At 62.4% G+C, this 56,100-nt stretch carries 54 protein-coding genes and 1 tRNA gene (2 of these 55 only partly in view); 25 read left to right on the forward strand and 30 right to left on the reverse strand.

The features are described 5' to 3' along the window. From LB528_RS12375 to LB528_RS12390, 4 genes are all read left to right on the forward strand, one after another. Window positions 1-1,244 carry the 3' portion of a heme biosynthesis protein HemY gene (locus tag LB528_RS12375; RefSeq protein WP_224715084.1) on the forward strand. 334 nt of this gene lie to the left of the window's left edge, so only the last 1,244 of its 1,578 coding nucleotides appear in the window; its start codon lies off the left edge, out of view; it ends in the stop codon at window positions 1,242-1,244. 45 nt (window positions 1,245-1,289) lie between these two features. Next, the gene (locus LB528_RS12380) at window positions 1,290-1,769 is read left to right on the forward strand and encodes a TerB family tellurite resistance protein (RefSeq protein WP_224715085.1); all 480 of its coding nucleotides are present in this window, start codon (window positions 1,290-1,292) and stop codon (window positions 1,767-1,769) included. Window positions 1,770-1,787: 18 nt separating this feature from the next. Next, window positions 1,788-2,504 (forward strand): glutamine amidotransferase, encoded by a 717-nt coding sequence (locus LB528_RS12385; RefSeq protein ID WP_224715086.1) that lies wholly within the window; start codon window positions 1,788-1,790, stop codon window positions 2,502-2,504. A 139-nt stretch (window positions 2,505-2,643) separates the two neighbouring features. Further along, complete coding sequence (locus LB528_RS12390; protein ID WP_095769619.1) at window positions 2,644-2,874, forward strand: hypothetical protein; 231 nt, start codon at window positions 2,644-2,646, stop codon at window positions 2,872-2,874. Window positions 2,875-2,960: 86 nt separating this feature from the next. Here LB528_RS12390 and LB528_RS12395 read toward each other — a convergent pair whose 3' ends face one another. From LB528_RS12395 to LB528_RS12425, 7 genes are all read right to left on the reverse strand, one after another. Then, window positions 2,961-4,199, reverse strand: coding sequence for an MFS transporter (locus LB528_RS12395; protein ID WP_224715087.1), 1,239 nt, complete (start codon window positions 4,197-4,199; stop codon window positions 2,961-2,963). 155 nt (window positions 4,200-4,354) lie between these two features. Beyond that, window positions 4,355-5,455 carry a pyridoxal phosphate-dependent aminotransferase gene (locus tag LB528_RS12400; protein ID WP_224715088.1) on the reverse strand — a complete coding sequence of 367 codons (1,101 nt, stop codon included), beginning with the start codon at window positions 5,453-5,455 and terminating at the stop codon, window positions 4,355-4,357. Window positions 5,456-5,560: 105 nt separating this feature from the next. Beyond that, complete coding sequence (locus LB528_RS12405; RefSeq protein WP_224518425.1) at window positions 5,561-6,046, reverse strand: MucR family transcriptional regulator; 486 nt, start codon at window positions 6,044-6,046, stop codon at window positions 5,561-5,563. 183 nt (window positions 6,047-6,229) lie between these two features. Continuing rightward, window positions 6,230-6,934, reverse strand: a complete 705-nt coding sequence (locus LB528_RS12410) for an ROK family protein (RefSeq protein WP_224715090.1) — start codon at window positions 6,932-6,934, stop codon at window positions 6,230-6,232. A 17-nt stretch (window positions 6,935-6,951) separates the two neighbouring features. Then, on the reverse strand, window positions 6,952-8,328 hold the full coding sequence (gene zwf, locus LB528_RS12415) for a glucose-6-phosphate dehydrogenase (protein ID WP_224715091.1): 1,377 nt from the start codon (window positions 8,326-8,328) through the stop codon (window positions 6,952-6,954). A gap of 13 nt (window positions 8,329-8,341) precedes the next feature. Continuing rightward, on the reverse strand, window positions 8,342-9,355 hold the full coding sequence (gene gnd, locus LB528_RS12420; protein ID WP_224715092.1) for a phosphogluconate dehydrogenase (NAD(+)-dependent, decarboxylating): 1,014 nt from the start codon (window positions 9,353-9,355) through the stop codon (window positions 8,342-8,344). A 51-nt stretch (window positions 9,356-9,406) separates the two neighbouring features. Then, window positions 9,407-11,818 carry a glucan 1,4-alpha-glucosidase gene (locus LB528_RS12425; RefSeq protein ID WP_224715093.1) on the reverse strand — a complete coding sequence of 804 codons (2,412 nt, stop codon included), beginning with the start codon at window positions 11,816-11,818 and terminating at the stop codon, window positions 9,407-9,409. Window positions 11,819-12,002: 184 nt separating this feature from the next. Between LB528_RS12425 and LB528_RS12430 the strand changes: the two genes are divergently transcribed. The 4 genes from LB528_RS12430 to LB528_RS12445 are packed head-to-tail and all read left to right on the forward strand — an operon-like array spanning window position 12,003 to window position 16,459. Then, window positions 12,003-13,019: an ABC transporter substrate-binding protein gene (locus tag LB528_RS12430; protein WP_224715094.1), complete on the forward strand. Its 1,017-nt coding sequence runs from the start codon at window positions 12,003-12,005 to the stop codon at window positions 13,017-13,019. Between the two features lie 46 nt (window positions 13,020-13,065). Beyond that, complete coding sequence (locus LB528_RS12435) at window positions 13,066-14,529, forward strand: sugar ABC transporter ATP-binding protein (RefSeq protein WP_224715095.1); 1,464 nt, start codon at window positions 13,066-13,068, stop codon at window positions 14,527-14,529. Between the two features lies 1 nt (window position 14,530). Beyond that, window positions 14,531-15,508: an ABC transporter permease gene (locus LB528_RS12440; protein WP_224715096.1), complete on the forward strand. Its 978-nt coding sequence runs from the start codon at window positions 14,531-14,533 to the stop codon at window positions 15,506-15,508. 3 nt (window positions 15,509-15,511) lie between these two features. Beyond that, on the forward strand, window positions 15,512-16,459 hold the full coding sequence (locus LB528_RS12445) for an ABC transporter permease (RefSeq protein WP_224518417.1): 948 nt from the start codon (window positions 15,512-15,514) through the stop codon (window positions 16,457-16,459). A gap of 3 nt (window positions 16,460-16,462) precedes the next feature. Here the strand turns inward: LB528_RS12445 and ppa are convergent, their stop codons facing one another. From ppa to LB528_RS12470, 5 genes are all read right to left on the reverse strand, one after another. Beyond that, on the reverse strand, window positions 16,463-16,996 hold the full coding sequence (ppa, locus tag LB528_RS12450; RefSeq protein ID WP_040991510.1) for an inorganic diphosphatase: 534 nt from the start codon (window positions 16,994-16,996) through the stop codon (window positions 16,463-16,465). Between the two features lie 121 nt (window positions 16,997-17,117). Next, window positions 17,118-17,627, reverse strand: coding sequence for a GNAT family N-acetyltransferase (locus tag LB528_RS12455; RefSeq protein ID WP_040991512.1), 510 nt, complete (start codon window positions 17,625-17,627; stop codon window positions 17,118-17,120). Window positions 17,628-17,845: 218 nt separating this feature from the next. Continuing rightward, the gene (locus LB528_RS12460; RefSeq protein WP_224715097.1) at window positions 17,846-18,484 is read right to left on the reverse strand and encodes a TPM domain-containing protein; all 639 of its coding nucleotides are present in this window, start codon (window positions 18,482-18,484) and stop codon (window positions 17,846-17,848) included. A 6-nt stretch (window positions 18,485-18,490) separates the two neighbouring features. Further along, window positions 18,491-19,288, reverse strand: coding sequence for a TPM domain-containing protein (locus LB528_RS12465; RefSeq protein WP_224715161.1), 798 nt, complete (start codon window positions 19,286-19,288; stop codon window positions 18,491-18,493). A 246-nt stretch (window positions 19,289-19,534) separates the two neighbouring features. Continuing rightward, entirely contained in the window at window positions 19,535-20,182 is a 648-nt protein-coding gene (locus LB528_RS12470) for a LemA family protein (RefSeq protein WP_224518415.1), read from the reverse strand. A gap of 242 nt (window positions 20,183-20,424) precedes the next feature. On the opposite strand from LB528_RS12470, the gene LB528_RS12475 reads away from it, so the two are divergent. The 6 genes from LB528_RS12475 to LB528_RS12500 all read left to right on the forward strand — a co-directional run bounded on the left by LB528_RS12475 (window position 20,425) and on the right by LB528_RS12500 (window position 25,676). Next, window positions 20,425-20,676 carry a hypothetical protein gene (locus LB528_RS12475; RefSeq protein ID WP_224518414.1) on the forward strand — a complete coding sequence of 84 codons (252 nt, stop codon included), beginning with the start codon at window positions 20,425-20,427 and terminating at the stop codon, window positions 20,674-20,676. A gap of 12 nt (window positions 20,677-20,688) precedes the next feature. Next, window positions 20,689-21,573, forward strand: coding sequence for a pyridoxal kinase PdxY (pdxY, locus tag LB528_RS12480; protein ID WP_224715098.1), 885 nt, complete (start codon window positions 20,689-20,691; stop codon window positions 21,571-21,573). After that, the gene (locus LB528_RS12485) at window positions 21,570-22,334 is read left to right on the forward strand and encodes a DUF429 domain-containing protein (RefSeq protein ID WP_224715099.1); all 765 of its coding nucleotides are present in this window, start codon (window positions 21,570-21,572) and stop codon (window positions 22,332-22,334) included. Before pdxY ends, LB528_RS12485 begins: the two co-directional genes overlap by 4 nt. Window positions 22,335-22,471: 137 nt before the next feature. Beyond that, window positions 22,472-23,113: a carbonic anhydrase gene (locus tag LB528_RS12490; RefSeq protein WP_224518411.1), complete on the forward strand. Its 642-nt coding sequence runs from the start codon at window positions 22,472-22,474 to the stop codon at window positions 23,111-23,113. 10 nt (window positions 23,114-23,123) lie between these two features. Next, window positions 23,124-23,540, forward strand: a complete 417-nt coding sequence (locus tag LB528_RS12495; RefSeq protein ID WP_224715100.1) for a nuclear transport factor 2 family protein — start codon at window positions 23,124-23,126, stop codon at window positions 23,538-23,540. An 87-nt stretch (window positions 23,541-23,627) separates the two neighbouring features. Continuing rightward, a complete protein-coding gene (locus LB528_RS12500) occupies window positions 23,628-25,676 on the forward strand; it encodes a M3 family metallopeptidase (RefSeq protein WP_411962150.1) in 2,049 nt (682 codons plus the stop codon). 163 nt (window positions 25,677-25,839) lie between these two features. Here LB528_RS12500 and LB528_RS12505 read toward each other — a convergent pair whose 3' ends face one another. The 4 genes from LB528_RS12505 to LB528_RS12520 all read right to left on the reverse strand — a co-directional run bounded on the left by LB528_RS12505 (window position 25,840) and on the right by LB528_RS12520 (window position 30,735). Beyond that, window positions 25,840-27,315 carry a M81 family metallopeptidase gene (locus LB528_RS12505; RefSeq protein WP_224516930.1) on the reverse strand — a complete coding sequence of 492 codons (1,476 nt, stop codon included), beginning with the start codon at window positions 27,313-27,315 and terminating at the stop codon, window positions 25,840-25,842. Window positions 27,316-27,396: 81 nt separating this feature from the next. Next, window positions 27,397-28,221 carry a carbohydrate ABC transporter permease gene (locus LB528_RS12510; RefSeq protein ID WP_224516933.1) on the reverse strand — a complete coding sequence of 275 codons (825 nt, stop codon included), beginning with the start codon at window positions 28,219-28,221 and terminating at the stop codon, window positions 27,397-27,399. Next, complete coding sequence (locus tag LB528_RS12515) at window positions 28,218-29,087, reverse strand: carbohydrate ABC transporter permease (RefSeq protein ID WP_224715101.1); 870 nt, start codon at window positions 29,085-29,087, stop codon at window positions 28,218-28,220. The genes LB528_RS12510 and LB528_RS12515 overlap by 4 nt, the downstream gene beginning before the upstream one ends. Window positions 29,088-29,502: 415 nt before the next feature. Continuing rightward, window positions 29,503-30,735 carry an ABC transporter substrate-binding protein gene (locus LB528_RS12520; protein ID WP_224516936.1) on the reverse strand — a complete coding sequence of 411 codons (1,233 nt, stop codon included), beginning with the start codon at window positions 30,733-30,735 and terminating at the stop codon, window positions 29,503-29,505. A 173-nt stretch (window positions 30,736-30,908) separates the two neighbouring features. Between LB528_RS12520 and LB528_RS12525 the strand changes: the two genes are divergently transcribed. Genes LB528_RS12525 through LB528_RS12535 form a run of 3 tightly spaced genes read left to right on the forward strand, consistent with a single transcriptional unit; the run spans window position 30,909 to window position 33,640 of the window. Then, window positions 30,909-31,679: an SDR family NAD(P)-dependent oxidoreductase gene (locus LB528_RS12525; RefSeq protein ID WP_224516938.1), complete on the forward strand. Its 771-nt coding sequence runs from the start codon at window positions 30,909-30,911 to the stop codon at window positions 31,677-31,679. 2 nt (window positions 31,680-31,681) lie between these two features. Continuing rightward, window positions 31,682-32,749 carry an ABC transporter ATP-binding protein gene (locus LB528_RS12530; RefSeq protein WP_224715102.1) on the forward strand — a complete coding sequence of 356 codons (1,068 nt, stop codon included), beginning with the start codon at window positions 31,682-31,684 and terminating at the stop codon, window positions 32,747-32,749. Window positions 32,750-32,758: 9 nt separating this feature from the next. Next, window positions 32,759-33,640: a MurR/RpiR family transcriptional regulator gene (locus tag LB528_RS12535; RefSeq protein ID WP_224715103.1), complete on the forward strand. Its 882-nt coding sequence runs from the start codon at window positions 32,759-32,761 to the stop codon at window positions 33,638-33,640. Window positions 33,641-33,643: 3 nt separating this feature from the next. Here LB528_RS12535 and LB528_RS12540 read toward each other — a convergent pair whose 3' ends face one another. Beyond that, complete coding sequence (locus LB528_RS12540; protein WP_224715104.1) at window positions 33,644-33,955, reverse strand: DUF167 family protein; 312 nt, start codon at window positions 33,953-33,955, stop codon at window positions 33,644-33,646. Further along, on the reverse strand, window positions 33,955-34,254 hold the full coding sequence (locus tag LB528_RS12545) for a YggT family protein (RefSeq protein ID WP_135888880.1): 300 nt from the start codon (window positions 34,252-34,254) through the stop codon (window positions 33,955-33,957). Before LB528_RS12545 ends, LB528_RS12540 begins: the two co-directional genes overlap by 1 nt. Before the next feature lie 218 nt (window positions 34,255-34,472). On the opposite strand from LB528_RS12545, the gene LB528_RS12550 reads away from it, so the two are divergent. Both LB528_RS12550 and LB528_RS12555 read left to right on the forward strand, forming a co-directional pair. Next, window positions 34,473-34,548: transfer RNA gene (locus LB528_RS12550), tRNA-Ala, on the forward strand. 72 nt (window positions 34,549-34,620) lie between these two features. Then, window positions 34,621-36,231 (forward strand): site-specific integrase, encoded by a 1,611-nt coding sequence (locus tag LB528_RS12555; protein ID WP_318012301.1) that lies wholly within the window; start codon window positions 34,621-34,623, stop codon window positions 36,229-36,231. 4 nt (window positions 36,232-36,235) lie between these two features. Here LB528_RS12555 and LB528_RS12560 read toward each other — a convergent pair whose 3' ends face one another. Further along, window positions 36,236-36,484 carry a helix-turn-helix domain-containing protein gene (locus LB528_RS12560; protein ID WP_224715106.1) on the reverse strand — a complete coding sequence of 83 codons (249 nt, stop codon included), beginning with the start codon at window positions 36,482-36,484 and terminating at the stop codon, window positions 36,236-36,238. A gap of 113 nt (window positions 36,485-36,597) precedes the next feature. Here LB528_RS12560 and LB528_RS12565 point away from each other — a divergent pair, with 113 nt between their 5' ends. Further along, window positions 36,598-37,224 carry a hypothetical protein gene (locus LB528_RS12565; RefSeq protein WP_224715107.1) on the forward strand — a complete coding sequence of 209 codons (627 nt, stop codon included), beginning with the start codon at window positions 36,598-36,600 and terminating at the stop codon, window positions 37,222-37,224. A gap of 113 nt (window positions 37,225-37,337) precedes the next feature. Here LB528_RS12565 and LB528_RS12570 read toward each other — a convergent pair whose 3' ends face one another. Further along, window positions 37,338-37,973, reverse strand: coding sequence for a recombinase family protein (locus LB528_RS12570; protein ID WP_224715108.1), 636 nt, complete (start codon window positions 37,971-37,973; stop codon window positions 37,338-37,340). A gap of 151 nt (window positions 37,974-38,124) precedes the next feature. On the opposite strand from LB528_RS12570, the gene LB528_RS12575 reads away from it, so the two are divergent. The 3 genes from LB528_RS12575 (at window position 38,125) to LB528_RS12585 (ending at window position 42,322) form a co-directional block, all read left to right on the forward strand. Then, complete coding sequence (locus tag LB528_RS12575; RefSeq protein ID WP_224715109.1) at window positions 38,125-38,394, forward strand: hypothetical protein; 270 nt, start codon at window positions 38,125-38,127, stop codon at window positions 38,392-38,394. 902 nt (window positions 38,395-39,296) lie between these two features. Next, window positions 39,297-40,223 carry a DUF1837 domain-containing protein gene (locus LB528_RS12580; protein ID WP_224715110.1) on the forward strand — a complete coding sequence of 309 codons (927 nt, stop codon included), beginning with the start codon at window positions 39,297-39,299 and terminating at the stop codon, window positions 40,221-40,223. Continuing rightward, complete coding sequence (locus LB528_RS12585; protein WP_224715111.1) at window positions 40,223-42,322, forward strand: DEAD/DEAH box helicase; 2,100 nt, start codon at window positions 40,223-40,225, stop codon at window positions 42,320-42,322. Before LB528_RS12580 ends, LB528_RS12585 begins: the two co-directional genes overlap by 1 nt. Window positions 42,323-42,437: 115 nt before the next feature. On the opposite strand, the gene LB528_RS12590 is transcribed toward LB528_RS12585, so the two are convergent. Further along, window positions 42,438-42,659, reverse strand: a complete 222-nt coding sequence (locus LB528_RS12590; RefSeq protein ID WP_224715112.1) for a hypothetical protein — start codon at window positions 42,657-42,659, stop codon at window positions 42,438-42,440. Between the two features lie 468 nt (window positions 42,660-43,127). On the opposite strand from LB528_RS12590, the gene LB528_RS12595 reads away from it, so the two are divergent. Further along, a complete protein-coding gene (locus LB528_RS12595; RefSeq protein ID WP_224715113.1) occupies window positions 43,128-43,571 on the forward strand; it encodes a hypothetical protein in 444 nt (147 codons plus the stop codon). Window positions 43,572-43,771: 200 nt separating this feature from the next. On the opposite strand, the gene LB528_RS12600 is transcribed toward LB528_RS12595, so the two are convergent. After that, window positions 43,772-44,107: a hypothetical protein gene (locus tag LB528_RS12600; protein ID WP_224715114.1), complete on the reverse strand. Its 336-nt coding sequence runs from the start codon at window positions 44,105-44,107 to the stop codon at window positions 43,772-43,774. Window positions 44,108-44,318: 211 nt separating this feature from the next. Then, a complete protein-coding gene (locus tag LB528_RS30405; RefSeq protein ID WP_224715115.1) occupies window positions 44,319-47,354 on the reverse strand; it encodes an AsmA family protein in 3,036 nt (1,011 codons plus the stop codon). A gap of 297 nt (window positions 47,355-47,651) precedes the next feature. On the opposite strand from LB528_RS30405, the gene LB528_RS12610 reads away from it, so the two are divergent. Continuing rightward, complete coding sequence (locus LB528_RS12610) at window positions 47,652-47,831, forward strand: hypothetical protein (protein ID WP_224516949.1); 180 nt, start codon at window positions 47,652-47,654, stop codon at window positions 47,829-47,831. Window positions 47,832-47,945: 114 nt separating this feature from the next. Here LB528_RS12610 and LB528_RS12615 read toward each other — a convergent pair whose 3' ends face one another. The 7 genes from LB528_RS12615 to LB528_RS12645 all read right to left on the reverse strand — a co-directional run. Further along, window positions 47,946-48,470 carry a hypothetical protein gene (locus tag LB528_RS12615; protein WP_224715116.1) on the reverse strand — a complete coding sequence of 175 codons (525 nt, stop codon included), beginning with the start codon at window positions 48,468-48,470 and terminating at the stop codon, window positions 47,946-47,948. A gap of 106 nt (window positions 48,471-48,576) precedes the next feature. Further along, on the reverse strand, window positions 48,577-49,971 hold the full coding sequence (locus LB528_RS12620; RefSeq protein ID WP_224715117.1) for a multicopper oxidase family protein: 1,395 nt from the start codon (window positions 49,969-49,971) through the stop codon (window positions 48,577-48,579). A gap of 90 nt (window positions 49,972-50,061) precedes the next feature. Further along, on the reverse strand, window positions 50,062-51,882 hold the full coding sequence (locus LB528_RS12625; protein WP_411962151.1) for an ABC transporter ATP-binding protein: 1,821 nt from the start codon (window positions 51,880-51,882) through the stop codon (window positions 50,062-50,064). Next, window positions 51,879-52,823: an acetamidase/formamidase family protein gene (locus tag LB528_RS12630; RefSeq protein ID WP_224715119.1), complete on the reverse strand. Its 945-nt coding sequence runs from the start codon at window positions 52,821-52,823 to the stop codon at window positions 51,879-51,881. Before LB528_RS12630 ends, LB528_RS12625 begins: the two co-directional genes overlap by 4 nt. After that, on the reverse strand, window positions 52,813-54,456 hold the full coding sequence (locus LB528_RS12635) for an ABC transporter substrate-binding protein (protein ID WP_224715120.1): 1,644 nt from the start codon (window positions 54,454-54,456) through the stop codon (window positions 52,813-52,815). The genes LB528_RS12630 and LB528_RS12635 overlap by 11 nt, the downstream gene beginning before the upstream one ends. Before the next feature lie 33 nt (window positions 54,457-54,489). Then, complete coding sequence (locus LB528_RS12640; protein WP_224715121.1) at window positions 54,490-55,410, reverse strand: ABC transporter permease; 921 nt, start codon at window positions 55,408-55,410, stop codon at window positions 54,490-54,492. A gap of 13 nt (window positions 55,411-55,423) precedes the next feature. Further along, a protein-coding gene (locus LB528_RS12645; protein WP_224517074.1) for an ABC transporter permease crosses the window boundary here: on the reverse strand, window positions 55,424-56,100 show its 3' portion. Its footprint extends 190 nt past the window's final position; only the last 677 of its 867 coding nucleotides appear in the window; the start codon falls outside the window, past its right edge; its stop codon occupies window positions 55,424-55,426.

Raw genomic sequence — 56,100 nt, forward strand, 5'->3', positions numbered from 1 at the left:
AGCTGATCAGCTCCGACCGGGAGCCGCTGATCAACCTGCTCGACGCGCAGGCCTCGCTGCTCGAAGGCGACCATGAAGGCGCGCGCGAGAAATTCGAGCGCATGCTCGACGATCCCGAGATGCGGCTGCTTGGCCTGCGCGGGCTTTATCTGGAGGCCGAGCGCCTCGGCGACCGCAATGCCGCGCGCCACTATGCCGGCCGCGCCGCAGCGGTGGCGCCGCAGCTTGCCTGGGCGGCGGAATCGACGCTGGAGGAACTCACCGAACGCGGTGACTGGGATGGCGCGCTGAAGCTGGTCGAGGCGCAGAAATCGACCAGGCAGATCGAACGCGACGTCGCCAATCGCCGCCGTGCCGTGCTGCTCACCGCCAAGGCGCAGGCGCTGGTCGACAGCGACCCGAACGCGGCCCGTACCGCGGCGCTCGAAGCCAACAAGCTGGCGCCGGATTTCGCGCCGGCCGCGGTGATCGCCGCCGATCTGGTTATCCGGCAAAACGACGTGCGCAAGGGCTCCAAGATATTGGAGACCGCCTGGAAGGCCGAGCCGCATCCCGACATCGCCGAGCTCTATACCCATGCCAGGCCGGGAGACGCCGTGCTCGACCGCCTCAACCGGGCGAAGAAGCTGCAGGAATTGAAGAAGAACCATGCCGAGTCGGCGATGGCTGTGGCGCGCGCGGCGCTCGACGCGCAGGATTTCGCCACCGCGCGGCGCGAGGCGGAGGCCGCGATCCGCATGGATCGCCGCGAGGGCGCCTATCTTCTGCTCGCCGATATCGAGGAGGCCGAGACCGGCGACCAGGGCAAGGTGCGGCAGCTGCTGTCCAAGGCGGTGCGCGCGCCGCGCGATCCGGCCTGGGTGGCGGACGGTGTCATCTCCGAGCGCTGGGCGCCGGTGTCGCCGGTCACCGGCAAGCTCGACGCCTTCACATGGCGTGCGCCGATGGAGCGGCTCGGCCAGCTGATCGACAGCGACGCGGATGTCGGCGTACCGGCGATCACCGCTGCGCCTCCTGTCCAGCCTGTCGCCGAGAAGGCAATCGACATCGTCGCCGATGCTCCGGCCGAGAAGCCGGCGCCGGTGCCGTCAAACGGCGGCGAGAAGGACGCGGCCGTTGCGGAAGCCGACAGTGAGGCTGAAATCGGCGAGCCCGGTTCGGAGCTGCCGCCTCTGCCGGATGACCCTGGCGTCACGCCGGAAGAAGAAGCGGAAAAATCGCAGCGCCGCTTTCGTTTGTTCTGAGGCTGTGTTCTGGGACCGAGTCTGGTGGGCAGGGAAAAAACATCGATGTTCGAGCGCGTATTGTCCTTCCTGAGGGATCTGCCGGCTGGGCGCGAGGCCAAGCCGAGCGCCGACGATCCGCGCGTCGCGGCTTCCGCGCTGCTCTATCATGTGATGAACGCCGACGGCGTGCGCCAGGACGTCGAATGGGAACGGTTCAAGCAGATCCTGGCCGAGACCTATTCGGTGCACGGCGAGGAGCTCGATGCGCTGGCGGCGGCCGGCGAGCGCGCCGACAACGAGGCGATCGATCTCTACGCCTTTACCAGCGTGCTCAAGCGCCACCTCGACGCCGAGGCGCGCAAGGCCTTCATCGGCCTGATGTGGGAAATCGTCTATGCCGATGGCGAGCTTGACGAGCTCGAGGACAACACCGTCTGGCGGGTCGCCGAGCTGATCGGCGTCGAGCGTCGTGATCGCATCGAGGCCCGCCGCAAGGCGGCGGCCGAGGTGCCCGGCGCGCGGGGCGAATCGAGCGACGAATAGCAGGATCCTTCGCCTTCCATGCCACCCAGACCGAGGCCGAGACCAAAAATCCTGATCGTGCTGCATCAGGAGACTTCGAGTCCCGGCCGCGTCGGCCATATGCTCCTGGAAGAAGGTTTCGACCTCGATATCCGCCGGCCGCCATTGGGTGACGAATTGCCGTGCACGCTGGACGATCATGCCGGCGCGGTTATCTTCGGCGGCCCGATGAGCGCCAATGACGAGGACGAGTTCGTCCGCCGCGAGACGGACTGGCTGCAAATCCCGCTCAAGGAGAACCGGCCGTTCCTCGGCATCTGCCTCGGGGCGCAGATGCTCGCCAACCATCTCGGCGGCAAGGTCGAGGGCCATGGCGAGGGCCTGGTCGAGATCGGCTGGTATCCGCTGAAGGCCACCGAAGCCGGCAAAAAGCTGCTGCACTGGCCGGAGATGGTCTACCAGTTCCACCGCGAAGGCTTTTCGCTGCCGAAGGAAGCGACGCTGCTGGCGACGGCGGAAACCTACCCCAACCAGGCGTTTCGTTACGGCGAGAATGCCTGGGGCATCCAGTTCCATGGCGAGCTGACAAGGGTGATGATGCAGCGCTGGGTCGTGCGCGGCGCGCATCGCTTCGAGCTGCCCGGCGCGCAGCCCGGGCGCGACCATCTCGGCGGCCGGCTGATCTGGGACATGCACCTCAAGCGCTGGCTGGGCGAGTTTCTGGGGTTGATTTTCGGCAAGCCGGCTGTGGGGTAGGGCGAAGGCCGATTGCCCGAGACGGAGCTTAAGCCAAAGACGACTTCGCAGTCGGCGCTGTGCACTGGCAGTCTCGCCGGTATCGACGAGCGGCGAATCTGTGCTAAGGCGCCGCCCGATCAATCAAAGGAAGACACCTGTGAGCGAACTGACCTTGGCCGAGGCGACCGAAAATATCTATGCCTCACTCCGAGCCGACAATGCCGACCTCGATGCGCATATCGCGGCACTCAAGGCGGCGCTGGCACGAGAGGGGAAGAAGCAGGCGGTGTTCGATCCGGCCAGGCTGGTGCAGAACAACCGCGCCGGCCGCAAGTTGATGCAGGCCTATTTTCGCCAGCGTGGCGTGAGCGTGAGCTTTTCGGAGTAAATCTGCTCGCGACGCTGCCTCGCCGGTCGACGGCGCAGCGTGATTTGTCCGGACGTCGGATCCAGCGGCTTGGATCCAGAACGCGATCAGTTCCGGCTGTTGAGATGCCGGACCTGCCGCAGCGCGGGGAACAGATAGGCCCATAGGCCGGCTACGGCTATGGCGCCGATGCCGCCGATCACCACTGCGGGGACCGTGCCGATCAGCGCCGCCATGGTGCCGGCGCGGAACTCGCCGACCTCGTTCGAGGCCCCGACGAAGACCTGGTTGACGGCGTTGACGCGGCCGCGCACCTCGTCCGGCGTCCAGAGCTGGATGAGCGTCTCGCGGATATAGACGCTGAACATGTCGGTGGCGCCGAGCAGGGCAAGTGCCGCGATCGACAGCCAGGTGATGGTCGAGACGCCGAACAGCACGGTGAAGGCGCCGAACAAAGCGACGAAGCCCAGCATGATCTTGCCGGCGTGGTTGCGGATCGGGTGGCCGGCAAGCCAGACGGCGACGCAGATGGCGCCGATGCCGGGCGCCGAGCGCAGCAGGCCAAGGCCCCAGGGGCCGAGTTGGAGGATGTCACGCGCATAGACCGGCAGCAGCGCCGAGGCGCCCGACAGGAGCACGGCGAACAGGTCGAGCGAGATCGCGCCGAGCACGATCTTCTCGCTCCAGATATAGCCGAAGCCGGCAAACAGCGTCTGCATCGTCGGCTTGTCGGTGGCCGTCTGCTGGGCGGGCTTCGGGATGGTGAAGATCAGCAGCCCGGCAGCGAGCATCAGGACCGCGGCGGTGGCGTAAGCGACTTCCGCCGACACGCCGTAGAGCAGGCCGCCGGCGACCGGGCCGACGATGGTCGCCGTCTGCCAGGCCGACGAGTTCCAGGCTATCGCGTTGGCGAAATCCTCCTGCGGCACGAGATTGGCGAACAGCGAGGACGAAGCCGGGCCATAGAAGGCGCGGGCTATGCCGAGCATGACCAGCACGGCAAAGATCGGCAGCGGGCTGGTCAGGCCGCGCAGCGTCAGAAGCAGCAGCGCCAAGGCGCAGCCGGCCTCGACCAGGGTCGCCAGCGTCATGATCAGCCGGCGGCCGAAGCGGTCGGCGACGACGCCGGTGACCAGGACCAGGAGCAGCGAGGGCAGGAACTGGACGATGCCGACAATGCCGAGGTCGAACGGATCGCGGGTCAGATCATAGACCTGCCAGCCGACAGCGACCGAGACGATCATGGTGGCGAAGGTGGTGAGGAAACGCGCCGTCCAGTAGCTGAGGAACGGGCGATGCCGGAACGCGGCGTAGCGCTGGTCTGGTGACGTTGCTTCGACGGTCATGGTTCGAGGGCCCCTTTGCGACAATGACCGGCGGGGCACTTCCACGGTGGACGCTGGTCCGGCCGCAACCCTTTAGCCCAGTTCGTCTTGCCAGGCGCACAAAAAATCCGCGCCGGAATTAAAGAAATCGAAATTCTCTGCTCGGGTGAGGGCGTTCAGCCTCTCAACGCCGCCGAGATGGCCTCAAGCCCGCCGCGCAACTCCGCTTCCGTCGGCCAGCCGAAACCGAGGCGGAAAAAGCGTCTCGGCATCTCGAACCAGTGGCCGGGACCGACATAGGTACCGTGCTCCTCCAGCAGCCTCGTGTAGAATTTGTCGAGGTCGAAGCCGGCATCGACCTTGAGCCGCGGAAAGCCGACGACGCCGCCTTGCGGCCGCACCCAGTCGACCAGCTTCTCGCCGTCGATCCAGTCCTGCACGACGTCGCGGCGCCTGGCCATTTCGGGGAGCAGCGAGGCGAGGAAGGCATCACGGCGTTCGAGCGTGGCGCGGGCGATCGCCTCGTCGATGACGCTGCCGCAGATGCCGATCTGCTCCTTGGCGGCGAGGAAAGTTTCCTGCAACTGCGGATCGCGGGTCACCAGCCAGCCGATGCGGATGCCCGGAATGCCGAAGGCCTTGGACAGCGAGCAGACGCTGATGGCGGCGGGGCTGAGCGAGGCCGCCGCGGGCAGGCGCTGTCCATAAGAGAGGTCGCGATAGGTCTCGTCGACCAGCAGGCGGCATTTGCGGCTCTCGGCAAGCGCAATCAGCGCGTCGAGGTCGGCGCGTGTCATCATCGTGCCGGTCGGGTTGTGCGGGCAGGTGACGCTGATCAGTCTGGTGTTCGGCCGCAGCTCTGCGCCGACGCGCTCGATATCGACGATAAAGCCCTGGTCGAAATCGAGATCGACATAGGAGATGGCGCAGCCGATCGCCTTCGGCGTCTCGATGTTGGTGGCGTAATTCGGCCGCACGACCACGAGATGGTCGCCGGCCGACAGAAGCGCGGTGGCGATGATGAACAGCGCACCGGCCGCGCCAGCGGTCACCAGCACATCGCCGGGAGAAAGGCCCTCGTCCTGCGCTGCGATCAGCGCCCGCAAGTCCTTGTCGCCGCGATGCTCGCCATAGAACAGCGTGAGGTCGGGCAGCGCTAGGCCGATGTCGGAGAGTTTCTGGTCGGCGATCGAGCTTTCGGAGAGATTGTAGCGGATGCGGCCGTAGCCATATTCCTCCGGCGCCTCTTTCTCGATCACCATCCTGGTGTAGTTCATGGCCGTCCCCCCGGTTACGGCGATATCCAAGCCATAAAAGCAGGAGGCCTGCCAAGGCGGATTCCTCGGCAGGCTTGCTTAAACCATTGGTGCAGGCGCGTTATTTCAGGCCGTCGCCTTGGCCTTCCTGCCCTTGGCAGGCTTCACCGGTTCCGGTTCGGCCTTGCGGCCGAGGCCGATCGACTTGGCGAGCTGCGAGCGCGAGGCCGCATAGTTGGGAGCGACCATCGGATAGTCCACCGGCAAGCCCCATTTGGTGCGGTAGGCTTCGGGCGTCAGGCCGAAATGCACGCCGATATGGCGCTTCAGCGATTTGAACTTCTTCCCGTCCTCGAGACAGATGATGTAGTCCGGCGTCACCGAGCGCCTGGGATTGACGGCGGGGACCGGCGGGGGTGCCGCGGGTTCCGCCGGCTGGCTGATCCCGCCAATCGACGAGGCGACGCTGGCGATCAGTCCGCCCAGGTCCGAAGCGGGCAGGCGGTTTTTCGCGACATAGGCCGATACGATGTGAGCGGTGAGCTCGAGCAGGTCGACTTCCTTGGCTGTGCTGGTGTCCTCGTCCACGTAGTCCCTCCATTTCTGCCGCATGGTCGCGGAACCGATCCGGTTTTCGCGGTGTGTAATATCGATGCGCTGCGAGCGTTGTTGGCGAATTCGGAATGCCGCAGGGGCCGCAGGCCGGCGAATTCCTAGTCGGCAAATCTGCGCAACGCAACGTTTTATCGCGTCAATACACGCTGTTTTGAACAATTATACTGGAATGTAACAATATCAGACGATCAGCGCCTTGTCGCGCCATAGACGAAATCCACCCTCGAAAGCCCGAGTGTTGTCGCCGCGGCGGGATTTTTCAGGCAATTCATCGAGCTTGTCGACATTGCCGCCACCGATCACGACATAATCCGGCTGCAAGGCGGCGCGAAGCCTGTCGACGACGTCGAAAACGTATTTGCGCCACTTCTTCTTCCCGTGCTTCACCAGGCCGCGTTCACCGACGTAATCCTCGAAAGTTGCTCCCTTTTTGTAGGGCAGATGAGCGAGTTCCATGGGCTGGCCGACATTCTCGAGGATCATGGCGGCGCCCAGGCCGGTGCCCAGGCCGAGGAACAGCATGCGGCCACCGTCATAGCTGCCGATCGCCTGCATCAGCGCGTCGTTGACGAGCTTCACCGGCTTGCCGAAAGCGGCGGTGAAATCATAGCCGTTCCAGCCCTTGCCGAGATTGAAGGGATCGAGCGAGGGCTTGTTGTCGCGCACCGGGCCGGGATAGCCCATCGAGATGACGTCGTAGTCCAGGCCCTCGGCCAGTTTCTTGACCGACGAGACGACTAGGTCCGGGGTCAGGCCCGGTCCGGACGCGGCGCGGCGCATCTCGCCACCGGCGCTGGTGAGGATCTTCACGTGCGAGCCGCCGACATCGACGGTGAGCACGATCGGATCGCTGCTTACCGCGGCTTTCTTTGCTGCCTTCGCCATTCCGTCCTCCCCGGAAGTTACTTGGCCGGATTGATCCAGCCGTTCGGCGGACCGAAACCTTTCATAGCGTCAGCCGGTCCCCAGGTCTTGGGCGCATAGATCGCCGGCGGTGTGGTGTCGCCGAGCACCGGTCCGACGATGCGCCAGGCAAGCTCGGCCGCGTCCTGGCGGGTGAAGAGCTGGCCGTTGCCGTTCATGGCGTCGCCGATCAGCCGCTCATAGGGCGGCATGTCGCCCTTGGTGTCGTCGAGCGCGGTCAGCTCCACCTGCTCGCCGATCATGTCGTCGCCGGCGACCTTGCGCTGGGCGCCGATAGAGATCGCCACCTGCGGGTCGATGCGGAAGCGCACATAATTGGCGTCGCCCGGCTTGATCGGATCGAAGACGTCGAGCGGCGGACGTTTCAGCCGCACGATCACCTCGGTGGCGTGCACCGGCATGTTCTTGCCGGCGCGGATGAAGAAAGGCACGTCCTGCCAGCGCCAGGTGTCGACGAAGAAGCGCACCGCGGCGAAAGTCTCGACCGGTGAGTTCGGCCGCACGCCCGGCTCGGCCAGATAGCCGTCGAACTGGCCGCGCACGACATCGTCCTTGGTCAGCGTGCGGATTGCGCGCAGCACCTGCACCTTCTCGTCGATCAGGTCGTCGGCCGAGCGGCCGACCGGCGGCTCCATGGCCAAAAGCAACAGGATGTTGAGCAGGTGGTTCTCGATCACGTCGCGGATGCAGCCGACCTCGTCATAGAATTTGCCGCGGCCCTCGACGCCGAAATCCTCGGCCATGGTGATCTGCACGCTCTCGACGAAGTTGCGGTTCCAGATCGGCTCGAGGAAGGAGTTGGCGAAGCGGAAATAGAGCAGGTTCTGGATCGCTTCCTTGCCGAGATAGTGGTCGATGCGGAAGATCGACTGCTCGTCGAACACCAGATGCAGCACCCGGTTCAGCCAGCGCGCCGACTGCAGATCATGGCCGAAGGGCTTTTCGACCATCAGCCGCGCGCCGCGCGCGGTGCCGGACTGCTCTAGGCCCTGCACGACCGTTTCGAACATCGTCGGGGGGACGGCCATGTAATGCAGCGGCCGCTGCGCGGAGCCCAGCGCCGTCTTCAGCTTCTCGAAGGTCGCGCCGTCGCGGTAGTCGCCGCTGACATAGCGCAGCAGCGAGGCGAGCTTGGAAAAGACCTTGTCGTCCACCGCGCCCAGCGCGGTGACGATGCCATCGCGCGCACGGTCCACCAATTTGGGAAGCTCCCAGGGATCGAAGGCGACGCCGATCACCGGCTCGCTCAGCGTGCCCTTGGCGACCATCTGGTAGAGCGCCGGGAAAATCTTCTTATGCGCAAGGTCGCCGGTCGCTCCGAAAAGCACCAGCGTGTCGGACCTCTCCTGGCTCATGCAGTCTCTCCCCTCACGCGCCGGTCTTCGGCTTCTCGACATGGCCGCCGAAGGCATAGCGCATGGCGGACAGGAGCTTGTCGGCGAATTGCGATTCGCCCTGCGAGGAGAAGCGGTCGAACAGCGCCGAGGACAGCACCGGCGCCGGGACGCCGGTGTCGATCGCCGCCTTCAGCGTCCAGCGGCCTTCGCCGGAATCGGAGACACGGCCGCCGAACTGGGCGAGCGACGGGTCGTTCTTCAGCGCGCCGGCAGTGAGATCGAGCAGCCAGGAGCCGATGACGCTGCCATGCCGCCAGACCTCGGCGACCTGCGGCAGGTCGATGTCGAACTGATAGTATTGCGGGTTTTCGAGCGGACTGGTCTCGGCGTCCGATATCCTGGACCGCTTGCCGGCATTGGCCGACTTCAGGATGTTCATGCCCTCGGCATAGGCGGCCATGACACCATATTCGATGCCGTTATGCACCATCTTGACGAAGTGGCCGGCGCCGCTCGGTCCGCAATGAAGATAGCCGAAGGGCGCCGTGCCGGCATCCTCGGGCGGATTGGCGCCTGCATCGGCGCCCGGCGCCAGTGTGGCGAAGACCGAATCGAGATGCTTCACCGCCTCGTCAGGCCCGCCGATCATCAGGCAATAGCCGCGCTCGAGGCCCCAGACGCCGCCGCTGGTGCCGACATCGACGAAGTTGATGCCCTTAACCGCCAGCTTCGCCGCCTGGTCGACGGCGTCGTGATAATAGGAATTGCCGCCGTCGATGATGGTGTCGCCCGGCTCCATCAGCGCCGCGACCTGGTCGACGATCCTGCCGGTGATCGCGGCGGGCAGCATCAGCCAGGCGCAGCGCGGCTTGGCGAGCTTGCCGACGAACTCCTCCAGCGAGGCGGCGCCGACCGCGCCGTCCTTGACCATGCCGGCGACGCTTGCCGAATTGATGTCGTAGACGACGCATTCATGGCCGTCGCGCATCAGGCGCCGCACCATGTTGGCGCCCATTCTGCCCAGTCCCATCATTCCGATCTGCATGGTTTCGTCCCGATTGCTTGAGGAAAAGGAGAGTCCAATGGCCCTGCCGGATCACGATTGAGCGTCGATGCCGACGCTAAAGTCGACATTCTCCCAACGCATCGCCCCGGGCCAGAAAAAAGTGAAAACGATGGTGGTTCCCGGCTGCAGGCGGCTGACGGGCAAATCCACCAGATGAACGCCGAACGCATTCTCGGCCGTTTTGCTGTCCTGCACGGTCAGCCATTTGTCGCTGCTCCAATGGACGACGCCGGGCGCTGACAATTCGACGCGCAGCGCCTTGCCGGCTGGAATGGAGCGGATCTTGTTGTTGAAGCGCCAGATCCTAAGCGGCGAGACCGTCCTGCCCTTGATGTAGCGTTCGACGCCTTGTGGCGGCAGGTCGAAAACGGCGCCGTCGTGCAGCGAGCGCAACAGCTTGATGTGCTCGGCATGCGCCCAGACCAGCGGCATGGCGCTGCCGGACGGTTTGCCCAGCCAGAGCTCGCGGTCAGGCATGTCCGGGCGATCCCAGACCTGCTCCGGCAGGAGGCCGCCCACGCCGGCCGAACGTTCGAAAGTCTCAAGCAGCTGCGCCGCCCTGTCGCTGCGGCCGGCGGCCAGCTCGTAATGGGCGCGTTCGCCGGCAAGCAGCGGCCACGGCCGGCCCCGGCCAGTGCCGTCGAAAGGCGCGCCGTCCTCGTGCTCGCCATAGCCGTCGCCGGTATAGCGGTACCAGAGCGGGCCTTGGGGCAGGTCGCAGCGCAGCTCGGCGTCGATGGCCTTGACGGTGTTAAGGATGCGCGGGTCGTCCGCGGCCCTCAGGCCGAAGCGGACCAGCGCCAGGGCATCCGGGCTGATGATCGCCTCGGCCGGCTTGTCGCTGTCGCCCGGCGGCCGGTTCTTGATCGGCACGAAGCCGTCCTTCGGCGAGGCAGCGCTGCCATCGTCGGGCGGGGCGATGCGGACATAGTAGCCGGCAAGACCTTCTCGGGCACAGAGCTCGGTACCGGTGACATAGGTCCAGCGCTCGATCTGATCGTTCCAGCAATCGGCGATCTCGCGCAGATAGTTTGCCGGCTCATTTTTGCCGCAGGCGTCCAGCATGTCGGCCGCCGCAAGCAGGCCCGTTATTTCCACGGCCAGTGTGAAAGGGCTGTAGCCGGCATCCTCTTCCCAACGATCCTGGCCGGTGACCGGGCCGTTGCGCACGACATAGGCGGCCGCGTTCTCGATCATCGCCAGGAATTCGGCGAGCTTCGACTCCGGCAGATGGCCGGCGCGGCGCAACGCGTCGGCGAGCAGCAGCGGAAAGGCGCATTCATCCATCTGGATGCCGGGCCAATAGGCGCTGCCGTCGGACCAGCAATTTTGCGGCCAATGGCCGTCCGGCTGCTGGATCGAACGCAGATAAATGAGGATCTGCAGAGCCTGCCTGCCGTCGCCGGCCGCCAGAAAACCGCCCGCCGTCTCGACCAGGTCGCGCGGCCAGACGAGGTGATAGCCGCCGAGATCGTCGTCGCCCTTGTTGAAACCCCAGGGGATCGACAGGCTGGCGACGGCGGCGCCCGGTGTCGCGATCGACAGATGCGTCGCCAGCACCGCCGTGCTGGCGCGGTAGGTGTTCAGACCGGAGGCGCCGCGGCGGTCGAGTTTTTCCAACCCTGCCTGAAATGTCCGCCAGTTCTCGACGTAGGTCTTCGCGGCCAGCTCGAAGCCGGGTTGCAGGCTTGCAAGCGCAAGGTCGGCGGCTTCCTCGGGCGAAGCGCCGAAGCCGAGCGCCAGCAAGGCAACTGCCCTGCCGGCCGAAAAGCCGATCTCGCCGGTCAGCGCGACATTGCCGTTTTCGGCTATATGAGAGGAAGGATCGAGCGCGCCGCTGTCGTGCAGTTGCTGCCAGCCGTCGGAAAAGCCGACATAGCCAGCCGAACAGGCGCCCCAGGGCAAAGAGGAGGCGAGCGCGAGCGACACGCCGCGTCCTGTGGCGAAGAGAAGGCGCTGTCCCTTGTGCTCGCCGATCCAGGCCGTGTTGCACATGCCGGCGTTGACGAGATGCGGCGCAAGCAGCGCGTAAACGCGATAGCCAGCCGCCGAGCCATTGATCGCGCTGAAACGTACGTCTTGTAGCAACACAGGTCGTTTCGGATCCGTAATGATCCGCTTCTCAATCTGATAGGCGCCGTCGAAGGCGATATTGGTCAGCAGGTAGCCGGGGACGCCATCCTCGAAGGGTTCGACCGTATAGGCCGCATTGCGCTTCTCTTCGGAAAAATAACCGCCGGGGCCGGTGACGATCAGTCCCAGGTCGCGCGTGCAGGCGCTGTCGAGGCGCGGATAATAGATTTCGTTCAGGATGCCGTGGCTGGTGGTGAACCAGAGCGGGCTTTTTGCCGAAAGGGCGGTTCCGAGGCCGCTCTTTGCGCTTGACGTCCAGCGCGCCGGAATTCCGGGCGCGCCTTTAGCAACCGTCGGCGTCACTGGCATGCATCGGCCTCCTGCCGCGTTCCTAGACCAGGAGTCGCCGTCTTTTCAATCGTCGCACCGCAAGTTGATCGAGCAGTGCCAATGCTTTGCAGTTGACAGCTTGCGGTTCCTCTGAGATTTGTCTGACAATAGATAAAAAACAGAGAATTCGCCTTTAGTAACAGCAACCTCGGGAGGAACCGACATGAAGAAACTGCTCGTATTGAGTGCATTCGCGGCGATGCTCGCCTCGGGCACCGCGCTTGCCGACACCAGCGGCAAGAAGATCGCCTTCTCCAACAACTATGCCGGCAATTCCTGGCGCCAGGCGATGCTCGACAGCTATGCGATCGTCACCAAGAAAGCAGTCGACGACAAGATCGTCGCCGCAGCCGATGTCTTCACCACCGCCGACAAGGAAGTGCCGACCCAGGCCGCCCAGGTGCAGAACCTGATCCTGCAGGGCTATGACGCCATCGTCATCAACGCCGCGTCGCCCGATGCGCTCAACGGCGCCATCAAGCAGGCCTGCGATGCCGGCATCGTGGTCGTCTCCTTCGACGGTATCGTGACCGAGCCTTGTGCCTATCGCGTCGTCGTCGACTTCAAGGATATGGGCAAGCAGGAAGTCGAGCAGATGGCCAAGTTCCAGCCCAAGGGCGGCAATCTGCTGGAAATCCGCGGTCTCGCCGGTACCTCGATCGACGAAGCCATCCATGCCGGCATCCTCGAAGGCGTCGCCGCCCATCCCGAGTTCAAGATCGTCGGTTCCGTGACGGGCGACTGGGACCAGACGACGGCGCAGAAGGCGGTGGCGACCATCCTGCCGTCGCTGCCGGATATCGTCGGCGTCGTCGATCAAGGCGGCGACGGCTATGGCGCCGCGCAAGCCTTCGCCGCCGCCGGCAAGCCGCGTCCGACCATCATTATGGGCAACCGCCAGGACGAACTGAAATGGTGGAAGGAGCAGAAGGAGAAGGACGGCTACAAGACCTGGTCGGCCTCGATCGCGCCCGGCGTGTCGACGCTGGCCTTCTGGGTCGCGCAGCAGGTACTCGACGGCCGCAAGGACATCCCGCACGACCTGCTGGTGCCCTATCTCGCCTTCACCCAGGACGATTTCGAGGCCGCGCTGCCGAAGATCAAGGAAGGCGGCGTCGCCACGCACGAATACACGCAGGAAGAGGCTATCGCGGCCATCAAGGCCAACATCAAGCAATAGCGGTGGGTACATTGCGGTCCGCATCGCCAACCGGGTACATTTGAGGATGCTCCAGGCTATTGCGGATATCGTCAGGCTCAACGGCGTCGAAAAGCATTTCGGCGCCGTTCGGGCGCTTAACGGCGTCGACTTCCATGTCGGCGCCGGCGAATGCGTCGGGCTGGTCGGGCATAACGGCGCCGGCAAGTCGACGCTCATGCATATGGTAGCCGGCACGCTGCGGCCGGATGGCGGGCAGATCGCCGTGCGCGGCAATCAGGAGGCGAGCTATTCGGTGGCGCGGGCGCTCGAGCTCGGCATACGCTGCGTGTTCCAGGAGCTGTCGCTCTGCCCCAATCTCAGCGTCGCCGAAAACACCCGCATCAACCATCCCTCGCTTGCCGGCTTCAACTGGCGGCGCAGGGCCGCCGAGCTCATACGGGCCAAGCTCGACGAGATCTTCCCCGGCCACGGCATTTCGGCAGACGACATTGCCGGCGACCTTTCGATCGGACGGCGGCAGATGGTCGAAGTGGCGCGCGCCTTCACGCTGACCCGCGAGCCCCTGCATCTCGTCATCCTAGACGAGCCCACCTCGTCGCTCGATGCGCACACGGCGGGGCAATTGCTATCCTTCGTGCGCCGCTTCGTGGCGGCGGGCGGCAGCTGCATCCTGATCTCGCATGTGCTGGGCGAGGTGCTGCAGAATGCCGACCGCATCGTGGTGATGCGCGACGGCAAGGTGGTCGCGGCTGATGCCGCAAGCGCCTTCGACCGCGACAGGCTGGTCGCGGCCATGGGCGGCGCCGAGGGACATCAGAAGGCCGCTGCCGAAGTCCGGAAAACCGAGGCCGGCGCGCTCAGGGTTCGCGCTCGTCCGATCAGGCAGCAGGACGACAAGGAGCTTGTCGCCCGGACCGGCGAGATCATCGGCCTTGCCGGGCTTGCCGGCCATGGCCAGACGGACCTTTTGCTGTCGATCTTCTCGGCCGCCTCCCGCGCCAGGACCGGCATCGAGGTCACCGCGCCGGTGGCTCTGGTCGCCGGCGACCGCCAGTCGGACGGCATCTTTTCGCAATGGTCGATCGCGCAGAATATCGGCATCCGCTCGCTGGCGCGCCTGCGCAACGGCCTGCTGATCTCGCCGCAGCGCGAGGCCGAGCTTGCCGAATTTTGGAAGAAGAAGATCGGCATCCGCACGCCGGACATGAACAACAACATCTATTCGCTGTCGGGGGGCAACCAGCAGAAGGCGCTGTTTGCCCGCGCGCTCGGTTCCGACGCCGAGATCGTGCTGATGGACGACCCGATGCGCGGCGTCGACATCGGCACCAAGCTCGAAGTCTACGACCTCGTGCGCGAGGAGGCCGCCAAGGGCCGCACCTTCCTCTGGTACACCACCGAGACCGAGGAGCTCGACAATTGCGACCACGTCTATGTCTTCAAGAACGGCCGGATCGTCGCCGATCTTGGGCGCGACGAGCTGACGGAGGAGAAAATCATCCAGTCCTCGTTCGGCGATGCGGCCTGAGATGACGGCGATCGTTCCCGGCACTGTTCCGAAAGCCTCGCCGCGCGGCAGCGCCGCCCGGGCACGCATGCTGCGCGGTCTTTTGCCGGCCTTGTCGCTGGCGCTGGTGCTGCTCGCCATCGCCTGGCTCAACCCGCGCGCCATCAGCTATTTCGGCTTCAACCTGATGCTCAATTTGGCGATCCCGATCGCGCTGGCAACGATCGCGCAGATGTTCGTGATCGCCGGCAACGAGCTCGATCTGTCCATAGGAACGTTCGTCGGATTCGTCGGCTGTGTCACCGCGACTTGGCTGAGAGACGCGCCGCTCATCGGCATTCTCGTGCTCATCGGCTCGATCGGCGTCTATGCATTGCTCGGCGCGCTGATCCACCTGCGCAATTTGCCTTCGATCGTGGTGACGCTCGGCATGAGCTTCGTCTGGCAGGGGCTTGCCATCCTCATCCTGCCCAAGCCCGGCGGCAAGGCGCCGGAATGGCTGCTGTCGATCATGTCCTTTAAGCCGCCTTACGTCCCGTTCCCGATCCTTGCCGCGCTGCTGATTGCGGGGGTCGTGCATTTCGGCCTGATGCGCACGTCCTATGGCGTCATCCTGCGCGGCTCGGGCGGCAACGCCGCGGCACTGCGGCGCGCCGGCTGGTCGCTGCTCAAGACCAAGATCGTGCTGTTCGCGCTGACCGGCCTGTTCGGCGTGCTTTCCGGCATGGCGCTGATCGGCATCACCACGTCGGCCGACGCCAACATAGGCAATGGCTACACGCTGCTTTCGATCGCCGGCGTCATCCTCGGCGGCGGGGAGTTCGTGGGCGGGCGCGTGTCGCCGATCGGCGCGGTCATCGGCGCGCTGACGCTGGCGTTAGCCGCCTCGCCGCTCTTGACCTTCATGCACATCCCGCCCGACTGGCAGGTCGCCGCCAATGGCGCGATCCTGATCATCGTGCTTGCGGCGCGGGTGCTGATCAGCCGCAGGGAGCGGTAAGCGATGACCTCGGTGCGGACGCTGCTTGAAAAGCCCTGGATCTGGTCCTTCGTCGGCGCGGTCGTCGTCTGGCTGGCAACGATTGCCTTCACCGGCGGCTATGGCGCCGGCGGCATGGTCACGGCGGCGCTTTCGCTCGCCGTCTTCACCGTCATAGTGGGCGTCGGCCAGATGTTCGTCATCACGCTGGGGCCCGGCAATGTCGACCTGTCGCTGCCGGCCAATATAGGGCTGGCAAGCGCGGTCGCCATGAAGGTGATGGGCGGCAGCGATTCCATGATCCTCGTCGGGCTGCTTGCCGCACTTGCCTGCGGCGCCGCGATCGGCGCCATCAACTATCTCTTGATCTGGGCGCTGCGCATCCCGCCGATCATTGCCACGTTGTCGGCGAGCTTCATTATCCAGTCGGTCGACATCAGCTACGGCCGCGGCCTGCAGATCAAGCCGCCACCGGGCTTCGCCGATTTCACCAACTGGCAGGTGCTGGGCATTCCGGTGCTGGCGATGCTGACGGTGATCTTCACCATCGGCGCCGCGCTTGCGCTGCAGCGCATGATCTACGGCCGATCGGTGCTGGCGATCGGCCAGAACATCCGCGCCGCCTGGCTCGCCGGCGTGCATGTCGGCCGCATCCGCTTTCTCACCTACACGCTGTGCGGCGCGCTCGGCGGCATCGACGGAGCGCTGCTTGCCGGTTATTTCCGCGGCGCCAATGTCGATATCGGCAACGAATATCTGCTCGCCTCGATCGCGGTCGTGGTCATCGGCGGCACCTCGGTCGCCGGCGGCAAGGCCAATGTGCCCGGGGTCTGGGGTGCCGGCCTGTTCCTGGTGCTCCTGCTTACCATGCTCAATACCTTCGGCGTCAGCGCCGGCGTGCGGCTGCTGCTGACCGGGCTGATCATCGTCGGGGTGATCACGGCGGCGGGCGGTGAGAAGGCCGTTCGGTAGCCTTTATTTGGCTGCCTTGGCGCGCGCGATCGCGTCGACGATCATCTTCTTGGCGTATTTGGAATCGTGCCAGCCTTCGATCTTGACCCATTTGCCGGGTTCGAGATCCTTGTAGTGCTCGAAGAAGTGCTGCACCTGCTGGCGCGTGATCTCAGGCAGATGCGTGTATTCGGTGACGTTCTCGTAGCGCAGCGTCAGCTTGGGCGAGGGCACGGCGATCACCTTCTCGTCCTGGCCGGCATTGTCTTCCATGATCAAGACGCCGATCGGCCGCACATTGATGACGCAGCCCGGCACCAGCGCGCGGGTGTTGCAGACCAGAACGTCGATCGGATCGCCGTCGCCCGACAGCGTGTGCGGCACGAAGCCGTAATTGCCGGGATAGCGCATGGAGGTGTGCAGGAAACGGTCGACGAACAGGGTGCCGGCCTCTTTGTCCATCTCGTATTTGATCGGCTCGCCGCCGATCGGCACCTCGATGATGACGTTGACGTCCTCCGGCGGGTTCTTTCCGGTGGCTATCGCTTCGATACGCATGGTCTATCCCTCTCTCGATTCCAAGACCGATAGCGGGCGAAGCGTCATGGTGCAATGCGGCGAATAGCACTGTACGCTGATGGAGGCGCACAGTTTGTGAGGGCGTGTAACCTAGGCGACCTTAGTCATTCCAGACGAAAGCCACTTTCTTGAGCGCCTTCTGCTCGAAGACCTCGACGCCTTCGGCGATATCGCGGCCGCCATTGCCGGCATAGAAGGCCAAGGCGTTGTGGTTATCCTCCAGCGCCCAGACCACGAGGCCGCGCAGGCCGTGGTCGGCGAGCCGGGCTTTGGCCGCCTTGAAGAGCCGGCTGCCGAGCCCGATGCCCTGATATTCCGGACGAAGATAGAGCTCGTAGATCTCACCCTGCTGCCTGAGCTCGCGGGCGCGGTTCTTGCCGATCGTGGCATAGCCGGCGACCGTTCCGCCGATCTCGACCACCAGCACCGTGGCGGCGCGGCGAATCGCGTTGGCCCACCAGTCGACGCCGCGACGGTTGATCATCGAGGTCAGCGTGCGATGCGGGATGATGCCCGAATAGGCGCCGCGCCAAGCCTGCTGGTGCACCTCGGCGATGGCGCTCGCGTCGCGCGGTTCTGCCTTTCGGATGTCGATCGTCAGCGTGTTCATGGTTGGTTAACCATAAACCCGCCTCGCCCGATTGCAAAGAGTCCCCCAACACGCCTCCTCGCTTTCGCACAGGCGAAAGGCGGGTGCGCCGACGAGGCGTCTAGAGTCGGATGATTTCAGGTCGAATAGACCTGAAATCCGAATCCGTCTCTAAATCTAAGAGATAGAGCATGATGTCGCCCGAAAACCGCCTCACACTTTTCGGCATCATGCTCTAGTCAGATTTCGACGAGATGATCGTCGAGTTCGTTGGTGTCGCCTTCGGTGACCGGGAAATGCTCGGCGAGCACCGCGCCGACCGTGGCGATCGCCTTGACGAAGCCGTCGGCCAGCCGGTCATCGCCGGCATGTTTGGTCAGGTCGCCCACCACGCCGTCCCAGACATGCTGGCCGACCTTGGCATCGATGCCTGAGTCGGCGACGACCTCGGCATAGCGCTCGGCGATGGAGACGAAGATGAGCACGCCGGTGCGCGCCTGCGTGCGGTGGACGTTGCGGGCCAGGAACTGTTTCATCGCATTGGCATGCGCCGCCTGATAGCGCAGCCTTCTCGGCACGAAATGAATGCGCAAGGCGGGCAGGAACCAGAGCAAAACGAACACCGAGGCCAGCGCCAGCGCTTGCGCCAGCACGAAATGCGGCAGCCGGATGAACAGCCACCAGGCCTCCAGCCCATAGCCGACGGCCAGGCTGGCGATGAACAGGCCGATCGTCGCGGTGAAAGCGGCCGGAAAGAAGTAGCCGTCGCTGGCTCGAGCGACGACGCAGTAGATCTCGCCGTCGGTCTTCAACTCGGCCGTCCGGATCGCCTCGGCGATGCGGTCATGGTCCTCGGCGCTGATCGGTCGTGTTGCCATGGTGCCTCACCAGCTTCCCGAAGAGCCGCCGCCGCCCGACGAGCCACCACCGCCGGAAAATCCGCCACCGCCGCCTCCGGAGGACCAGCCACCGCCGCCTGACGACCAGCCCCCGCCACCGGACGACCAGCCGCCGGAGGAAGAGCGCCGGTTCTGATCGAAGGTCATGCCGAGCCAGCGATAGCGGCCGGGTCCGATCTTCTGGCCGAAAATCGGCGGTAGGATCGTCATCGCGATGCCGCCGAAGAAGATCAGCGCCCAGATGCTGATGAAGATGGCGAAGAACAGATCGTCGGAATTGAACGGCGCCTGCTCGTTGCGCTTGCCGCGCGCCTCGAGTTCCTCGGGATTGCCTTCCAGCACCATGATCATGTCGTCGACGGCCTTGGTGATGCCGCCGGAGAAGTCGCCGGCGCGGAAGGCCGGCACCATGTCGTTCTCGATGATCAGCCTGGTGTGCAGGTCGGTCAGCGTGCCTTCCAGCCCGTAGCCGACCTCGATGCGCATCTTGCGGTCGTTGGGCGCCACCAGCAGCAGCACGCCGTTGTTTTCCTTGGCCTGGCCGAGCTTCCAGAAGCGGAACAGCCGGTTGGCATAGGGCTCGATCTCCTCGCCGCCGAGGCTGGATATGGTGGCGACGACGATCTGGTCCGAGCCCTTGGTCTCGAAGGCCGCGAGCTTCTGCGTCAGCGCCGCGCGCGTGCCGGCATCTATGATCCCGGCATTGTCGACGACGCGGCCGGTGAGGGCCGGAAGATCGGCGGCCAGGGCAGCGAGGGGGAGGAGGAAAATCGAGAAAAGCAGGCCAAGAAGTGCGGGGTATGCGTTCTGTCGCGCCCCCCTCTGTCCTGCCGGACATCTCCCCCTCTTGGGGGGAGATTGGACGTCACGCCGGCCTTCGCCAATCTTCAGCGTCGAAGAGAGGGCGGGGTTGTCGAAACTGCCAATCTCCCCCCAAGAGCGGGAGATGTCCGGCAGGACAGAGAGGGGTATCAACACGCCAGCGGTCCGTCTTTTCGCAGAATTACATTCCGACGACCGTCGAGCCGCTCACCCGCCCTGCTTGGTGGTGCTCGTGCCGAAATCGACCTTCGGCACCTGCATCTTGTCCTCCTCGACGGTGAAGTTGGCGAAGGGCTGATTGCCGCGGAACCAGAAGGTCGCCCACAGCACGGACGGGAAGGTCTTCAGCGTCAGATTATAGTCCCTGACCGCCTGGATGTAGTCGCGCCGCGCGACAGCGATACGGTTCTCGGTGCCCTCGAGCTGCGCCTGCAGCGCGAGGAAATTCTGGTTGGCCTTGAGGTCGGGATAGGCTTCCGACACGGCGATCAGCCGCGACAGCGCGCTGGTCAGGCCGGCCTGGGCATCCTGGAACTTCTTCAGCGCTTCGGGATCCTTGAGCGTATCCGGCGTCACGGTGATCTGCGTCGCCTTGGCGCGCGCCTGGACGACCGCGTCGAGCGTATCCTTTTCATGTGAGGCATAGCCCTTCACCGTCTCGACTAGGTTCGGGATCAGGTCGGAACGACGCTGATACTGGTTGAGCACCTCGCTCCACGCCGCATGAGCGTTCTCTTCCGCAGTCGGGATGGTGTTGTAGCCGCAGCCGGCAAGCAGCGGCAGCACGAAAGCCATCATCAGGAAGGCGGCAAGGCTGCGGAACGGGGAGGCTGGTGAGAGGCGCTCGGTAGTCATGATTGGTCCCTCGACAGAAGTTGCGCGCGAAGCATTACCACAATCCACGCGTAAGAAAATGTCCGGCCGATGACGCCTGCTCCGGTTCGGGCGCGAGCCACTGTGAATAGTCGAGCGAACAGGATTTCATCTTCTTGTTTGACGCAGTTCCGGCCGGAAGGCTGCGGCGAAGTCGCCGAGCCTAAACGCTTCGCACTTTTCCTGGAATTGCTCTAAGCTCCGGGCAGGAAAGGGCAATTGCCATGGCTGAGCGCCGGGACGACGAGACCGAGTCGCGCCGCATCCTCGAACGCGTGGCGCGCGAGACGGCGCCGGGCGGCGCCTCGTTCATCGTCCGCACGGCGAAGGACGCGCGCGACCATGTCACCGCCGCCGACGCCGACCGCGCCGATCCTATCGAATATTGGGGAACCCGCATTGGCCGAACGCTCGGCGTCATGATCGCCATTGGGCTATTGGTCTGGCTGGTGTATGCCGTCACGCGTGGCGGCTAGGAACCGATTTCCATGAGTGCAGAAAAAAACGACGCGCCGCGCGCGGTCATCGTCATCTCCAGCCATGTCGCCCGCGGCTCGGTCGGCAACCGCGCGGCGGTGTTTGCGCTGGAGACGCTGGGTTTCCCGGTCTGGGCGGTGCCCACCGTCATCCTGCCCTGGCATCCGGGGCACAGCCGCGCAACCCGCATCGTGCCGCCGCTCGATCAGTTCAAGGCACTGATGTCTGATCTCGAGCGGGCACCCTGGCTGGGCGAGGTGCGGGCCGTGCTGTCGGGCTATCTCGGCGAGGCCGGCCAGGCAGAGGCGGTCGCCTCGCTGGTCGCCGCCGTCAAGGAAAAGACGCCGAACGCGCTTTACGTCTGCGATCCGGTGATGGGCGATTCCGGCGGGCTCTACGTGCCCGAGCCGACGGCCGTCGCCATGCGCGACAAATTGATGCCGATCGCGGATATCGCCACTCCCAACCGCTATGAGCTGGAATGGATGGCGGGTGCGCCGCTGCCCGACATCAAGGCGGTTACGGCGGCCGCACTTCATGCCGGGCCGTCGACCATGCTGGTGACCTCGGCGCCCGCGATGATGATGGGCGGTACCGGCAATTTCCTGCTCGACGGCAGCCAGGCGCTGCTTGCCGAGCACCGCGTGATCGAGAAGCCGCCGAACGGGCTGGGCGACCTGACGGCCGCGGTCTATCTGGCGCGTGTTCTCTCCGGCCAGCCGCCGGTCAAGGCGCTGCAATCGACAACCGCCACCGTCTACGAGATCCTCGCCCGTACCGCGAAGCGCGGCGGCGACGAGCTGCAGCTCGAAACCGACGCGCAGAGTCTTTCGCACCCGATGGCCATGGTGCAGCTGCGCCATCTCCTGCATCCCGGGCGGGACAAGCGGGCGTGAGGCCTGACGGCGGGCTGGCGGGCGTCGACGGCTGCAAGGCCGGCTGGATCGCCGTCCATCGCGAAGCGGGCGCCGCGCCGTCGGTTTCGGTCTTTCCGAGCTTCCAGGCGCTGCTCGACCCATTGCCAAATGCCGCCATCGCCGTCGATATGCCGATCGGCCTGCCGGATTTTTCGCGCAAGGGCGGCCGCGGGCCAGAAGCGCTGGTGCGGCCGCTGCTCGGGGCGCGGCAATCGAGCGTGTTCGCCATCCCCTCGCGGGCGGCGCTCTATGCCGACACCAGCGACTTCACCACCATCGAGGCCTGGTATGAAGCGCACCGGCGGGCGAGCGCGATGGCGTTGAAGACCTCAGACCCGCCGCGCGGCGTTTCCATCCAGGCTTTCGGCATCTTTTCGAAGATCCGCGAGATCGATGCTTTGCTGATCGCGCGCCCCGATTTGCGCGGCCGAGTCTTTGAATCTCATCCCGAAGTCGCGTTCTGCCGACTGAATGGCGGCACGGCGATGGTGCTGCCGAAGAAGATCAAGGGAGCGGTCAACCCGGCCGGCATGGAAGAGCGCAAGGCGCTGCTTTGCCGGCATGGCTACGAAAAAGCCTTTCTCGATCAGGCGCCGCCACCGGGCGCGGCGAGTGACGACTTCCTCGACGCGGCGGCGATGATGCTGATTGCCGGGCGTATCGCCGGCGGCGAGGCGCGGCCTTCGCCTGATCCGCCGCTGGCGGATCGTTTCGGCATCCCGATCGCCATCTGGGCCTGACGTGGTTTTGGCGCCTGATGCATGGCTTTGTCGGGAGGGCCGACAATTCTGCATTGCTCACGCCGGGCTTTTGCCGCTACAGGCATTCTGATCGCCACGACCTTGCCGCCTCAAATCCGGAAAGGCTTCAGCTGCCAATGCCGCATCTGCCCGAGCATCTAATCACCGGCTACCGCAACTTCATGAATGGCCGCTACCCGGCCGAGAGCGGGCGTTACCGCTCGCTGGCGCGCGAGGGCCAGGCGCCCGAGACGATGATCGTCGCGTGCTGCGATTCGCGCTCGGCGCCGGAAGCGATCTTCGATGCCGGCCCCGGCGAGCTCTTCGTGCTGCGCAATGTCGCCAATCTGGTGCCGCCCTATGAGCCGGACGGCGAATATCACTCGACATCGGCCGCGCTCGAATTCGCCGTGCAGAGCCTGAAGGTGAGGAACATCGTGGTGATGGGCCACGGCCGCTGCGGCGGCATCCGTGCCGCGCTCGACACCAATTCCTCGCCGCTGTCGCCCGGCGACTTCATCGGCAAATGGATGAGCCTGATCGCGCCGGCTGCCGAGACCGTGGCCTCCAGTACCATGATGACGGCGACCGAGCGTCAGACGGCGCTGGAGCGTATTTCAGTCCGCTATTCGATCGCCAATCTCAGGACCTTTCCCTGCGTCTCGATCCTCGAAGGCAAGGGCAAGCTCTCGCTCTACGGCGCATGGTTCGACATCTCGACCGGGGAGCTGTGGGTGATGAACAAGGAAACCGGCGATTTCGAGCGGCCCGAGCTGTAAGGGAGGGGTGATGCAGCGAAGCTGGTGGAGGATATTTCTCGCGGCGGTGTTGCTGTTATCCGTGACCGTCCGCGCCAGTGCCGATGACGGCGCCATCATCGACCGCTGGTACTCGGCGCTGCTGGTCGCCGACCGTACAGAATTGTCCGACCTGCTTTCCGACGATGTGCGCATGAAGCTCGAGGACATGGGCATCGTGCAGACCAAGCAGGATTTCATCGCCTCGATCGATGAATGGCAGAGCGCGGTGGCGGGCGCCGCCATTCGCCACCGCATCGAGAAGAGCGACAACGGCGAGACCACGGTGCTCGCCTGTTACGACTTCCCCAGCAACGACACGCTGATGCGCGAGACCTTCACCGTGTCAGGCGGGCGGATCGTGGCCAGCACCCAGACGGCGGTGGCGCAGGACTGCAGCGCCTATTGAGGCGAAGCCCGAGTTGCGCGTCGCGCGGCACCGCCCTACATCCAGAACCGCCCTCCGCCTATCGAAACTCCCCGATTGGATCTGTCCATGTCAAAAACCGTCGACCTCGCCGCCCATCCGCTGACCGTCTGGCAAGGGCCGCTCGGCCTGCCGGACTTCTCGCGCATCGGCGACAATGATTTCGGGCCGGTCTTCGACGCGGCGCTGGCAGCGCATCAGGCCGAGATCGACGCGATCGCCGGCAGCAGCGAGGCGCCGACCGTCGAGAACACACTTGCCGAGCTCGAGCTTGCCGGTGAAGCGCTCGACCATGTCTCGTCGATCTTCTGGTGCCGCGCCGGCGCTCATACCAACGACACGATCCAGGCGATGGAGCGCGAGGTTTCGCCAAAGATGTCCAGGCATTTCTCGGCGATCTCGATGAACGAAAAACTGTTTGCCCGCATTGACGACCTCTATCAGCGCCGCGACAGCCTGCATCTCGATCCCGAAACGCTGCGCGTCCTGGAAAAGACCTGGAAGGGCTTTGTCCGCTCGGGCGCCAAACTGGACGCCGAGGGCAAGAAGCGGCTCGCGGCCATCAATGAGGAACTTTCCTCGCTCGGCACCAAATTCGGTCAGAACGTGCTGGCCGACGAGCGCGACTGGGCGCTGTTCCTCGACGAGGCCGACCTTGCCGGCCTGCCGGACTTTTTGAAGAGCGCGATGGCGGAAGCGGCCGAGATGCGCGGCCAGAAGGGCCGGTACGCGGTGACGCTGTCGCGCTCGATCTACGAGCCGTTCTCGACCTTCTCGGAGCGCCGCGACCTGCGCGAGATCGCGTTCAAAGCCTTCATCATGCGCGGCCAGAATGGCGGCGCCTCCGACAACACCGATGTTGTGCGCGACATGCTGAAGCTGCGCGGCGAGAAAGCGAAGCTGCTGGGCTACGGCTCCTTCGCGGCGCTGAAGCTTGACGACACGATGGCGAAGACGCCGAAGGCCGTGCACGAGCTGCTCGATCCTGTGTGGGAGAAAGCCCTGGAAAAAGCGGCCGCCGACCAGAAGGAGCTGGAGCGGCTGGCCGCGGAAGCGGGCAGCAACGAGAAGTTCGCGGCCTGGGACTGGCGCTTCTACCAGGAGAAGCTGCGCGCCGAGAAATTCGCCTTCGACGAAGCGGAGCTGAAGCCTTACCTGCAGCTCGAACGCGTCATCGAAGCCTGCTTCGATGTGGCGACACGCCTGTTCGGTATCACTTTCGAGGAAAAGAAGGGCATAACAGCCTGGCATCCCGACGCGCGCGTCTTCGTGGTGAAGAATGCCGACGGCAGCGAGCGCGGCCTGTTTCTCGCCGATTATTTCGCGCGGCCCTCAAAACGCTCCGGCGCCTGGATGAGCGCGCTTCGGTCCGGTTACAAGCTTGGCGACGGCGCCAAGCCGGTGATCTACAACATCATGAATTTCGCCAAGCCGCCGGCCGGCGAGGCGGCACTTTTGTCGGTCGATGAGGCGAAGACGTTGTTTCACGAGTTCGGCCACGCGCTGCACGGCATGCTGACCGACGTCACCTGGCCGTCGGTTTCGGGCACTTCCGTCAGCCGCGATTTCGTCGAACTGCCCTCGCAGCTTTACGAGCATTGGCTGACGGTGCCGGCGGTGCTGGAAAAGCATGCGCTGCACGTCAAGACCGGCAAGCCGATGCCGAAGGCGCTGCTCGACAAGATGCTCGCCGCCCGCACCTTCGGCGCCGGTTTCGCCACGGTCGAGTTCACCGCCTCGGCGCTGATCGACATGGCATATCATGCGCGACCTGACGCGCCCGCCGAGCCGCTTCGATACGAGGCTGAAACGCTGGAAAAGCTGCATATGCCCGACACGATCGCGATGCGCCACCGCACCCCGCATTTCGGCCATATCTTCGCCGGCGACGGTTATTCAGCAGGCTATTATTCCTATATGTGGTCGGAAGTGCTCGACGCCGACGCCTTCTCGGCTTTCGAAGAGACGGGCGATGCCTTCAATCCGGAACTCGCCGAGCGGCTTCGGAAGAACATCTATGCCGCCGGCGGCTCAAAGGACCCGGAGGAGCTTTATACGGCGTTCCGCGGCAAGATGCCGTCGCCTGAGGCGATGATGGTGAAGCGAGGATTGGTATAGTGCTGGTAATCTCCCCCCTTGAGGGGGAGATGTCGCCGAAGGCGACAGAGGGGGTCGCCTCAACCGCCGCGACGCTCCAGGGCGACGCAGGGGATTGTTGGCGCTTCACGCGCGGCGACCCCCTCTGGCCGCTTCGCGGCCATCTCCCCCTCAACGGGGGAGATCATCCGCGCCAAGGATCCGCCACCCGCGGCCAGATCGGCCGGTTGAGCTTTCTGTAGTCCGTCACCGCCGGACTGCTCGGATAAGAACTCGGCGCAGCCACATAGATGATCTCGGCGGCGATCGGCGCGAAGCCGGCGTAGAAATGATTCGTCGACTTGATCAGGAGGACATCCTTCGACAGCGGATCGATGCCGATGTTGGAAAAGATATCCGGCTCGAAAGTCTGGGTGCGGTTGGTGTTCAAGATGACGTCGACCTCGGTGCCTTCGATGCGCACCACCGCCGACGGCCCCAGCGTCACCCGGCTTGGCCCGAAGCTCTGCCAGCCTTCGTTGGTTGTCTTCAGCACCCTGACGCGGGCATCGATCGGCTCGCCGGCCTGAGGGCCGGCTTTGCCGCCGAAGCGCAGGTCGATGACCGCGCCTTCGCCGGCCGCATGGCAGAAGGTCACGGCGATCGGGTCCCAAATCGTCGCTACGCCAACCTTGGTCACGCCACGCGAAAGCAGCTCTCGCAGCACGATGGTGCCGTCGCCCGGCACGCCGCCGCCCGGATTGTCCCAGATGTCGGCGATCACGACCGGCTTGTCCTGGCGCTCGGTGCGCACGGCTAAGGCCCGCTCGATGCCAACCGAGGCGGAAAGCATCGTCATGGCGGTCTTCTCACGTAAGGCGTAGAGCTCGCGCCCGAGCGTTTCGGCGAGCTTGTCGCCCTTTTCCTTGTCATTGTCGGTGACGACCAGGATGCGCGTGCCCATCTCCGGCACGTCGGCCGCCATGAAGCCGTGAATGACCGAGACCGACAGCACGCCGTCCTTACCATGCAGCGCCTTGATCCTGTCGACGAAGGAGCGCATCGGCTCGCGGCTGGTCGGCAGCACCTGGATCATGCGGCAGTCGAAGGTCGAGATCACAGGCTTGATCTCCCCGCGCGCCGCGGCGAGGCCGAGCTCGACCACATGCTCGCCGCGCTCGTAGAAATCGGTGTGCGGAAATTCGAGGAAGTAGGCCATGATGTCGCAAGCCGCGACGCGTTTCGGGGTCAAATGGCTGTGCGGATCGAACTCGGAGGCAATCACCACTTTCGGGCCGACGATGGCGCGCACGCGCTCCAGGAGATCGCCTTCGCAATCGTCATAGCCTTGCGCCACCATGGCACCATGCAGGCCGAAGATGACGGCATCGACCGGCAGTGCCTCCCTTAGCTGGCCAAGGATCTCGTCGCGCAGCGTCTCATAGGTCTGCCGTTGCACCAGGCCGCCGGGTTCGGCCCAGGTGGCGGTGCCTTCGATGACGGTCAACCCTTCCTTCGCGGCGCGCTTGCGCAACGCCACGATCGGCGAGGAGCAGAGCGTCGGCGTCTCCGGATGTTTTCCGGGGCCGGCATAGAAGGCCATCTCGAAGGAAGCCCGATCTGTCGGCACCGGCGAGAAGGTGTTGGTTTCCGTCGCCAGCGAGGCGGTGAAGATGCGCATGAATGCTCCGTACTGGACTTTTGGTTCTTCGCAATTCCGGACGGAAAACCGCTGCACACTTTCCTGGAATTGCCGGGATTGCTATTTGACCGCGCCGAGCGCCAATCCGCGGACGAGATAGCGCTGCAGCCAGATGAAGAGGATCGCCACCGGCAGCGTCGCCAGCAGCGTGGCCGCCATGACATGGTGCCATTCGATCGTATAGCGGCCGGCGACCAGCGAGAAAACCTGGATCGGCAGCGTGTAGCTTTCCTGGCTGCGCAGCATGGTGAGCGCCACGACGAACTCGTTCCAGGCATTGATGAAGGTGAAGATCGCCGTCACCGCGATCGCCGGCAGGCAAAGCGGCAGGAACACTTTGCGCAGGGTGAGCCAGCGGCCGGCACCTTCCGTCCAGGCCGCCTCCTCGAGGTCGCGCGGGATGGTGTCGAAATAGCTCTGCAGCATCCAGACCGTAAAGGCGACATTGAAAGCCATGTAGATGAAGCCGAGCGCGGTGGTGCTCTCGACCAGGCCCCAGGCGGCCATCAGCCGGAACAGGCCGAGCACCAGCACGATCGGCGAGATCATCTGCGAGATCAAAAGGAACTGGCGGAAGGCGCCATAGCCGCCGAAGCGGAAGCGCGACATCGCATAAGCCGCCGGCACCGAGATCAGGATCGCGCCGATGGTCGCCAGCGCCGAGACATAGAGCGAGTTGACGAGCGCCTGGCCAAAACCGGTCGCCACCCACATGTCGGCGAAATTCGACCAGCGGAATTCGCTCGGCCACCAGGTGGGCGTCAGCACTTCGGTGCGGGGTTTGACCGCGGTGAGGAACATCACGGCGAAGGGGAAGATCGTCACCGCGACCAACGGTGCAAGCAGCAGCCAGGCGATGATGGTGCGTTTCAACTTGCCGTTCATGCGCGCTGCTCCCGCATGGCGAGCCGGACATAGATCATGGTGAAGACGAGCAGGATCGCGAACATCACCAGCGACACGGCGGAAGCCTCGCCCAGCTTGCCGATGCGAAAGGCCAGCTTGTAGAGATGCGTGACCAATATGTCGGTCGAGTTCGCCGGCCCCCCTTGAGTCATCACCCAGATGATCGGGAAAGAGTTGAAGACATAGATGGTGTTGAGCACGATCGCGATGTTGATGAAGGGTTTTAGCAGCGGAAAGGTGATCTCGCGGAACTGCTGCAAGGGCGTCGCGCCTTCGAGTGCCGCCGCCTCATAGAGATCGTCGGGGATCGAGGACAGGCCGCCGAGGAAGATCGTTGTGGTGAACGGCACCGTCACCAATATGCCGATCAGCACCTGCATCGGGAAGGCGGTCTCGGCGCTGGCCAGCCACTGGATGTTCTGGCTGATCAGGCCGAGCTTCATCAGCGCCGAATTCAGCATGCCGCTTTCGCCGTTGAGGGCCCAGCGCCAGACCACCGCCGTCATGGTCAGCGACACTGCCCAGGGCAGCATGATGACGACACGGGCGAGGCCGCGGCCGTAGAAGTCCGTGTTGAGGATGATTGCCACCGGGATCGACAAAAGCAGCGCGCCGCCGACCACGAGCACCGTCCACAGCGCTGTGCGCCAGAGCGCGGCGACAAAATCGGGACCGGCGGCGAGCGCCGCGAAATTGGCCAGGCCGCTGAACTCGCGAAGCTGACCGAAGCGGTTGACGTCATGCGTCGAGATCTGGATCAGGTCCCAGACCGGCCAGAAAATCACCACCGCCGCCAGGAACAGGCTGGGCAAGGTCAGCAGATAGGGCAGGAAACGATTTTGCATCGGCTGGTTTGTGTCGCGTTGCGGATGGATGAGGCTGGCTTAACAGATTGACTTGCCTCCTTCTTCTCAGGACGTCGCTTCCGGATTCCTTGCAAGTGGTGGCGCTGTTCCTCACCTGTGCGCCCGTCCTCCGCGGCGGGTGCGGAAGAGAGCCCTTCCTCTCCCCCGTCGATCGGGGGAGAGGTGTCGAGCGAAGCTCGACGGAGTGGGGGGTCGATCCCTGGCGCAAGGCGAGGCGATGCTTGCGCGGAGTGTCTTTCGTAAGTCCGCTCGCGGCGGCGGCCAGGTGGTTCCCCCACTCCGTCTCGGCTTCGCCGAGCCACCTCTCCCCCCTCCGGAGGGAGAGGAAGGAGGCAGGGAAAGTGTGGCGCGCTCCGACGGGTGGAGCGCGCCACGGGCGCAGGGAGATACGCCCTTATTTCTTCTTCAGAACGGCGTTCGCCTTGTCCGCTGCCTCCTTCAGGGCGTCTTCCGGTTTGGCGCTGCCGAGATAGATTTTCTGCATGGCGTCCGACGTGATCTGGGCGATTTCTTCCCAGCCCGGGATAACTGGCGCGAAGCGGGCGTCGGGCAGAAGCGCGGTGAAGGCGGCGAGGTCGGCGTTGTTGACGTAATAGTCCATCTTGGCCTCCTCCTTGTTCACCGGCAGGAAGCCCTCGCCTTGCGTGAACTTGGCGCGCTGCTCCTTGGTGAACAGGAAGTCGAGCAGCTTCCAGGCCTCGTCCTTGTTCTTGGAGTTCTTGAACATGATGATGGAGTCGGTGACGCCATAGGTGCCGCGCGCGCCGGTCGGTCCGGCGGGGATGGCGGCGACGCCGTATTTCAGCTTCGGCGCTTCTTCCTTGATCTGGTTGGAGAGGAAGGGCGCGGTGATCATCATGCCGACCTTGCCCTGCTTGAACAGGTTCTGCACGTCCTCGCGATTGTTGGAGGTCACGCCAGGTTCCGTCAGCCCCTCGTCGATCATCGACTTGTAGAGCTTGGCGGCCTCGAGCGCGCCGGGCGTGCTCAAGCCGGAGGTGCCGTCCTTGTTGAGGATCTCGGTGCCGAAGGACCACATCGCGTAGTAGTAATAGACGTCGGTCTCGATCTCCTTGCCCTGCAGGCCGTAGCCGAAGGCGCCTTGAGCCTTGATCTTGCGCGCGTCCTCCTGCAGCTCGGTCCAGGTGCCCGGCGGCTTGGCGATGCCGGCCTTCTCGAACAGCTCCTTGTTGTAATACATGGCGCGCGCCGAGGCAGCGATCGGCAGGCCGTAGGTGTGGCCGTCCATGATCGAGGGCTGCAGGAAGGTGTCGATGAAGCGGTCCTTGAACTCGGGCGTGATGTAGCTGTCGAGCGGCTCGGCGACATCCTGCTGGACGAAGTCGATCAGCCAGCGCGTTCCGATGATCGAAAGGTCGGCATTGGTGCCGGCGGTGATGTCGGTGGTGAGTTTCTGCAGGAGCACGTCCCACGGCACCACTTCGTATTTGATGGTGATGCCGGGATTGGCCGCCTCGAATTCCTTCTTCACCGCTTCGAAATAGGGGCCGGTCTTGGCGCTGTACTCGGCGACGGTGACGCGCACCTCGCCGGCATCGGCGGGTGCGGCAAAAGCCAGCATGCTCATTCCGGCCAACAGGCCGACAGTCCATTTCGCAAGGCTCATCTGATTTCCTCCCATGATGCGCATTCGCGCCTGGCCTTAAGAGGCACAGGATTTATGTTACTTTCCTACATTATCGAGGCTTATGCCCAATGCAAGCGGTTTATCATGTTGCTAAATTACATTTTGTTGGATAGCGTTCCGCCGTTGTCTGGCACGGCGGAGGAGCGCGTATCGTGGTATCGAAGGCCGATTTCGAGGGCAAAACCGTTGTCGTCACGGGCGCCGGCGGCGGCCTCGGTTCGGCGATCGTTGAGCTCATGGCCGAGCGCGGCGCGCGCATCGTCGGCTGCGACCAGTCGGTAGAAGCGCTGGCCGGGCCGCATATCGCCTCTCGCCACGTCTTCAACCTGCTCGACCGGGCCTCGATCGAAGCGGCAATCCCGGCACTGCTCGACAAAGACGGCGTTCCCGACATCCTGATCAACAATGCCGGCTGGACGCGCGCCGAGACCTTGAAGGTGCTGACGGCGGACAAGATCGAAGAGGAGCTCGACCTCAATTTGACCGGCGTGATGACCTTCGCCGATCCGCTGATCAAGGCGATGTCCAAGCGCGGCGCGGGCAGCGTCGTGTTCATCTCCTCGGTCAACGCCATCGCGCATTTCGGCAATCCGGCCTATGCCGCTGCCAAGGCCGGCATCAACGCCTATGCCAAGTCGATCGCCGTCGAGCTTGGCCGCAGCGGCGTGCGCGCCAATGTCGTCTGTCCGGGCTCGATCCGCACCGCCGCCTGGGACCATCGTCTGGCCAAGGATCCCGAGATCCTCGGCCGGCTCAAGCGGCTCTATCCGCTTGGCCGCATCGTCGACGCTTCGGAGGTAGCGGAAGCCGTCGCTTTCCTTGCCTCCGACCGCGCTTCCGGCATAACAGGTGCCGTGGTGCCCGTGGATGCCGGGCTGACAGCCGGTTACCTGCCTTTCATCGACGACATACTGGGAGCGTGACCATGACCGACGTCCAGTTCCGCAACCTGTCGAAATCCTTCGGCCAGCACAAGATCCTCGAAGATATCAATCTCGACATCCGGACCGGTGAGTTCGTCGTGCTGGTCGGCCCCTCCGGCTGCGGCAAGTCGACCTTGCTGCGCATGCTGGCCGGGCTGGAGACGATCACCTCCGGCGATCTCGTCATCGGCGGCACGCGCGCCAACGACCTGCCGCCGCAGAAGCGCAACATCGCTATGGTGTTCCAGTCCTACGCGCTGTTTCCACATCTGAAGGCTTCGGAGAATATCGGCTTCGGCCCGAAAATCCGCGGTGAGAACCGCGCCGCGATCGATGACAAGGTCAAGAAGGCCTCGGGCGTGCTCAACCTCTTCTCCTATCTCGACCGCTATCCCAGGCAATTGTCCGGCGGCCAGCGCCAGCGCGTCGCCATGGGCCGCGCCATCGTGCGCGAGCCTTCGGTCTTCCTGTTCGACGAGCCGCTTTCCAATCTCGACGCGCAGCTGCGCGTGCAGATGCGCACCGAGATCAAGGCGCTGCACCAGCGGCTGAAATCGACCATCGTCTATGTCACCCACGACCAGATCGAGGCGATGACCATGGCCGACCGCATCGTGGTGATGGACCGCGGCCGCATACAGCAGGTCGGGCAGCCGCTGGAGCTCTACGACCGGCCGGCCAACAAATTCGTCGCCAGCTTCATCGGCTCGCCCTCGATGAGCTTCGTCTCCGGCGCGCTGAAGACCGCCGGAGCCAAGTCCTGGTTTGAAACGACAGGCGGCGGCCGTCTGGCGCTCCCGGACAAGGCTACGTCCGGCAGCGACACGGTCGAGGCCGGCATCAGGCCCGAGCATTTCGTGGTCGGCGCCGGCGGCGATGCCCTCGCCATTAAGGTCGATGTCGTCGAGCCGACCGGCTCGGAAACGCATGTCTATGGCTCCGTCGGCGGCGACACGGTGCGCGCAGTGTTCCGCGACCGGCTGCAGGTGAAGCCGGGCGACCGGCTGCCGGTGAGCGTCGATCCGCGCAACATCCACCTCTTCGATAAGGCGACGGGCCTGCCGCTGTGAGATGATGAGATGAAGACCCCGGCCGACATCATCACCCGCCTGCAATTGATGTCGCAGGACGGCACCAAGTCGGACCGCCGGCTGGCCGAGCTGGTGCTTTCTGACCTCGACTTCGCCTCCAAGGCCGCCATCTCGGAGATCGCGGCGCGCGTCGGTGTCAGCGAGCCGACCGTCACCCGCTTCTGCCGCAATCTCGGCTGCGAGGGCCTGCGCGATTTCAAGTTCTACCTGGCGCAGGCGATCGCCATCGGCGGCCAGTATCTGTCGCCGGAGCCGCTCAGCCGCGACGCGCGCGAGCAGCGCATCGCCTCGGCAATCACCGAGGCGGCGATCGCCGCCATCCAGCGCGCCAGCGAAAACCTCGACATGACGACGCTGATGGATGTTGCCGCCCGCATCGCTAGTTCGGGCAATGTGCTGTGCATCGGCTCAGGCGGCATCTCCTCGATGATGGCGACCGAGATGCAGAACCGGCTGTTCCGGTTGGGGCTCTCGGCGCTCGCCCAGACCGACGGCCAGCTGCAGCGCATGTATGCCGCCGTCGCGACGCCTGAGACGACGCTGCTTGCCTTCTCCGTCTCGGGCTATGCGCGCTCGGTGATCGAAGCCGTCGAGGTCGCCCAGCAATATGGCGCCGCCACCGTCGCCATCACCGCGCCGGACTCGGCTTTGGCCAAGGTCGCCGACACGGTGATCCTTATGCAGTCCGTCGAGGACGGCAACATCTACAAGCCGACCTCGTCGCGCTACGCGCTTTTGGCCATCCTCGACATGATCGCCACCACGGTGGCGGAATCGCGAGGGCCGAAAGTGCTGGAGAATCTGCGCCGCATCAAGCAGAGCGTGAACACGCTGAAGGTCGACGATCCGAAGCTGCCGCTGGGGGATTGAAGGCTACTTGGAAAGAGCCTCGACGCTCTTTGCCAGCGCGGTCGGCTCACCGACAATCCGCAACGTCTTCAGCCGCGACGTGCCGCCGGCGACCACCGAAACGGCCGACACTGGTACACCCAGCGCCTTGGCCAGCATCCGTTCCAGCGCTTGATTGGCGGCGCCGTTCTCCGGCACGGCGCGCACGCGTGCCTTGAGATGATTGCGCCCGTCGGCGGCGGTCTCGACGCCGTCAATCCGGTCGAGCGCCGCCTTCGGCGTCAGCCGCAGGAAGAGGTCGATGCCGTTCTCACGCAGCCGAAACGGCGGGCTCATCAGCCGCCGGTCACGACCCAGGACCAGACGGTGGTGACCAGAAACTGCCGGATGAAGAAGATGATCAGAAGCAGGATGATCGGCGAAATGTCGATGCCGCCGAGATCGGGCATGAAGCGGCGGATCGGGCGCAGCGCCGGATCGGTCAGCCGATAGAGCATATTGCCGACGCTGCCGACGAACTGGTTGCGCGAGTTGACGACATTGAAGGCGTAGAGCCAGGAAAAGATCGCCGAGGCGATGATGATCCACCAGTAGATATCAAGCGCCATGACGATGGTCTGAATAAGGGCGATCATGCCGGTCTCCAAAATTGTCGCCGACATGTAGCCATTGCTTGGCGAGCGGGCAAGGCCCGCGGGCTTGGCGAGCGGGCAAGGCCCGTGGGCTTGGCGTGCGGGCAGGCCCGCGGGCTTGATGTGCGGGCAAGACCCGCCCCGCCACGGCGCTTGTCCCGGCCCGGTCTTTCGCCTTGACACGAAACGGCCGCGACCGATACAAGCCCATCCGCTGGAACGGGGCTGTAGCTCAGCTGGGAGAGCGCATCGTTCGCAATGATGAGGTCAGGGGTTCGATCCCCCTCAGCTCCACCAGCGGATTTAAAATCAAGGCCTTAGCATTGGGTTTTCGCTGGTGGGACAACCAAGTGAGCCATTGCTATGCGCATGCCCGCCTACCTGTCACGCTCCCGACACGGAATCTTTTACTACCGCTACCCGATACCTAGACCGCTGCACCCCAAGAGGGCGACGACAGCTATTCGACTATCTCTGGGTACCAGGGACCGTCGGGAAGCATTGCTAATGGCGCATGGCCTCAGCTACGTAGCCTCTCTGGTGGGGTGGCACGGAGCAAAAAATCAGATGGAACATGCTGAATTTCGCAGCATCCTTTCTGCCCATTTCAAGAGCGTCTTAGAGGCTCAGAAACAATCCATCAGAGAGAATGGGCACCTATCCCCGCTTGTCGTGTACAGTTTCCAACAAGCTGTTGCGGGCGCACGTGTTCCGCACGCCGAGACCTTCAAGCAGGCAGCGGATGCGGATGCTGTCGACAATTTCTGGATCGATCAGATTCTTGAGGGATTTGGCCGCCCGACAGAAATGACGGAAGAGACACGGCGAATGCTCCGCAATGAATACCGGCGCGCGAACGGTGCGTACTGCCAAGCCGTCCTCGATTTCGATAGCACGTTTGGTAGCTACGATTTCGGTTCTGACAATCAGGCTACTGCCTCTTTGCCTCCGTCGCGAAAATCATCCGACTTTACGTCCCTGTCGCAACTGGTGACGGAGTTCTGGAAATACACAGCGCTAGAGGAACGCTGGACACCCAAAACCGAAGGCGAGAAGCAGGAACACATAGACCTGCTTTACGAGGTTCTGGGCAAAGATCTAGACGCCCGGATGGTCGACCATCCGAAGGCGCGCAGGGTGAGGGAGGTTCTCGCGTCATATCCTGTGAACCGAAACAAGGGCAAACTAACCAGAGGTAAGACGCTGGACGAGATTCTAGGGATGACAGGGCTAAAGACCCTGCATCGTCTGACGATCAACAAGTACCTTCAAACGTACAAGGGTCTATTCAATTGGGCCAAACAGAACGGCTATTGCGCAGAGAACCCGTTTTCCGGGCTGTCTTTGGGAAACAAACGCGGCAACGATGAGGCGCCCCGTCTCCCGTTCTCTAGCTCTGAGTTGGAGACACTACGCAATGCCCTTTTGGATAAGGGCAGAAATCTACAGGAGCATCACAAATGGGGCACCCTCATAGCCATGCACTCGGGTGCGCGGCTCAATGAGGTTGCTCAGCTTCACTTGGATGACATCAGGCTCATAGATGGAATCCACTGCTTCGATATCAACGGGTCGGGGCCAACGAAGAAGCTAAAGAATGCCTCATCGAAACGAGTCGTACCGATTCATCCGCGTTTGATCGAATATGGTCTGCTTGAATATATAGATGCAGTGCGCGCCAAACCGGGGAATGAACGCCTATTTCCTCAGCTCACCTACACAGCGTCGGATGGCTATGGTCGAAACCTGGGCAGATGGTTCAATGAAACTTTCCTGCCAGACATGAACCTAAAGACCAGGCAACTGACATTCCATAGCCTACGGCATTCGGTCGTAAACCAGCTAATTAAAGCGGAGGTCAGTCAACCTCATATCATGGCGATCGTGGGACATGAGCCGGGAACCACCACCCTCAGCACCTACAACCGCAACGGCTTTCCGCCTGCACAGCTTCTTGCTGCTCTGGAGAAGGTATTTTAGCGGGCTATTTTTCCGAGAGTGGTTGCCGCAGTCTACGAACCAGAGCCTCCACATCGAGGTCGATGATAGCCGCAATATCCAGCAGCTCGACTAGATCGATACGGCGCTCACCGCTCTCAATGTTCGCTATGAAAGGCTGATGTCGCCCAAAAGCCTTGGCGACCTGTGCCTGAGACATGCCCTTAGAGCGACGCTGCTCAGCCAGTGCCGCCGCTATCATCAGATGACGTTTTGAGTGCAGCGACTTCGGCATGGCCCGTTGACGACAAGTTCAACAGGCGGGTAATCCGAAATTCAGATTATCCAAAAATCGGATATTTGTGTCAGATACAGGCTGCGATTTGGGGAAACAGACAGGGGTTACAGATGGAAATTTTGCTGGTGCTGATCGTGCTTGGAGCAGCAGTGTTCTATTTCCTCAAAGGGAACGCTCGGAGAGGTGCCGAGACCGTAAGAGCGTCGATATTCCTGACCGGCTTGGAGTCTGGACACACGGTCGCTGAAGCCAACCTTGTGGCTAGCATGGATGCGGAGCAGATGCCGGCCGCCATGATCCACAACGCCATGGACCACGTTCGACTGTTCTACGGAGGCAAGCAGTTGTCCATGATCGCGGAAGCGTATCGAAAGGGTATGAAGCCTAAGCTCGCAATGTGGAATCAAGTCCTGATAGACGTGCTGCATTCCTCTGTGCCGGAGCACGGTAGCGTGAAGCATAAGACTGACAACAGCGACACTCATGGACATCGCAGCGGCGTCTCCCAAGAGATTGACGAAGCCCACAAAGCGCGAAACCAGCGGATGGGCTTTGACGAATATCTGAGAGCAGTCGTAGCTGAGGCCAAGCGCCTGGACGGCAAGGCTGGCACTGACTTGCATTGGATTGAGCTGACTGACGATGAAGGCACAAAGCGTGCTTACAGGGATGGGATAGACCCCAAGTGGCTCGCTGCCGAAATCTTGAAGGTAGGGCCACCGTGGCGCGTGAGCTAAACGCCCCAGGGAAGGCCCGCAGGACTCGTTTGTTCTCTCGTCGCGGGAGATTGGCGCGGGATCGCCCTGCCCCCTCTCAGCGGCCTTCCCTGTTCGATTTGGGGCCTATCCTGTTAAAGCCCCCAGGCTAGCAATCTGGCTTCGGCTTGATCGTGTGCCTTTTCTTCGATGCGGAGGACGGTTTGCCTCGTCAAGCCCGCTGCCTTGGCAATGGCTGAAGTGCCCGCGCCATCAGCAAGCATTTCCCTAACAAGCTGATATTGACGCCGGTCATAGGTCGGCTTGCGACCACGGTACTTTGTGTCCATCGTTTTGGCATGTTCTATGCCTGCCCTCTGCGCTTCCTTTGTCGCCTCTGCTTGCGCCTGAGCGGTTGCCGCCATGAACGCGATAAGTGCATCTCGGACGGCCAGCTTCATCGGATCAGTGGTTGCACCATCGAACGTCATGTCGTTGATAACCGTTCTGATGGTAACGCCTCTGCGCATGAACTCCCTGATCACGTCACAGACATCTTGGTAGTTTCGCCCGAGCCGGTCTACCCATCGCACCACCAACGTATCGCCCTTGCGGAGCATGTCATACAGGCGCCTACCTTCTGGGCGATCCGCGAGCCTAGTGCTCAAGCCGGATGCTCCGTGGTCGGAAACTACAGTGTCAATCTCAAAGCCTGCCTTCCTGGCTTGTGCTTCCTGATGCTCAATGGTCTGATCGGTTGTCGAAACTCGGGCATAGAGGATGACGGACATCACAGCTCCTGTGTACGATAGGGTAGTGTCCGTAAATAATACTGTACGTTGACTCATGTCAACCCTTACGTACACCTCGTTCTCAGCCGGCCTAGTTGCGAGTGACTCGGGATCAAGGTAGCTACAACGGCTAGGTTTAAAGGGAGGGGTTATGATCTTCACAAAGTTGGGGTTGGCCATTGCGTGGCTGTTAGTGGTGCTTAGCGGCCTTCGATTGGTGCTCGCCTTCGCCATCGCTTACACGACAGGTCAAGCTACCGCTCCCGAATACTTCGGATCAAAAACCGTAGGCGAGGTTATCGATCAGGGTGCTCTGTATCTCTTGATCGGCGTCACTGTGGGAATAGTGGCCGAGATAAGCCGATCGGTGGGAGTGAAGGCCGAACTCAGAAAGCAGGTGCTGGAGAACGAGTCTCGTTAGCATAGCCCAGGGTTCCATAGGCTACAGCTTAATAGCCACGCCCTGTTCATCCGCCAATGCCACTTTATCGAGTTACTACCATGTTCTAGCTGGTAGCGCAGGCCCAAGCCGAAGCGGACTGCTAGCATGGCTACTAGTATGCTGTGGATAATGTATCTAGCTATGTATCATGTTCGACCGTAGCGTTAGCGGAGTGAGCATGGATTATATGATACTTATAGATATGATACTATATACAGTATCATCACATGATACTTATCAGATAGTAATCTTACTGATAACTAGTATTTATCTCTTGGGCCATGGCTGTGATTGCAATCTATGTATCATGCTATGATTGTTGTATTATCGTTGGATTCAGTATGATATCATAATCTTATTTGTTATCTATTCGTTATACTATCTGGCTACCGTCAACCGATACCGGCCAGAGTTAGTATCCAGGTCTGTATACCTAGATCTTACCCATAGCTGCACCAATAGCCTTTATGTCCACATAGGGAGCTCAATAGCCATCGGCCAAGCACAAAGGGTATCGGCTCCCATACGCTGGCTTTCCAATCTGTAGCTGGCAGTCACATCGGAATTTCCATGTGCGGCAAAAACCGAAGGAAGCGTCTTAGGCACCCCATGGGGGAATACGCATCTTTCGTTGTATTGATATCCCCGCGAAAAATTTCGTTGTCCCGAGCCACCAGCGTGCAACCACCTTTTAAGCGCCGCTGGGGGCTCATCGAGGACCAACGATCGCGGTCGCTACACCGTCGTCCCGCAGACCACTCGGGAGGCTGCTCAGTCCCCTACGCTCACTCTCACCAATAAAAAAGCTGGCAAAGTCCAAGGCACCCGTTGTGCATTCGTCGCGGATAAAATATCGCAATGGCATAACCACGGTTATCTCCATGCCCACTGATATTACCTTTGACACATTGCTGGATACGTCTCTCTCGGACGTATCGAGTGTCGACGAGCTAAAGACCGCTCTTAACAAGCGCGTGTTAAGCCTAGTCAATGACTATGAAGACGGACAATGGCGTTATAGCCGCTTTCAAAACTATCTCTGGGACAACATCGCCCAGACCGCACTATCACAGAGAGAGCGGAACGCGTTGATTGGCAAGAGCCATACAACCCTTGTCGAGTCCGCTAAAAATCTACGCCTCACCGACAACGACAAAATTGGCCAGGGAAGCGAAATAGCTGAGGTATTCCTATACGGAGTAATGAAAGATCATTTTGGTGCCCTGCCGGTTGTTCCAAAGATTTTCTATAAGCAGAACTCGCAGGACAACGCCAAAGGGGCCGATAGTGTTCATGTCGTGGTGAAAGACAACGACTTTACCTTATGGTTTGGAGAGGCCAAATTTTACAATTCGTTGTCAGACGCCAGATTGGATTCCATCGTTAGCTCAGTCATCGAGTCGCTTCGCACGGATAAGCTCAAAAAAGAAAATAGTATCGTTACAAACATATCAGACATACACGACCTCGAGCTACCCAGCGACCTCAAGGCAAAGATAATAGAGTCCATTCAACCACGAGAGTCGATCGATAACATAAAGAAAAAGATCAATATCCCGATAATGCTTCTATATGAATGCTCCTTAACGTCATCGACGTCGATCTTTAATGAAGCGTACAGAAACTCGCTTATCGCTCACCATAAAGATAGAGCTGAGTCATATTTCAAGAAGCAGGTGGCAGCATCGTCGGCTGTATTCATGTACAATGAGATCAAATTTCATGTTATCTTCTTTCCTGTTCCGAACAAAGAAAAGATTGTCAAAGCGTTTGTCGACGGTGTATCATTCTATAAGGCGCAAGCGTGATGGACATATTTCAGGCATGCCAAGAAATCAACCATCTCAACTTGGCGGGGAGGGTCTCTGAGGCTCGGAATAAGCTAATTCTCCTGCTCGGAGAACTAAGTCAGGAGGAAGCTCGATATCCTGACTTTTTGAACCACCTTATCCGCGAAGCTGGCCTCTATCCATATCTGCAACTGGAAACTGCCTCGTGGCAGGAGAAGTTCGTAAACGAGGCCTTCAAGGTTGACGTTGGGCGCGCCGCCGCCACTCTCCACAGAGAACAATCCTATGTTCTTTCTCGCCTACTGGAAGGGGCAGATATCGCGGTGAGTGCGCCGACCAGCTTTGGCAAAAGCTTTATAATCGACGCGTTCATAGCCGCGAAGCGCCCGCAAAACGTGTTCATTATCGTTCCGACCATCGCGCTTATGGACGAGACGCGGCGTCGTATATTCAAGAAATTCTCGGACAAATATAACATAGTTACAGCTACTGAAATGACGTTGGCGGAGTTCAACATCTTTATTTTCCCGCAGGAGCGAGCGTTCAGTTATATCGATAGAGTGGCTTCCATCGACCTTCTCATTGTTGATGAGTTCTATAAGGCAAGCGCCAGTCATGACAAGGAACGATCTCCGTCATTGCTGAAAGCGATACTCAAGCTTTCCAAGAAGGCTAAACAGAGGTACTTTCTTGCTCCGAATGTAAAGACGATTGAGAAAAACGTATTTACAAAGGGCATGGAGTTCATAGAATTTCTCGATTTCAATACGGTGTACCTTGAGAAGTATGAGTGGTACAAGGAGATAGGCGACGATGAGGAGCTTAAAGGTCAAAAGCTTCTTGAGATTATAGCCCCGAGAAAAGCCAAGTCTTTGATCTATGCTGGGTCATATCCCCAGATCGACAGGGTCGCAAACTTGATCATGACGAGCATGGAGGTACTCGACCGGCCCGTGCTGAATCATTTTTCGAAGTGGCTTGCTGAAAATTATGGACCAAACTGGCAGTTGACACACCTTGTTCGAAGGGGCGTTGGCATCCACAACGGACGGATGCATCGTTCGCTTAGTCAGATCCAGATCAAGATATTCGAGTCCCCTGATGGGTTCGATAGTATCATCTCTACATCGTCAATTATCGAGGGAGTTAACACTTCCGCAGAGAACGTGATCATCTGGAGGAATCGGCTAGGCAATACGCGTCTGAACGACTTTACCTATAGGAACATAATCGGTAGAGGCGGAAGGATGTTCAAGCATTTTGTCGGCAACATATATCTGCTTGAGTCCCCTCCAAGGGAAGAGTCCACTCAGTTGGAGATTCAATTTCCTGATGCGATCCTTGGGGACCTAGACGAAGTTGAACACCGCGACGACTTAGACGATAGGCAGGTAGAGCACATTATCGCGTATAAGGTAGAAATGTCTGAGATTTTGGGTGAGGACGAGTTCGAAAGGATCACCAAAGGGAACCTTATCCAGAATAGTGACTCCGACTTCATACTCGAATTGGCGCGAAATATGAAGAGGAATCCGGCAGACTGGAACGGGTTTGGCTATCTAAATTCCGACGACCCAAACCATTGGGACAGGATGCTTTACAAGGTTATTAATCTGAGCCCGTCTGGATGGGATATTCAATTCTCAAAATTGGTAGCATTTATCAAGGTTCTGTCAGAAAACTGGAGGCACGGCATACCAAGGCTCCTGTTGCGCCTCGATCAAGTGGGTATTGGGTTGGAACAATTTTTCCAACTTGAGAGAAATGTTACGTTCAAGATGTCCGCCCTACTGAGAGATGTTAACGAGCTTCATAAGATAATAGTGAACCCGTCTGTCGATGTATCTCCGTTCATTTTTAAGCTCAGCCATGCGTTTCTGCCGGGTGTCGTGTATCAGCTTGAGGAATACGGACTACCTCGCATGATTTCCCGAAAGATTGACAAGGAAGGTCTTATTAATTTATCAGGTACCTCTCTTGAACTCAGGAGCGCGATCGCTCAGTTTCAAGAGATAGGGGTGGACGGGGTTAACTCCTTGACGTCACTCACCGCATTTGATCGGTATATCGTAAAATACTTCTTCGAAGGCATTACGCAGGATAGCATTGCGGCCTAGGCCTAGTGGTTGTTGGTCTCATATGTAGTTCACGACCAGGTTATCCTAGGAAGACGTCAGCCGCTTAGTACCATGCACGTTTCAGCGAGGCCCGATCGTACCTAAAGCGATGACCTTAGCGGTAAGCTATTCCGACGTAGATGGCGATGATCGCAAGCGTCGTTCCGATCGTCCATTGCCAGTGAGCAAGCCAGAAATCTGCAAGCACTTGCGCCAGCCTCGCGGTCCAATGCCGTTCGTAAGAACCCATCAGGATGATGATGCCGCTGCTGTGATCGTTTTGAGGCGGGACGTACTTTCCCTGATACCATCCGGAAATGCGTTGCTTGAAAGCCATTGGGACCCCCTTCTCTCAGACGATTTAATTCCAGAAGGCGGAGTTTCAAGCGAAAATCAGCGCGGGAAAGTAGGATTGAGCGGTGACGTTGCGCCAGCAGAGGTCGCGCTACGGGCCGTGCGCACTGGTAGCAGGTTCTATCACTCAGACGGCTCGCCGGACTTGCAAAGGCGCCGTTTTGCTGGCAGGTGAGACATCAAGGTGAGACATCCCGTCCCACTCCCTGCTACGTAGCCCATGGTACGCAAGGCTTTGTGAATCTTGGTGGACGCCCCCCTCAGCTCCACCAGCCAGCACACGCACGTGCTTCTCATCGGCTTTTGCCTTCCTCGCTCAGCATTTTGTGACCGCCGGATTTCGGGTCGCATGCTTGGAACCAATGGAGGGGCAAGAGGGTTCAGCTATACTTTTGAAGCTGATAGTCCCCGGCCAGCTGGGTAAGCGGCGATGCTTGAGGAGTTCTCCATCATGAAGATTTCGTCCAGGTTCCGTTCAGTCGCGGTTGCGGCCATTGCTGCCGCTGGCGTCAGCATTGCCAGCGCCGCGCATGCCGACAGCGGCACGATCCGCTTCTCCGTCTACAAGGCTGCCTTCTTCATCGGCGGTTCCGGCGGGGAAGGCACGCTGACCTTCCATGGCAAACGCTATCCGATCTCGATCGGCGGCATCTCGGGCGGCCTGGCCTTCGGCGCATCCAAGACCTATTTTCAGGGCAGGGTGCGCCACATCCGACGCGCCAGCGATGTGACGGGCGTCTACGGCGCGGCCGGCGGTGGCGGCGCGCTCGGCAGAGGCGCCCAGGTGATCGTCATGACCAATGACAAGGGCGCCCAACTCGAGCTCACCGGCCGGCAGGTCGGCCTGCAGGTCAACGCCGACCTCAGCGGCATGAGCATCGCGCTGAAGAGGTAGGAGCCCCAGCTCCGTCCGTTATTCCTGGACGGGCCGGTTCAGGCGTTGCCCGGGCGCGCAATGTCAGCGACAAGATCGCGCTGGGCAGGGCCAGGCGGCGAGTTTTACCTCTCCGCCGAGCCTGCCAAGGGCGGGGTGTTCCCACTTTGAATCAACACGGGCCTGCAGGCATCCCGCTTGCCAAAGAAGGGCGGCTCACCTCAATCGTCCCAATCATCCCAATTGTCTTCGTCCGACGGCGGGTCGTCGGGAACGACCCGGATAATCGGCCGCGCACGCTGATAGCGCCAGGAATACTCGTCCGGCGGCTGAGGCTCATAGGTGCGGTATGCAGGACGGTCGTAGTGGTGGCGCCTCCAGTATTTGTGCTTTTTATGCGGTCGCACGCAGTAGCCGTCCTCGGTCAGGTAGGCGCATGTGACATGCGCCTGCTGCACCAGGCCGCTTCTGGCCGGCATGCCAATCATCGGCGCCGCGTGGACCGCTGGCATCACCGCCAGCATGGTCCCGGCAAGGGCAAGAACAGACAATTTCATCGGCCTCTCCAACGTCTCCAGACTAAGGCCGGAAGAACGTCCTGATTGGGGACGATTTGCGGCGGCGGAGATCACTTTGATTTGCGGCCGCACATATGAGCGTTAGATCATGTATTGCGCCGGTATGCCCAAACCCGCCTTCAGGCTTGAAGTCCACGGAGCCGCCGGTGTCCTTCACGCAATCCTTGGCGACCCGACGCATCCCATAACGCTAATTCGCCAGCTGATCGAGAAGCGTGTCGATTTCCCCTTTCTTTGGCGCTTCGGGCGAAGCAGGGGAGGCCTGCGGGTCGGCGAAAGCGGGTTCGGCCGCCGGCGCGGTGGTCCCTGCTTCGGCCGCGCCACCGGCGTTCGAACCTGGCGGCGCCGCCGCATTATCCGTCTTGCCGATGTCTGGCGCCATGGCGGGTTCCGGAGCCGCGGGCAGCGCTTTGGGCCGGGGCGCGGCGTTGCGCAGAAGACCGCCGATCAGATCCGCCGCTCCCTTGCCGGAGCCGTCGCCGTTCGAGCCCGTTTGGCCCGGGATCAGCTTCTCGAGGTTGAGTTTCCCGGTTGGCAGCCCAAGGCGGCTCAACATATCCAGCGCGCCCTGCGGGTCTTTGGCCAACGCGCTCAAGTCCGGATAGGCACGGGGCGCGAATAGCGGGCCTTGGACCACGATCGGCACCCCGATGCCCTTCACGGCAACGTCGCCTCCCTGCCCGGCAAGCGAGGCGACGACGCGGGGGTTGAGACGGATGTCGAGCGTCTGGTCGGCGAAGTCTATCTTGCCCGAGCCGTCCATTCGCACCAGCGGACCCAGCAGGCTGATGTCCGTCGTCTGCGCGACGCCGTTCTCGATGGCAAAAGAGGCGCCGAGTTCGGTGAACGTCGTCTTCTTGGTCTGATCCTGCTTGAAGCCGCTGGAAAGCAGTCCGACCAGGTTGTTGTAGACCTCCGCTATGTCGATGCCGCGGAAAGCGCCGTCGCCGAATTTTGCCGCCGCCTTGCCGCCGAGGGAGCGGGCAAGCGATTTCGTGGTCTTTCCCGGGCCTGAAACCGCGACCGTCGCATTGAGCGTTCCTTCGATGCGGTCGAAATCCGCCGCATCATGGAGCAAGGGAGCCGCGGCCGCGCCGGCGATCGCAGTGTTCAGGTTCAGGGAAGCGGCGTCGTTGGAGCCGTCGGCTGTCATTTCCGCGGCAATCGTGCCGCCGTAGAAGGGACTTTGCGGCACGTTCAGGTGCGCCTTGCCATCAGCAATCACCAGAGTGGTCGCCACCGGCCCGGCGAAGACCTTTCCATAGCCGAGCTTATCGGCCTGGATATCCACCTTGGCATCAATTCCCTTGAGGAAGGAGAGATCGATCGGCGCGTCGGTGGCGCCGTTCGGCTTCTGCGTTCCGCCCGTGGCAGCCTCGCCGCCGCCGGCGAACGCCGCGAAGTCAAGCTTCGCGAAATTGAGCGACGTCCGGATGTTGAGGGGCTCCCCAAGTTTCATCGAGCCCTGGCCCGACGCCTTGACCCCGTTCAAGGCAACAGAGGTTTTCTGAAAGGAAAGCTGTCCTGGCCAGGCGTCCACGTCACCTTTGAAGGCAAAGTCTCGCAGACCGTGGGAAGCACTCTGCCCCAGCCATTGCATGAGCTTGTCGACCGAGGCCGATGTGACCGAAACCTGACCCTTGAACGTGCCGCCGCCCCCGGCAGCGCCGCTTATGCTGCCTTCGAGGTACTTGGAGGAAACCGAAAGGCTGATCGGCCCGGACGCATCGGCAACGGAGCCGCTGGCCAGAAAGGATGCAGGTGCGAGCTGGGACTTGAACGTCACGGCCTGTCCCCGCCAGACGAGCTTGCCCGTCAAATCGACCGGCTTGCCGACATCGTGAACCTTCGCGTCAAGATTGAGTCCGGTGATGTCGTCGGCCGTCCGGGCCTCGGCAAGTGCTGCGAGCGGAAGCTTGCCTTCGCGAATTCCGACCGTTCCCTGCAGATTGACGCTGCTGCGTATGCGCTCTGCGGTGAGTCCGCGAAAAGCGAACCCCATATCGGCGGTCAGCTTGCCGGACAACGGCACGGATTGCCCGACCAGCTTCGCTATAGAGCCGATGTCCAGCCCTGAACTCGCAATATTGCCCCGTATGGTCGGAGGCGTTTCACCGACATTCGTCGAGGCTTTCGCGGTAACGCTTCCCGCATCGAGGCCGAAGTGCTCCAGCTTCGCCTCGAGATGTCCATCGCGCAGCGTGGCGGCGAGCTGGACATCGGAAGCCCGTATCTTGCCGCCGACCAATTCATCGATGGCAACGCTGATATCGGCATCGAACGCAGAGAGCATCGCGAGGTCGGGCTCGCCGGAGCCGGCCGAAACCTTGCCCGCGCTGGAACCACCCTTTCCAATATCGCTCAAGGCGTCGATATCGACGCGCTTTGCCGCCAGGTCGGCGAAGAAGCGATGCCGCGCCCCGGGCTGAAAGAGCGCGTCCATCCGGAAGCTCTGGTCGCCGATCTCGAACTTTCCACCCTTGATCTGATAACTGCCGTTCTCGTTGAGCTGGATCTCTCCACTGGCATGCAAGGAAGAGAATTTGGCAACCGGCGCCGGGTCGAGTCGCGCCTCGATGGCGATCTGGGCCGGCAGCCGTTTCAGGATAGGCCCCAAGGCGGAAAGGTTCCCGCTCATTTCAATGCGACGGCCGCCGCTGGTGCCGGCCAATGAAAACGAGACCTCCCGGTCGAGGTCCGGAACCCTCAGATCGGCGTCGATTGCTGTCACCTTAGCGGCATTGCCGGTCGACGCGCCTGAGGCAAGGGTGCCATTCGTTATCGTCAGCTGGTTGATCGCCAGCCGCTCGAGCGTATCGACAATCGCCGCGAACGGATCGGCCTGAACATCCTTCGGTTCCGGAGCTGATGCCGCGTTTGCCGAAGCTTTGAGCGCGATTACCGGACCCGCCAGCGCCACGGACTGTATCTCAAGCTTTTTCGACCACAGCGACGACGGCGTTATCGAAGTCGAGAACCGCGGAGCGGATATCGCGATGTCGCCCGTGCCGGTCGAAAGCGAGATATCGTCCGCGACCACCGCCAGCTTGGGCAGCAGCGATAGTCTGACAGGTCCGTCCAGCCGAATTGTCATTCCGGTTGCGGATGACAGTTGCCGGCTCAATTCGGCACGAACCCAGTCGATTGAAACAAGAGCGGGCACAAGGAAGAGCAGCCCGACGGAAAGAACAACAGCTACGGTGAGTGCAGCGACGATTTTTCTCACATCGACCCGCCAAAATGATCGGAAGAATCAGTATCGTTAAACATACATGCTTCTGGCGCCCGACTGAATCCTGTCGAACCACGGGGTTCGCGCCGGACGAATTTCGCACTGCTTCCGCGGACCCGTCGGCTCTTTCGCCCAAGGCATCGCGATCGAAGCCATTCGCAGGCAAGTGTTCCCGGACCAGAGGGTTTGGAAACGATCAGCCGGTTTCCGAGCCATTCCCGTGAAACAGACCAGGCGCATTTTCCGGCACCCGCCGCCGACATATCAGCCATTTCAATGGAGGAAGTGCCAATGTCAGTGCTCGGAACCCTGCTCCATTTCAGCCGCGCCATCATCCACGCGCACAACAATGCCAAGGTCAGAAACCTGATGGATGTCCCGCCGCCCGAAACCCGCAGGGACATGGGCCGGCATGTTTCGCCCGACGCCTCCGAAAAGGAACCCGGCGCCGTTCGCCCCGGAGGACGCTGACACAGGTGGAGTCATGACGCTGACACAGGTGGAGTCATAGAGCGTTTCACCGTTTCGCGGAGACGGTGAAACGCTCTATCTCTTTGTTTTTACGCAATTCCGGACGGAAACCGCTCACACTTTTCCTGGAATTGCTCTGGTCCCACTCACCGGGAGACTGGTGTTGCTTTGTGATTGCGTTGGCGCATAGACCACACATGCGTCTATCGTGCTGACGCAGAGCGCATCGACGCTGTTCGGCAGATTGTTGTCGCCGGCATAGGCAACCTCGGCGACACGACCGCCGATCAAGCGGATCTGCGTGTTGCAGTAGCCGCCGGGAGCGACGTTGACCGACCCTCCAACCGCCCGGATCGCGCCCACGGCCATTGTCGGCACCGCGATACTGAGGTTGCCGCGTTGCACTGTGCGCTGGTAGGTCCAGATCTGGCCGGATGAACCCACGTCGGCCGTCGCGGTCGGAAAGCCGGCGCACATGCGGACATCGGCCTCGCTGAGACCGACCATCTCCTTGCGGGCAGCAGCCGTGGTGGCGTCGACCTTGGCGATGCTCGACGTATCGTCGGGGATGACGCAGGACGACAGGATGGAGATACCTGCCGCAACAAAGGCAAGTTTTCGAATATGCAAGGATGTCATGCCGTCGGTCGGAGTTGTGTGCCGCCCCAGCGCCCTCCTGCCTACCTAGGCAATCGGTCAAACGCGTCAACCCGCGGAATGCCGGCGCATTTCCGCGCCAATGCGCTTATACCACCCGGAAGTAGCTCGTCATGCCGGTCTTCTGGTGCTCGATGATGTGGCAATGCAGCAGCCAGTCGCCGGGATTGTCGGCGACGAAGCCCAGCTGCACCTTCTCGTCGGGCTGGATCAGATAGGTGTCGGAGATAAGCGGCTGCACTGCCCTGGTCGAGGACGACAGCACCTTGAAGCTCATGCCGTGCAAATGGATGGGGTGCGCGTGCGGGGTCAGGTTCGCCATGTCGATGATGTAGCTCTGGCCGAGCTTCAGTTCGGCGAGCGGCGCCGTCGGGTCGGGCGTGTCGCCGGGCCACGGCACCTTGTTGATCGCCCAGAAACTGTAGCCGAGCGAGCCGCAAATGCCGTCGGCCGCGACGTTTTCAGCCGTGGCGCTCAGCGCCAGCGGAATACGTTTGGCGCCGGCAAAATCCACCTCCGCCACCGGATTGGCTTCGAGCGGGCCGAGATCGCGCAGATCGTGCTTCAGCGATCTGCCGACCGAACGCAGCGTCGCCAAGATTTTCGGCTTGGTGCCTCTGACGTCGCGCAGGCTGACGATCGCGCCCTCCTCGTCGGGCATGCGGATGGCAAGCTCGAGCCGCTGGCCGGGCCCCAGCTGCAAGGCATCCGGCGTAAACCGCTGCGGCACCGGATTGCCGTCGAGCGCGATGACCGCAGCTTCGGCGCCGTCGACGCGAAAGGCATAGATGCGGGTGACATCAGTGATGGCGGCGCGCAGCCGCACCAGCCCGCCGGCCGGCGCGTCGAATTGCGGCTGGCCCTGCCAATTGGCGGTGCGCACCGTGCCGAAAGTACCGGTCCTGGCCGCGTCGCGCGGCCGGAACGGTTCGATGAACTGGCCGTCGTCGCCGAGCCGCCAGTCGCGCAGGTTGACGACCATCTCGACATCGAAGACCGGATCGTTCGGGTTCTCGACCACGATCACGCCGGTCAGGCCGTGGCCCATCTGGATCAGCGTGTTGCAATGCGGGTGGTACCAGAACGTGCCGGCGTCGGGCGGCGTGAAGGCATAGTCGAAACGGTCGCCCTGATAGACATAGGGCTGCACCAGGAACGGCACGCCATCCATCTTGTTGGGAACGCGGATGCCATGCCAGTGGACGGTCGTCGGATCATCGATGCCGTTGATCAGGCGTGCGGAAAACGGCTCACCCTTCCTCATCCTGACGACCGGCGGCGGACCTGCTTCACCATAGGTCAGCACATTCTTCGTCGGCGCACCCTCCATCAGCCGCGCCTCGATGGTGGCCGTTTTCAGGATCAGCGGCTCGGGCTTCGGGGCCGCCCAGCCGGCAAACTTGCCGGCGGCGGAGAGGCCGATACTGGCCAGGCCGGCCGCCGCGGCGCCCTGCAGGAGTTTGCGGCGTGTGAGGGCCGACATTGGAATCCCGAGATAGATGAGTGACTGCGTCAGGCTTTATCACCATTCGCGCAGGTCCCGAAACGGACAGATCGCCGCTCCGGATGCCTGTCAATCCGCGACCGCGGCGAGATGTCCGCCGCCGAAATCCTTGAGCAGCAGTTTCGGCACGCTCTCGCCGATCCGGCGCGTCGCACTTGGAATTTCGCGGTCGAGACGTGCAAAGCGTGTCCGGCGCCGTGATGGATCGGGAACCGGCACCGCCTCGATGAGCCGCCGCGTGTAGGGATGGCGGGGGTTGGAAAAGACCTGATCGCGCCTGCCGATCTCGACGATCTGGCCGAGATACATGACGGCGACGCGGTCGGAGATGTTCTCGACCACCGCCATATCATGCGAGATGAAGAGATAGGCAACGCCGAATTCGCGTTGCAGCTCCTTCAAAAGATCGAGCACGCGCGCCTGCACCGAGACGTCGAGCGCCGACACGCTCTCATCAGCGATGATCAGCTTCGGCCGGAGCGCCAGCGCCCGGGCGATGCAGATGCGCTGGCGCTGGCCTCCCGAGAATTCATGCGGATAGAGCTCCATCTGCCCTGCCGACAGGCCGACCCGCTCGAACAGGGCGGCCACGCGTTCGCGGCGCTCCTGCCTTGAGCCGATGCCGTGGATGAGCAACGGCTCGGCCACCAGATCGCCGACGCGCATGCGCGGGTCGAGCGAGGCGTACGGGTCCTGGAAAACCATCTGCACGTCGCGCCGTACCGCCTTGCGTTCGTCGCCGCCAAGCCCGGAGAGTTCGCGGCCGCCGATCGTGACGCTGCCGGTATAGGGCACGAGGCCGGCAAGCGCCTTGGCGGTGGTGGACTTGCCGCAGCCGGATTCGCCGACCAGCGCCAGCGTCTCGCCGGGCGCGATCGAGAAGCTGACGCCCTCGACGGCGTGCACCCGCCGGTTGACGCGGCCGAAGAAGCCGCCGCGCAGGTCGAAACGGACATGGAGGTCGTCCACCACCGCCACCTTGTCCCGTCCGGCCGTGCTGGTGGCCTCGCCCGGATTGCGCCGTCCGACGCCCGAGCCGATGCGCGGAACCGCCGCGAGGAGCTCTTGCGTGTAGGCCGCCCGCGGCCTGGTGAAAATATCGGCGGTGGCGCCTTCCTCGACCATGCAGCCATTGCGCATGACGATGACGCGATCGGCCATTTCGGCGACGACGCCCATATCGTGGGTGATCAGGATGACGCTGGTGCCGTGCTGGCGCTGCAGGTCGCGCAGCAGCTCCAGAACCTCGCCCTGCACGGTGACGTCCAGCGCCGTGGTCGGCTCGTCGGCGATCAGCACGTCGGGCTCGAGCGCCAGCGCCATGGCGATCATCACCCGCTGGCGCATGCCGCCCGACAATTCGTGCGGAAACTGCTTCAGCCGACCTTCGGCTTCGGAGATGCGAACCGCTTTCAGCGCGTCAATGGCGCGCCGTTGCGCCTCGGCGTGCGACAGACCGGTATGGACCTCGATCGATTCGGTGAGCTGGCGGCCGATCGACAGCACCGGATTGAGCGAGGTCATCGGCTCCTGGAAGATCATGGCGATGCGGTCGCCGCGAATGTCGCGCATACGGCGCTCGTCGAGCGCCGTCAACTCGACGGCACTGCCATCCTTGTCAAAGAGCCGGATCTTCCCCGAAGCAATGCGGCCGGCCGGCTGCGGCAGGAGCTGCATGATCGCCAACGCCGTCATCGACTTGCCGGAACCGGACTCGCCGGCGATGCACAGCGTCTCGCCGCGCCTGAGCGACAGCGACAGTCCGGACACCACCTCGCGCTCGCCATCCTCGCCGCGCACGCCGACGGAGAGACCGGCGATTTCGAGCACCGGCCCCGCGGCCACCTTGGCGGCGGCGTCAGCGTGTTCGTCGACCACGCCTGCGCTCATTCAAACACGCAGCGCGGGAAATAGAACGACACCACCCAGTTCGGCATGTCGACGATCTCGCTGATCCTGAGATCGCCGCAGACCGAGACGAGCATATAGGCCTCGACCGGCTCGAGTTTATAGCGGCCGGCAAGCAGGTCGACCATCTGGCTGACGGCCTCTTTGGCCCCGGTCATCAGGTCGGGCCCGATGCCGGTCGTCACCTCATAGCCCTTGGCGTCGAGGTGGCGCGTCACGGGGCCGGGCGTGGTGAAACGCGGCGTCTTCAGCCGCGCATCCTTCACCAGGTCGAGTTTCAGCACGACGTCCATCGGGCTTTCGATCGCCGTGCCGCATACCTCGCCGTCGCCCTGCGCGGCATGCGTGTCGCCGACCGAGAACAGTGCGCCCGGCACTTCCACCGGCAGATAGAGCGTGGTGCCGGCGGCAAGATCGCGGATGTCGAGATTGCCGCCGACGCGCCGCGGCGGCACCACCGAATGGTGGCCGTTCTCGCCCGGCGCGTTGCCGATCGTGCCGGCGAACGGCTTTAGCGGCACACGGCCTTGTCTGCCGAAGAGCGCAGGCTCGAGCGAGGCGGCGTCGTAGTTCCAGACGTTGAGCGCCGGTTCCTTGAACTCGTCGGCGAGCAGGCCGAAACCCGGAATGTTCGCCGTCCAGCCGAAGCCGGACGGTTTGAACATCTCGATCGTCACCTTCAGCGCATCGCCGGGCTCGGCGCCATCGACGAAGATCGGCCCGGTCACCGGGTTGATTTGATCGAAGTCGAGCTTGGCGATGTCGTCGACGGTGCTGTCTGCCTTGAGTTGCCCGCCGGACGAGTCCAGGCACTGGAACTCGATCGTCGAGCCGGGCGCCACCCGTTCGGCCGGGACGAAGGAATTGTCCCAGCCGAAATGGTGATGGCGCCCGTGGATGGTGTAGTCGCAGTTACTGCACATCTTTCACATACACATTGTCGTAGTTGATCGGGATATGGACCGGGTCGACATAGAGATTGTCGGCGCCGCCCATGCGGGCTGATTTCAGCGTGAAGCGCTGCTCATTGAAGACCGGAGCCCAGGGCGCGTCCTCCATGATCTTGTCATAGATCGCGCTCCACATCTTTTCGCGTTCCCCGGACTTGGCCGGATCGACGACGGAGTCGGCCTCGGCCGCCTTGGCGTCGAGGTCCTTGTTGCAGTACCACGACCAGTTCCAGCCGCCGGGCACCGCGCCGGCGCAGCCTAGGATCGGCCCGTAGAAGTTGGACGGATCCGGGAAGTCGGCGATCCAGGCCATGCCGCCCGACCAGATCATCGGCGCGCCGGCCTTGTCGCCGCCGGCGGCAATGACGTTGGCCTGGGCGAGCGACTGGATGCTGGCCTTGATGCCGATGGCCGCCAAATCCTGCTGGATCGCCTGGGCGATGCGCGGATTGGGATCGGTGTTCATGGCGAAGAGCTGGGTCTCGAAGCCATCCGGGTGGCCGGCCTCGGCCAGCAGCGCCTTGGCCTTGGCGACATCATACGGATACCCCTTGAACGCCTTGTCGTAGCCGGGCATCGAGGGCGGCAGCGGCTGGTTTGCCGGCACCGCGCGGTTGTTGATCATCTGGACGATGCGGTCCTTGTTGATCGCCATGTTCACGGCTTGGCGCACCTTCACATTGTCGAAGGGCGCCATTGTGGTGTTCATGGTGATGTAGCCGGTGTGCAGCTGCCCGCCCACCACGACGCGCGCCTTCTGTTCAGGATCATTCATCACTTCCTGGAATTTGGCCGGCGGAATGCCGTCGCCGGGTACGTCGATCTCGCCCTTCTGCAAGCGCAGCAGGGCCACGATCGGTTCCTGGCCGATCTCGAAGGTGATCTTGTCGAGATGCGGCAGGCCCTTGTGCCAGTAGTCGGGATTGCGCTCGAAAACGATGCGCTGGCCGAGCGTCCATTCGGCGAGCTTGAAGGCGCCGGTGCCGACCGGATGCTTGCCGAAGTCGGCGCCGTATTTCTCGACCTCCTCCTTCGGCACGACATGCGAGAAGTTGATCGCCATGACATGCAGGAAGGTGGCGTCCGGCCGGGTCAGCTCGAACTTGATCGTGTAGGGATCGACCACGGTGACGCCGGAGAGGCTGTCGGCCTTGCCGGCGGCGACATCGTCATGGCCCTTGATGGAGCCGAAGAAGCCGGCGCCCGGGCTCTGAGTCTTCGGGTTGGTGACGCGGTCGAGTGAGTATTTGACGTCGTCGGCGGTCATCTCGCGGCCGTTATGGAACTTGACGCCGTGGCGCAGTTTGAAGGTGAAGGTCTTGCCGTCCGGCGAGATCTCGTAGCTTTCGGCGAGGTCGGGCTTGAGCTTGGTGGTGCCCGGCTCATAATCCATCAGCCCGTCGAACAGGCTCTTGATCATCGACCAATTCTGCCAGTCGTAGCCGATCGCCGGGTCGAGGGTCGCGACATCATCCTTGTAGGTGATGGTGATGGCGCCGCCCTGCTTGATGTTCGGGTCGACGGCGTCATCGGCGCGCGCACTGGCCATGCCGAGCATCAGCGCAAGCGCCGAGGCCGCCACGGTGGATGCCAGAAATCGTCTCATGTCAGTGTTCCCTTTCTTTGGTTGTTGTCGTTTTCATCTCAGTTTGATGCGGGGGTCGATGAAGGGCGCGATGATGTCGGCCAGCAGGTTGCCGAGCACGATGGCGAAGGCCGACACCAGGGTGACCCCCATGATGATCGGGATGTCGACGCGCTGGATGGCCTGCCAGGCGAGCTGGCCGATGCCCGGCCAGCCGAACACGCTTTCGACCACCACGATGCCGCCCATGAAGATGCCGATGTCGATGCCGATCATGGCGACGACCGGCAGGATGGCGTTGGGCAGCGCATGGCGAAACAGGATGGCGCCGCGCGCCAGCCCCTTGGCGCGGGCAGTGCGCATATAGTCCTGGCGCAGCACGTCGATCATCGACGAGCGCATCATGCGCGCGTACCAGCCGGCCCCGAGAATGCCCATGGTCAGCGATGGCAGCACGAGGTGGCGCCAGCTGCCGTAACCGCCGATCGGAAACCAGCCGAGCCTGACGGCGAAGACGTAGAGCAAGAGCAGGCCAACGACGAATTGCGGCGCCGAGACGCCGACGAAGGAGGCGACCATCAAGGTCTGGTCGGTTGCACTTCCACGCTTGACGGCAGCGATCAGCCCCATGGTGAGGCCGATCGCCAGCTCGCACAGGATGGCGCCGACCATCAGAAGCAGGCTCGCCGGCAGCCGCGAAACGATGAGCTCAGTGACTTCCGAGCGCTGGATGTAGGAGCGGCCGAGATCGCCGCCGAGCAGCCTTGTGAGATAATGCCAGTATTGGACGATGAAGGGCTGGTCGAGGCCGAGCTGACGGCGGATGTTCTCCACCGTTTCCGGCGTGGCGCTGCGGCCGGCGATCTGGCGCACCGGATCGGCGGGCAAAAGATAGAGCAGCGCGAAGGTGATCAGCGAGACGCCGAGCAGGATGAGCAGCGACTGGATGAGCCGGCGGCCGAGATAGGGGATCATGACCGGCCTCCCATTATTCCCGCCCTCTCTGCGTCGGGTCGAGGATGTCGCGCAGCGCGTCGCCGATCAGGTTGAAGGCCAGCGCCAGCGCCAGGATCGCGGCGCCGGGGAAGAACACCAGCCAGGGCGCCGCCTGGAAATAGGTCTGGTTCTCGAAGATGATGTTGCCCCACGACGCGGTCGGTGGCTGCACGCCGATGCCGAGATAGCTGAGCGTGGCTTCGAGCAGCACTGTCGTCGAGATACCCAGCGTGCCCCAGACGATGATCGTCGGCAGGAGATGCGGCAGGATGTGGCGCAGCAGTATGCGCGGCGCGCTCGCGCCTATCGTGCGCTCGGCATCGATGAATTCGCGCTCGGACAGCGACGAGGTTTCGGTGTAGATGACGCGCGCGGTCTGCACCCAGTTGACCAGCGCGATCACCATGGCGACGATCCACAGGCTCGGCTCGAACACCGCGGCCAGGCAGATGGCGAGCAGAAGTGCCGGGAAGGCCATCATCAGGTCGGTGAAGCGCATCAGCGCGCTGCCGATCCAGCCGCGGAAATAACCCGCCGTGACGCCGACCAGCGTGCCGATCAAAAGCGCCACGCCATTGGCGACGATGCCGATGATCAGCGAGGTGCGGGCGCCGAACAGGATGCGGGTCAACAGGTCGCGCCCGAGCAGGTCGGTGCCCAGCCAGAACT

This window comes from Mesorhizobium sp. CA4 (genome assembly GCF_020165075.1).
Classification (GTDB): domain Bacteria; phylum Pseudomonadota; class Alphaproteobacteria; order Rhizobiales; family Rhizobiaceae; genus Mesorhizobium.

Coding starts and splice junctions, on each gene's coding strand:
- LB528_RS12615 (WP_224715116.1), bottom strand. CDS start 48,470: ATGACATCCTTGCATATTCGAAAACTTGCCTTTGTTGCGGCAGGTATC.
- LB528_RS12430 (WP_224715094.1), top strand. CDS start 12,003: ATGAAGAAACTGCTCGTATTGAGTGCATTCGCGGCGATGCTCGCCTCG.
- LB528_RS12530 (WP_224715102.1), top strand. CDS start 31,682: ATGACCGACGTCCAGTTCCGCAACCTGTCGAAATCCTTCGGCCAGCAC.
- LB528_RS12435 (WP_224715095.1), top strand. CDS start 13,066: ATGCTCCAGGCTATTGCGGATATCGTCAGGCTCAACGGCGTCGAAAAG.
- LB528_RS12475 (WP_224518414.1), top strand. CDS start 20,425: ATGGCTGAGCGCCGGGACGACGAGACCGAGTCGCGCCGCATCCTCGAA.
- LB528_RS12490 (WP_224518411.1), top strand. CDS start 22,472: ATGCCGCATCTGCCCGAGCATCTAATCACCGGCTACCGCAACTTCATG.
- LB528_RS12495 (WP_224715100.1), top strand. CDS start 23,124: ATGCAGCGAAGCTGGTGGAGGATATTTCTCGCGGCGGTGTTGCTGTTA.
- LB528_RS12460 (WP_224715097.1), bottom strand. CDS start 18,484: ATGGCAACACGACCGATCAGCGCCGAGGACCATGACCGCATCGCCGAG.
- LB528_RS12540 (WP_224715104.1), bottom strand. CDS start 33,955: ATGAGCCCGCCGTTTCGGCTGCGTGAGAACGGCATCGACCTCTTCCTG.
- LB528_RS12395 (WP_224715087.1), bottom strand. CDS start 4,199: ATGACCGTCGAAGCAACGTCACCAGACCAGCGCTACGCCGCGTTCCGG.
- LB528_RS12545 (WP_135888880.1), bottom strand. CDS start 34,254: ATGATCGCCCTTATTCAGACCATCGTCATGGCGCTTGATATCTACTGG.
- LB528_RS12625 (WP_411962151.1), bottom strand. CDS start 51,882: ATGAGCGCAGGCGTGGTCGACGAACACGCTGACGCCGCCGCCAAGGTG.
- LB528_RS12425 (WP_224715093.1), bottom strand. CDS start 11,818: ATGCCAGTGACGCCGACGGTTGCTAAAGGCGCGCCCGGAATTCCGGCG.
- LB528_RS12500 (WP_411962150.1), top strand. CDS start 23,628: ATGTCAAAAACCGTCGACCTCGCCGCCCATCCGCTGACCGTCTGGCAA.
- LB528_RS12400 (WP_224715088.1), bottom strand. CDS start 5,455: ATGAACTACACCAGGATGGTGATCGAGAAAGAGGCGCCGGAGGAATAT.
- LB528_RS12515 (WP_224715101.1), bottom strand. CDS start 29,087: ATGCAAAATCGTTTCCTGCCCTATCTGCTGACCTTGCCCAGCCTGTTC.
- LB528_RS12470 (WP_224518415.1), bottom strand. CDS start 20,182: ATGACTACCGAGCGCCTCTCACCAGCCTCCCCGTTCCGCAGCCTTGCC.
- LB528_RS12555 (WP_318012301.1), top strand. CDS start 34,621: ATGCCCGCCTACCTGTCACGCTCCCGACACGGAATCTTTTACTACCGC.
- LB528_RS12620 (WP_224715117.1), bottom strand. CDS start 49,971: ATGTCGGCCCTCACACGCCGCAAACTCCTGCAGGGCGCCGCGGCGGCC.
- LB528_RS12535 (WP_224715103.1), top strand. CDS start 32,759: ATGAAGACCCCGGCCGACATCATCACCCGCCTGCAATTGATGTCGCAG.
- LB528_RS12600 (WP_224715114.1), bottom strand. CDS start 44,107: ATGAAATTGTCTGTTCTTGCCCTTGCCGGGACCATGCTGGCGGTGATG.
- LB528_RS12635 (WP_224715120.1), bottom strand. CDS start 54,456: ATGAGACGATTTCTGGCATCCACCGTGGCGGCCTCGGCGCTTGCGCTG.
- LB528_RS12380 (WP_224715085.1), top strand. CDS start 1,290: ATGTTCGAGCGCGTATTGTCCTTCCTGAGGGATCTGCCGGCTGGGCGC.
- LB528_RS12445 (WP_224518417.1), top strand. CDS start 15,512: ATGACCTCGGTGCGGACGCTGCTTGAAAAGCCCTGGATCTGGTCCTTC.
- LB528_RS12575 (WP_224715109.1), top strand. CDS start 38,125: ATGATCTTCACAAAGTTGGGGTTGGCCATTGCGTGGCTGTTAGTGGTG.
- LB528_RS12455 (WP_040991512.1), bottom strand. CDS start 17,627: ATGAACACGCTGACGATCGACATCCGAAAGGCAGAACCGCGCGACGCG.
- LB528_RS12405 (WP_224518425.1), bottom strand. CDS start 6,046: ATGCGGCAGAAATGGAGGGACTACGTGGACGAGGACACCAGCACAGCC.
- LB528_RS12610 (WP_224516949.1), top strand. CDS start 47,652: ATGTCAGTGCTCGGAACCCTGCTCCATTTCAGCCGCGCCATCATCCAC.
- LB528_RS12520 (WP_224516936.1), bottom strand. CDS start 30,735: ATGAGCCTTGCGAAATGGACTGTCGGCCTGTTGGCCGGAATGAGCATG.
- LB528_RS12505 (WP_224516930.1), bottom strand. CDS start 27,315: ATGCGCATCTTCACCGCCTCGCTGGCGACGGAAACCAACACCTTCTCG.
- LB528_RS12565 (WP_224715107.1), top strand. CDS start 36,598: ATGGAAATTTTGCTGGTGCTGATCGTGCTTGGAGCAGCAGTGTTCTAT.
- LB528_RS12510 (WP_224516933.1), bottom strand. CDS start 28,221: ATGAACGGCAAGTTGAAACGCACCATCATCGCCTGGCTGCTGCTTGCA.
- LB528_RS12385 (WP_224715086.1), top strand. CDS start 1,788: ATGCCACCCAGACCGAGGCCGAGACCAAAAATCCTGATCGTGCTGCAT.
- LB528_RS12570 (WP_224715108.1), bottom strand. CDS start 37,973: ATGTCCGTCATCCTCTATGCCCGAGTTTCGACAACCGATCAGACCATT.
- LB528_RS12590 (WP_224715112.1), bottom strand. CDS start 42,659: ATGGCTTTCAAGCAACGCATTTCCGGATGGTATCAGGGAAAGTACGTC.
- gnd (WP_224715092.1), bottom strand. CDS start 9,355: ATGCAGATCGGAATGATGGGACTGGGCAGAATGGGCGCCAACATGGTG.
- LB528_RS12560 (WP_224715106.1), bottom strand. CDS start 36,484: ATGCCGAAGTCGCTGCACTCAAAACGTCATCTGATGATAGCGGCGGCA.
- LB528_RS12440 (WP_224715096.1), top strand. CDS start 14,531: ATGACGGCGATCGTTCCCGGCACTGTTCCGAAAGCCTCGCCGCGCGGC.
- LB528_RS12585 (WP_224715111.1), top strand. CDS start 40,223: ATGGACATATTTCAGGCATGCCAAGAAATCAACCATCTCAACTTGGCG.
- LB528_RS12580 (WP_224715110.1), top strand. CDS start 39,297: ATGCCCACTGATATTACCTTTGACACATTGCTGGATACGTCTCTCTCG.
- pdxY (WP_224715098.1), top strand. CDS start 20,689: ATGAGTGCAGAAAAAAACGACGCGCCGCGCGCGGTCATCGTCATCTCC.
- LB528_RS12410 (WP_224715090.1), bottom strand. CDS start 6,934: ATGGCGAAGGCAGCAAAGAAAGCCGCGGTAAGCAGCGATCCGATCGTG.
- LB528_RS12595 (WP_224715113.1), top strand. CDS start 43,128: ATGAAGATTTCGTCCAGGTTCCGTTCAGTCGCGGTTGCGGCCATTGCT.
- LB528_RS12640 (WP_224715121.1), bottom strand. CDS start 55,410: ATGATCCCCTATCTCGGCCGCCGGCTCATCCAGTCGCTGCTCATCCTG.
- ppa (WP_040991510.1), bottom strand. CDS start 16,996: ATGCGTATCGAAGCGATAGCCACCGGAAAGAACCCGCCGGAGGACGTC.
- zwf (WP_224715091.1), bottom strand. CDS start 8,328: ATGAGCCAGGAGAGGTCCGACACGCTGGTGCTTTTCGGAGCGACCGGC.
- LB528_RS12630 (WP_224715119.1), bottom strand. CDS start 52,823: ATGTGCAGTAACTGCGACTACACCATCCACGGGCGCCATCACCATTTC.